Annotated in this window: 56 protein-coding genes and 3 pseudogenes (2 of these 59 running past the window's edge); 30 read left to right on the top strand and 29 right to left on the bottom strand. The window is 70.5% G+C overall.

The features are described from left to right. Positions 1-140: the 3' end of a succinate--CoA ligase subunit alpha gene (gene sucD / locus OG395_RS23745; RefSeq protein WP_327244760.1), read on the top strand. 745 nt of this gene lie to the left of the window's left edge; only the last 140 of its 885 coding nucleotides appear in the window; its start codon lies beyond the left edge, outside the window; it ends in the stop codon at positions 138-140. Positions 141-248: 108 nt separating this feature from the next. Here the strand turns inward: sucD and OG395_RS23740 are convergent, their stop codons facing one another. Then, the gene (locus OG395_RS23740; RefSeq protein WP_327244759.1) at positions 249-1,466 is read right to left on the bottom strand and encodes a sigma factor-like helix-turn-helix DNA-binding protein; all 1,218 of its coding nucleotides are present in this window, start codon (positions 1,464-1,466) and stop codon (positions 249-251) included. Between the two features lie 125 nt (positions 1,467-1,591). Between OG395_RS23740 and OG395_RS23735 the strand changes: the two genes are divergently transcribed. Continuing rightward, a complete protein-coding gene (locus OG395_RS23735) occupies positions 1,592-3,283 on the top strand; it encodes a cell division protein PerM (protein WP_327244758.1) in 1,692 nt (563 codons plus the stop codon). Here OG395_RS23735 and OG395_RS23730 read toward each other — a convergent pair. Further along, a complete protein-coding gene (locus tag OG395_RS23730; protein WP_327244757.1) occupies positions 3,273-4,145 on the bottom strand; it encodes a hypothetical protein in 873 nt (290 codons plus the stop codon). The genes OG395_RS23735 and OG395_RS23730 overlap by 11 nt on opposite strands. A 320-nt stretch (positions 4,146-4,465) precedes the next feature. On the opposite strand from OG395_RS23730, the gene purN reads away from it, so the two are divergent. Together purN and purH are read left to right on the top strand one after the other, a co-directional pair. Further along, the gene (gene purN, locus OG395_RS23725; RefSeq protein WP_327244756.1) at positions 4,466-5,122 is read left to right on the top strand and encodes a phosphoribosylglycinamide formyltransferase; all 657 of its coding nucleotides are present in this window, start codon (positions 4,466-4,468) and stop codon (positions 5,120-5,122) included. Beyond that, positions 5,109-6,662 (top strand): bifunctional phosphoribosylaminoimidazolecarboxamide formyltransferase/IMP cyclohydrolase, encoded by a 1,554-nt coding sequence (gene purH / locus OG395_RS23720; RefSeq protein WP_327244755.1) that lies wholly within the window; start codon positions 5,109-5,111, stop codon positions 6,660-6,662. Before purN ends, purH begins: the two co-directional genes overlap by 14 nt. Before the next feature lie 242 nt (positions 6,663-6,904). Here purH and OG395_RS23715 read toward each other — a convergent pair whose 3' ends face one another. Next, positions 6,905-7,480, bottom strand: coding sequence for a hypothetical protein (locus OG395_RS23715; RefSeq protein WP_327244754.1), 576 nt, complete (start codon positions 7,478-7,480; stop codon positions 6,905-6,907). 134 nt (positions 7,481-7,614) lie between these two features. Further along, positions 7,615-8,202 (bottom strand): hypothetical protein, encoded by a 588-nt coding sequence (locus OG395_RS23710; protein ID WP_327244753.1) that lies wholly within the window; start codon positions 8,200-8,202, stop codon positions 7,615-7,617. 238 nt (positions 8,203-8,440) lie between these two features. On the opposite strand from OG395_RS23710, the gene OG395_RS23705 reads away from it, so the two are divergent. The 7 genes from OG395_RS23705 (at position 8,441) to OG395_RS23680 (ending at position 15,839) form a co-directional block, all read left to right on the top strand. Further along, entirely contained in the window at positions 8,441-9,319 is an 879-nt protein-coding gene (locus OG395_RS23705; protein ID WP_327244752.1) for a bifunctional methylenetetrahydrofolate dehydrogenase/methenyltetrahydrofolate cyclohydrolase, read from the top strand. A gap of 289 nt (positions 9,320-9,608) precedes the next feature. After that, positions 9,609-10,229, top strand: a complete 621-nt coding sequence (locus OG395_RS23700) for a DUF3017 domain-containing protein (RefSeq protein WP_327249437.1) — start codon at positions 9,609-9,611, stop codon at positions 10,227-10,229. Between the two features lie 160 nt (positions 10,230-10,389). Continuing rightward, positions 10,390-11,610, top strand: coding sequence for an NADP-dependent isocitrate dehydrogenase (locus OG395_RS23695; RefSeq protein ID WP_327244751.1), 1,221 nt, complete (start codon positions 10,390-10,392; stop codon positions 11,608-11,610). Positions 11,611-12,071: 461 nt separating this feature from the next. Continuing rightward, positions 12,072-12,626 (top strand): helix-turn-helix domain-containing protein, encoded by a 555-nt coding sequence (locus OG395_RS58425; RefSeq protein WP_442818593.1) that lies wholly within the window; start codon positions 12,072-12,074, stop codon positions 12,624-12,626. Positions 12,627-12,631: 5 nt separating this feature from the next. After that, complete coding sequence (locus tag OG395_RS58420; RefSeq protein ID WP_442818592.1) at positions 12,632-13,117, top strand: DUF2690 domain-containing protein; 486 nt, start codon at positions 12,632-12,634, stop codon at positions 13,115-13,117. A gap of 182 nt (positions 13,118-13,299) precedes the next feature. After that, a complete protein-coding gene (locus tag OG395_RS23685) occupies positions 13,300-14,289 on the top strand; it encodes a malate dehydrogenase (RefSeq protein ID WP_266982393.1) in 990 nt (329 codons plus the stop codon). Between the two features lie 149 nt (positions 14,290-14,438). Continuing rightward, the gene (locus OG395_RS23680) at positions 14,439-15,839 is read left to right on the top strand and encodes a B12-binding domain-containing radical SAM protein (protein ID WP_327244750.1); all 1,401 of its coding nucleotides are present in this window, start codon (positions 14,439-14,441) and stop codon (positions 15,837-15,839) included. 16 nt (positions 15,840-15,855) lie between these two features. Here OG395_RS23680 and OG395_RS23675 read toward each other — a convergent pair whose 3' ends face one another. Further along, complete coding sequence (locus OG395_RS23675; RefSeq protein WP_327244749.1) at positions 15,856-16,584, bottom strand: isocitrate lyase/PEP mutase family protein; 729 nt, start codon at positions 16,582-16,584, stop codon at positions 15,856-15,858. A 70-nt stretch (positions 16,585-16,654) separates the two neighbouring features. Then, positions 16,655-17,167 carry a carboxymuconolactone decarboxylase family protein gene (locus tag OG395_RS23670; protein ID WP_327244748.1) on the bottom strand — a complete coding sequence of 171 codons (513 nt, stop codon included), beginning with the start codon at positions 17,165-17,167 and terminating at the stop codon, positions 16,655-16,657. Between the two features lie 47 nt (positions 17,168-17,214). Between OG395_RS23670 and pdxR the strand changes: the two genes are divergently transcribed. Continuing rightward, positions 17,215-18,618: a MocR-like pyridoxine biosynthesis transcription factor PdxR gene (gene pdxR / locus OG395_RS23665; RefSeq protein ID WP_327244747.1), complete on the top strand. Its 1,404-nt coding sequence runs from the start codon at positions 17,215-17,217 to the stop codon at positions 18,616-18,618. Between the two features lie 31 nt (positions 18,619-18,649). Here pdxR and OG395_RS23660 read toward each other — a convergent pair whose 3' ends face one another. Next, positions 18,650-19,504, bottom strand: coding sequence for a hypothetical protein (locus OG395_RS23660; protein ID WP_327249436.1), 855 nt, complete (start codon positions 19,502-19,504; stop codon positions 18,650-18,652). A 122-nt stretch (positions 19,505-19,626) separates the two neighbouring features. Between OG395_RS23660 and OG395_RS23655 the strand changes: the two genes are divergently transcribed. Next, on the top strand, positions 19,627-19,902 hold the full coding sequence (locus tag OG395_RS23655) for a hypothetical protein (protein ID WP_327244746.1): 276 nt from the start codon (positions 19,627-19,629) through the stop codon (positions 19,900-19,902). Between the two features lie 6 nt (positions 19,903-19,908). Further along, a pseudogene (locus OG395_RS23650) lies at positions 19,909-21,031 on the top strand (glutathionylspermidine synthase family protein). A gap of 165 nt (positions 21,032-21,196) precedes the next feature. On the opposite strand, the gene rocD reads toward OG395_RS23650, so the two are convergent. From rocD to OG395_RS23630, 4 genes are all read right to left on the bottom strand, one after another. Further along, the gene (gene rocD / locus OG395_RS23645; protein ID WP_327244745.1) at positions 21,197-22,402 is read right to left on the bottom strand and encodes an ornithine--oxo-acid transaminase; all 1,206 of its coding nucleotides are present in this window, start codon (positions 22,400-22,402) and stop codon (positions 21,197-21,199) included. Between the two features lie 112 nt (positions 22,403-22,514). After that, positions 22,515-23,339, bottom strand: coding sequence for a hypothetical protein (locus OG395_RS23640; RefSeq protein ID WP_327244744.1), 825 nt, complete (start codon positions 23,337-23,339; stop codon positions 22,515-22,517). Positions 23,340-23,447: 108 nt separating this feature from the next. After that, positions 23,448-24,269 (bottom strand): hypothetical protein, encoded by an 822-nt coding sequence (locus OG395_RS23635; protein ID WP_327244743.1) that lies wholly within the window; start codon positions 24,267-24,269, stop codon positions 23,448-23,450. Continuing rightward, complete coding sequence (locus OG395_RS23630; protein ID WP_327249435.1) at positions 24,266-24,817, bottom strand: RNA polymerase sigma factor; 552 nt, start codon at positions 24,815-24,817, stop codon at positions 24,266-24,268. The genes OG395_RS23635 and OG395_RS23630 overlap by 4 nt, the downstream gene beginning before the upstream one ends. 232 nt (positions 24,818-25,049) lie before the next feature. Here OG395_RS23630 and trpS point away from each other — a divergent pair, with 232 nt between their 5' ends. Both trpS and OG395_RS23620 read left to right on the top strand, forming a co-directional pair. Continuing rightward, positions 25,050-26,063 (top strand): tryptophan--tRNA ligase, encoded by a 1,014-nt coding sequence (gene trpS, locus OG395_RS23625; protein WP_327244742.1) that lies wholly within the window; start codon positions 25,050-25,052, stop codon positions 26,061-26,063. Positions 26,064-26,204: 141 nt separating this feature from the next. After that, a complete protein-coding gene (locus tag OG395_RS23620; protein ID WP_327244741.1) occupies positions 26,205-26,795 on the top strand; it encodes a 2'-5' RNA ligase family protein in 591 nt (196 codons plus the stop codon). 20 nt (positions 26,796-26,815) lie between these two features. Here OG395_RS23620 and OG395_RS23615 read toward each other — a convergent pair whose 3' ends face one another. Both OG395_RS23615 and OG395_RS23610 read right to left on the bottom strand, forming a co-directional pair. After that, positions 26,816-27,571: a decaprenylphospho-beta-D-erythro-pentofuranosid-2-ulose 2-reductase gene (locus tag OG395_RS23615; protein ID WP_327244740.1), complete on the bottom strand. Its 756-nt coding sequence runs from the start codon at positions 27,569-27,571 to the stop codon at positions 26,816-26,818. A 46-nt stretch (positions 27,572-27,617) separates the two neighbouring features. Continuing rightward, positions 27,618-28,967, bottom strand: coding sequence for an FAD-binding oxidoreductase (locus OG395_RS23610; RefSeq protein ID WP_327244739.1), 1,350 nt, complete (start codon positions 28,965-28,967; stop codon positions 27,618-27,620). A gap of 301 nt (positions 28,968-29,268) precedes the next feature. Between OG395_RS23610 and OG395_RS58415 the strand changes: the two are divergent. Continuing rightward, a pseudogene (locus OG395_RS58415) lies at positions 29,269-29,515 on the top strand (decaprenyl-phosphate phosphoribosyltransferase); the annotation flags it as partial. Between the two features lie 184 nt (positions 29,516-29,699). Then, positions 29,700-30,629 carry a YihY/virulence factor BrkB family protein gene (locus tag OG395_RS23600; protein WP_327244738.1) on the top strand — a complete coding sequence of 310 codons (930 nt, stop codon included), beginning with the start codon at positions 29,700-29,702 and terminating at the stop codon, positions 30,627-30,629. On the opposite strand, the gene OG395_RS23595 is transcribed toward OG395_RS23600, so the two are convergent. Next, positions 30,577-31,845, bottom strand: a complete 1,269-nt coding sequence (locus tag OG395_RS23595; RefSeq protein WP_327244737.1) for a D-alanyl-D-alanine carboxypeptidase family protein — start codon at positions 31,843-31,845, stop codon at positions 30,577-30,579. The two genes, OG395_RS23600 and OG395_RS23595, sit on opposite strands and share 53 nt — an antisense overlap. A gap of 121 nt (positions 31,846-31,966) precedes the next feature. Here OG395_RS23595 and OG395_RS23590 point away from each other — a divergent pair, with 121 nt between their 5' ends. The 3 genes from OG395_RS23590 (at position 31,967) to OG395_RS23580 (ending at position 35,366) form a co-directional block, all read left to right on the top strand. Continuing rightward, entirely contained in the window at positions 31,967-32,212 is a 246-nt protein-coding gene (locus tag OG395_RS23590; protein ID WP_327244736.1) for an SCO4848 family membrane protein, read from the top strand. Between the two features lie 98 nt (positions 32,213-32,310). Beyond that, positions 32,311-33,603 carry a metallophosphoesterase gene (locus tag OG395_RS23585; protein WP_327244735.1) on the top strand — a complete coding sequence of 431 codons (1,293 nt, stop codon included), beginning with the start codon at positions 32,311-32,313 and terminating at the stop codon, positions 33,601-33,603. A gap of 209 nt (positions 33,604-33,812) precedes the next feature. After that, positions 33,813-35,366, top strand: a complete 1,554-nt coding sequence (locus OG395_RS23580) for an ABC transporter substrate-binding protein (protein ID WP_327244734.1) — start codon at positions 33,813-33,815, stop codon at positions 35,364-35,366. Positions 35,367-35,678: 312 nt separating this feature from the next. Here the strand turns inward: OG395_RS23580 and OG395_RS23575 are convergent, their stop codons facing one another. From OG395_RS23575 to OG395_RS23560, 4 genes are all read right to left on the bottom strand, one after another. Next, on the bottom strand, positions 35,679-36,416 hold the full coding sequence (locus OG395_RS23575) for a TetR/AcrR family transcriptional regulator (protein ID WP_266982357.1): 738 nt from the start codon (positions 36,414-36,416) through the stop codon (positions 35,679-35,681). Then, positions 36,410-36,880, bottom strand: a complete 471-nt coding sequence (locus tag OG395_RS23570; RefSeq protein WP_327244733.1) for a thiol-disulfide oxidoreductase DCC family protein — start codon at positions 36,878-36,880, stop codon at positions 36,410-36,412. The genes OG395_RS23575 and OG395_RS23570 overlap by 7 nt, the downstream gene beginning before the upstream one ends. After that, on the bottom strand, positions 36,877-37,311 hold the full coding sequence (locus tag OG395_RS23565) for a hypothetical protein (protein ID WP_327244732.1): 435 nt from the start codon (positions 37,309-37,311) through the stop codon (positions 36,877-36,879). The genes OG395_RS23570 and OG395_RS23565 overlap by 4 nt, the downstream gene beginning before the upstream one ends. A gap of 67 nt (positions 37,312-37,378) precedes the next feature. After that, positions 37,379-38,617, bottom strand: a complete 1,239-nt coding sequence (locus OG395_RS23560; RefSeq protein WP_327244731.1) for an MFS transporter — start codon at positions 38,615-38,617, stop codon at positions 37,379-37,381. An 88-nt stretch (positions 38,618-38,705) separates the two neighbouring features. On the opposite strand from OG395_RS23560, the gene OG395_RS23555 reads away from it, so the two are divergent. After that, complete coding sequence (locus OG395_RS23555; RefSeq protein WP_327244730.1) at positions 38,706-39,215, top strand: MarR family winged helix-turn-helix transcriptional regulator; 510 nt, start codon at positions 38,706-38,708, stop codon at positions 39,213-39,215. A 303-nt stretch (positions 39,216-39,518) separates the two neighbouring features. Here the strand turns inward: OG395_RS23555 and OG395_RS23550 are convergent, their stop codons facing one another. The 6 genes from OG395_RS23550 to OG395_RS23525 all read right to left on the bottom strand — a co-directional run bounded on the left by OG395_RS23550 (position 39,519) and on the right by OG395_RS23525 (position 44,276). Continuing rightward, complete coding sequence (locus tag OG395_RS23550) at positions 39,519-40,094, bottom strand: hypothetical protein (protein WP_327244729.1); 576 nt, start codon at positions 40,092-40,094, stop codon at positions 39,519-39,521. 178 nt (positions 40,095-40,272) lie between these two features. Further along, complete coding sequence (locus OG395_RS23545; protein WP_327244728.1) at positions 40,273-41,031, bottom strand: succinate dehydrogenase iron-sulfur subunit; 759 nt, start codon at positions 41,029-41,031, stop codon at positions 40,273-40,275. Continuing rightward, entirely contained in the window at positions 41,031-42,785 is a 1,755-nt protein-coding gene (gene sdhA / locus OG395_RS23540) for a succinate dehydrogenase flavoprotein subunit (protein WP_327244727.1), read from the bottom strand. Before sdhA ends, OG395_RS23545 begins: the two co-directional genes overlap by 1 nt. Before the next feature lie 29 nt (positions 42,786-42,814). Next, positions 42,815-43,288 carry a succinate dehydrogenase hydrophobic membrane anchor subunit gene (locus OG395_RS23535; protein WP_327244726.1) on the bottom strand — a complete coding sequence of 158 codons (474 nt, stop codon included), beginning with the start codon at positions 43,286-43,288 and terminating at the stop codon, positions 42,815-42,817. A 5-nt stretch (positions 43,289-43,293) separates the two neighbouring features. Then, a complete protein-coding gene (gene sdhC / locus OG395_RS23530; RefSeq protein ID WP_266982339.1) occupies positions 43,294-43,674 on the bottom strand; it encodes a succinate dehydrogenase, cytochrome b556 subunit in 381 nt (126 codons plus the stop codon). Between the two features lie 185 nt (positions 43,675-43,859). Continuing rightward, on the bottom strand, positions 43,860-44,276 hold the full coding sequence (locus tag OG395_RS23525) for a 2-oxo-4-hydroxy-4-carboxy-5-ureidoimidazoline decarboxylase (protein ID WP_266990534.1): 417 nt from the start codon (positions 44,274-44,276) through the stop codon (positions 43,860-43,862). A gap of 430 nt (positions 44,277-44,706) precedes the next feature. On the opposite strand from OG395_RS23525, the gene OG395_RS23520 reads away from it, so the two are divergent. The 3 genes from OG395_RS23520 to OG395_RS23510 all read left to right on the top strand — a co-directional run bounded on the left by OG395_RS23520 (position 44,707) and on the right by OG395_RS23510 (position 47,979). Then, positions 44,707-46,317: a family 20 glycosylhydrolase gene (locus tag OG395_RS23520; protein WP_327244725.1), complete on the top strand. Its 1,611-nt coding sequence runs from the start codon at positions 44,707-44,709 to the stop codon at positions 46,315-46,317. Between the two features lie 215 nt (positions 46,318-46,532). Continuing rightward, the gene (locus tag OG395_RS23515) at positions 46,533-47,231 is read left to right on the top strand and encodes a DUF4328 domain-containing protein (protein ID WP_327244724.1); all 699 of its coding nucleotides are present in this window, start codon (positions 46,533-46,535) and stop codon (positions 47,229-47,231) included. Positions 47,232-47,400: 169 nt separating this feature from the next. Continuing rightward, a complete protein-coding gene (locus OG395_RS23510; protein WP_327244723.1) occupies positions 47,401-47,979 on the top strand; it encodes a hypothetical protein in 579 nt (192 codons plus the stop codon). Positions 47,980-48,115: 136 nt separating this feature from the next. On the opposite strand, the gene OG395_RS23505 is transcribed toward OG395_RS23510, so the two are convergent. Both OG395_RS23505 and OG395_RS23500 read right to left on the bottom strand, forming a co-directional pair. Continuing rightward, complete coding sequence (locus OG395_RS23505; protein WP_327244722.1) at positions 48,116-50,746, bottom strand: S8 family serine peptidase; 2,631 nt, start codon at positions 50,744-50,746, stop codon at positions 48,116-48,118. Between the two features lie 370 nt (positions 50,747-51,116). Further along, positions 51,117-52,106 carry a helix-turn-helix transcriptional regulator gene (locus OG395_RS23500; protein WP_327244721.1) on the bottom strand — a complete coding sequence of 330 codons (990 nt, stop codon included), beginning with the start codon at positions 52,104-52,106 and terminating at the stop codon, positions 51,117-51,119. Between the two features lie 179 nt (positions 52,107-52,285). On the opposite strand from OG395_RS23500, the gene OG395_RS23495 reads away from it, so the two are divergent. The 5 genes from OG395_RS23495 (at position 52,286) to OG395_RS23475 (ending at position 54,695) form a co-directional block, all read left to right on the top strand. After that, positions 52,286-52,633, top strand: a complete 348-nt coding sequence (locus OG395_RS23495) for a hypothetical protein (protein WP_327244720.1) — start codon at positions 52,286-52,288, stop codon at positions 52,631-52,633. A gap of 213 nt (positions 52,634-52,846) precedes the next feature. Continuing rightward, entirely contained in the window at positions 52,847-53,017 is a 171-nt protein-coding gene (locus tag OG395_RS23490; RefSeq protein WP_327244719.1) for a hypothetical protein, read from the top strand. A gap of 66 nt (positions 53,018-53,083) precedes the next feature. Next, positions 53,084-53,407: a response regulator transcription factor gene (locus tag OG395_RS23485; RefSeq protein ID WP_327244718.1), complete on the top strand. Its 324-nt coding sequence runs from the start codon at positions 53,084-53,086 to the stop codon at positions 53,405-53,407. Positions 53,408-53,587: 180 nt separating this feature from the next. Then, a complete protein-coding gene (locus OG395_RS23480; RefSeq protein WP_327244717.1) occupies positions 53,588-54,361 on the top strand; it encodes a hypothetical protein in 774 nt (257 codons plus the stop codon). Between the two features lie 166 nt (positions 54,362-54,527). Continuing rightward, a complete protein-coding gene (locus tag OG395_RS23475) occupies positions 54,528-54,695 on the top strand; it encodes a hypothetical protein (RefSeq protein ID WP_327244716.1) in 168 nt (55 codons plus the stop codon). 37 nt (positions 54,696-54,732) lie between these two features. Here the strand turns inward: OG395_RS23475 and OG395_RS23470 are convergent, their stop codons facing one another. From OG395_RS23470 to OG395_RS23460, 3 genes and pseudogenes are all read right to left on the bottom strand, one after another. Continuing rightward, on the bottom strand, positions 54,733-55,128 hold the full coding sequence (locus tag OG395_RS23470; RefSeq protein ID WP_327244715.1) for a hypothetical protein: 396 nt from the start codon (positions 55,126-55,128) through the stop codon (positions 54,733-54,735). Then, positions 55,110-55,535 (bottom strand): hypothetical protein, encoded by a 426-nt coding sequence (locus tag OG395_RS23465; protein ID WP_327244714.1) that lies wholly within the window; start codon positions 55,533-55,535, stop codon positions 55,110-55,112. Before OG395_RS23465 ends, OG395_RS23470 begins: the two co-directional genes overlap by 19 nt. Beyond that, positions 55,535-55,565 (bottom strand): annotated as a pseudogene (locus OG395_RS23460) (DNA-binding protein); its annotated part runs 59 nt beyond the window's last position; the annotation flags it as partial. The pseudogene OG395_RS23460 and the gene OG395_RS23465, both read right to left, overlap by 1 nt.

Here is a 55,565-nt window from a genome sequence, read left to right as displayed (position 1 = left end):
TGGGCCACGCGGGCGCCATCGTCTCCGGCTCCTCCGGCACCGCCCAGGCGAAGAAGGAGGCCCTCGAGGCCGCCGGCGTCAAGGTCGGCAAGACGCCGACCGAGACCGCCAAGCTGGCGCGCGAGATCCTCGACGCCTGATCACCTCTTCGCGGGACTGCCTCCGCACAGACGGCGCGGGCCCGTACCCCTCCTCCGGGGGTACGGGCCCGCGCCGTTTCCCGTGCGCCGGCGGGAGCGCGCCGGAGGTCACCTCAGGTCCGGTACCAGTCGCGCCGGGCCACGGACGAGCTCTTCGTGGAGCTTCTTCTGCAGCTTCAGGTCCTGTGGGGTCAGCTTCTGGGGACCGCCGCGGGGAGACACGCCGCCGACCTGCTCGGCGGGCGGATTCGCGTACCGCGCCGGAGACGTCACCGTGGTGATCAGCGCGATCCCGACGATCAGGGCCGTCAGGGCGATGGCTGCCCGCGTCCAGAGTCTGGCCTTGTGCTCACTGCCGTCACGGATCGCACGGGCCGCGGGCATCGCGGCCACCGGCTGAGTGAGGGCCAGCGCGCCCAGCTGCTCGTGCAGCAGCGCCGACTGCCCGGTGGGCGATGAGGGTTCCGCCAGCTCGGGCACCTGCTCTGCCACCGCGGCACGCGCGTTCATCAGCCGGCTCGCGGCCGCCGGTGTGCTTGCCTCCGTCTCCGCGGCGGTCTCCGGCAGGTCCAGGCCGACACCGTCGTAGAGCAGCAGGGTGCGACGGTAGGACGGCGGCAGGTCGAGCAGTGCGTCGAGCAGGGCCCGCGGGCCGGGGGCGGCGGGCGGCGGGTCGAGGTCGCGGTGCGCCCGGCGCAGCCGGTGCCAGGGCGACACGGCGTACTCGTATGCGGCCGCCCGTACCCAGCCCGCGGGGTCCCGGTCCACCGCGACCTCGGGCCAGCGCTGCCAGGCCTGCTCGAAGGCCCGCTCGACGGCCTCCCTGGAGAGGCTCCGGCGCCCGGTCAGCAGGTACGTCTGGCGGAAGAGGGCGGCGGCGTTCTTCGCGTACAGGGCGTCGAATGCCTCCGCGGGTGTGAGGGCGGGTACGGGGGTGTCCGACCGGTCGGTGGCCTGCGGCTCGTCCGCCCGCGCCGCTTCCGCTGACGTTCCGTCAGGTGCAGGTGCAGGGGCAGGTGCAAGGGACGACGACGCCTTCGTCAGGTCGGCCCACTTGTCGTGGGCGCCCGGAGGGGTGCTTTCCGAGGCGCCCCGCGCCCCGGTGCCGCCCGTGCCGGCCGAGCCGATCAGCTTCGCGTACGCCTCACGCTTCCGCCCTCGAGGGCTGGCGCGGCCCGACTCCCAGGCCCGCACGGTGGCCGGGGTGACGCCCATGGCCGCAGCGACCTGCTCCTCACTCAGTGACTTCGCCTCACGCAGCCGGCGCCGCTCCTCGGGGGCGGGCAGGGGGGAGGAGCCGGCCGTGTCGGTGGCGCTCTGAGTCATGAGGAACCCCCGGCAGGCCTCCACGGGATGGAAATGTACATAACCGTATATTGGGCGACACAGCGGCTAATCGCCCGTTACATGGATTAAGTGCGTGTCGTTGGGAGCATTGCGGTGTGATCCACATGACCGAACGCACCGCGTCGTTCTCGGCAGAGCAGGGAAGGACCGCCGTACTGGCATCCGCCTTTGTTCGGGGGGTGCTTGCCGCGGGGCTCGGACTCGGCTCGCTCACCGTCCTCGCCCTGGTGGTGTGGATCAGCTCCCCGGCTCCCGACAGCGGCCCCGGCGGGGCCCTCCACGCGGCGGCAGGGATCTGGCTGCTGGCGCACGGCGCGGCACTCGTCAGGACCGACACCCTCAGCGGCGCCCCCGCCCCCGTCGGCATCGTCCCGCTGCTGCTCACCGGAGTGCTGGTGTGGCTGGTGCACCGGGCCGCCCGCGACGTGATGGAGCCGGACGAGGGGCGCACCCCGCCGTCGGGCGGGAGCGCCTTCTGCCTGGTGACGGCCGGATACCTGCTGGTCGCGGTGGCGGTCGCCCTCTACGCGAAGGGCGGACCGATGTTCGCGCAGCCGGGCTCGCTCCTGTACCCGATGGCCCCTGTGGTGGGGGGTGGGGCAGCTGCCGGGGTGTGGGCAGCGGCCGGGCGCCCGATCGGGCCGCCGCCGGCCTGGGCGCCGGTGCGGGTGCGCGAGGCGCTGGCACGGTCCCGGTTCGTGGAGCGGGCGGACGCGGTGCTCCGGTCGGCGGTGGCCGGGACGGCGGTGCTGCTGGGTGGCGGGGCGCTGCTCGTCGCGGTGGCCCTGGTGTGGCATGAGCAGCCGGTGCGGGACTCGTTCCTGGGGCTCTCCGGCGACTGGGCGGGCCGGGCCGCGGTCCTGATGCTGGTGCTGGTGCTCGTGCCGGACGCGGCGGTGTGGGGTGCCGCCTACGGGATGGGGCCGGGATTCGCCCTCGGTACGGCGTCCACGGTCACCCCGCTCGCCTTCACCGGGCGGCCGGCCCTGCCGAACTTCCCGCTGCTGGCGGCGGTCCCGGCCCACGGAACCGGAACGGCTCCGAACTGGGCGGCCGCGGCGGTACCGGTCGCGGCCGGGGTGACGATCGCCTGGTTCACGGTGCGGAGGGCAGCGCCCGCCCGTGGCGTGGGGGAGTCGGCATGGGGCCTGCGCGGGACCGCGCTGACGGCTGCCCTGGCTGCGCTGGGATGCGGCGCGTGTACGGCGGTGCTGACCGCGGCGGCGGGCGGTCCGCTGGGGGCCGGGGCACTGGCGGAGTTCGGCCCGGTGTGGTGGCTGACCGGGGCGGCGGCGGTGGCGTGGACGGCACTGCTCGGTGTGCCGGGGGCGCTGCTGCTGAGGGCGTGGCGGCTGCGGGAGCCCGGCAGTGAGGGGGAGCGCGCCGAGGCGATGGAGAAGGCGGTGAACCCCGTGACACCTGGGGTGGTCGATGCGGAGGCGCCCGGGCGGCCGAGCGAGGAGCGGCGCCGGTGGTGGCGCCTGCGGCGCGGGCCCGGGGGCGAGGCCGTCGGCACGGAGTCCGGGACCGGACCTGCGGCTGGAGCAGGCACCGTACAGCCGACCGCGACCGCGCCTGCGTCCGCCTCCGTACCCGCCCCCGTACCCACCTCCGCGTCCCGCGACGAGGAACACGCGGGCCGGGACGCGTACGACTTCCTGCCGACCGATCCGTGGCACGGGCGAGCGGTTGAGGATCCCCCTTGGGTCCCGCTCCTCACAGAGCCGGAAACGCCATCGGCCCGGCCTCCGGAGGCCGGGCCGACGAGTGGGCCGGGAGAAAGCGCTAGTTCTTGACGCCGAAGAACGGTTCCAGCGGCTTCGGCAGGAGATCGTTGCAGGCCAGCTGTCCGGACTTGGTGAGCGCGTCGTTCACGCAGGTGTAGTAGTCGCGGTAGACCAGCTGCACCGTGAACGTCATCGCGACGATCGACAGTGCCAGCAGCGCCGTGACGAGCCCGCTGACCGCGGCCGTCGTCTGCGGCCTGCCCTGGTTCTGCGTGTACGGCGCAGCGGGTCCGGAGGCCGGGGCGCCTGCCGGAGCGGAGCCCGTACCGGAGGAACCGGCGCCGCCGCCGGCCGCGCTGTCCGTCGCCGTCGCGCTCCTGGGCTTGGCGCGCAGTGAGCTGATCGACCAGTACACGGCCAGCGCGCCGAGCAGCAGGGCGATCTCCGGGAAATCGAAGATCGCGAAGAAGAAGGCCCACATGCCGGAGAGCAGCGCGTAGCGGGCGCGGCGCTGGGCGGGGTCGGTCGGGTCCCAGCGCAGTCCGCCGGGGGTGTTCTCGGGTCCGCCCCGGCCACCCGGGCCGTTCGGTCCGCCCTGGCCGCCGGGACGGCCACCGAAGCCGCCGCTCTGGCGTCCCGGCTGGTGGCTGCTCCACTGACTGCCCCAGACGGGGCGGTCGTCGGAGGAGCCGTCCTCGGGTGCCCGGTCGCCGTTTCCGCTCCCGTTGCCGTCTTCGTCGGTCCCGCCGTTCGACGGGTGACGGGGCTGCCACAGTTGGTCGGGGCGGTTCTCCGGCGGTGCGGCGAACGGGTTGTCGTCCTTGTCCGGGGAAGAGGAGGGGCCCGTGGGGGGCCGGCGTTCCCTCAGCAGCACTGAGGACCGCTCGGGCAGCGGGAGGCGGAAGGCGGTGCGGCGGCGTCGGTCCGGCATATGGTGAACGTCTTCCCCATCTCGTCATTTCCGCCCTGCGGACGGTTCGCTGTCCCCTGACGCTACCTCCCGGCCGTCAGGGGCCGAAAGCTGGGAGCACGGCGGTGGCCCGCGCCTTCCGCCCGGACGCCCTTCCTCTCTTCGGTCCGGCCCCTCACCCCCGTCCCGTGGGGGTCCCCCGATGTGCCGGTATCGTTGCTGACGGTCGACTCCTTCGTAGAGTTCCCCGTATTGAGGGGCGCGATTCTTTCGTACGACCGTACAAATAGCGTCGCTCTGCTTCACCCGCGAGGCTTCACCACGCGAGAAAGGGCCCAGCCGTGGCCTCCCCGCCCTCCTCCGCCGCCCCGGCCCGCCTGGTCGTGCTGGTCTCCGGCTCGGGTACGAACCTCCAAGCCCTGCTCGACGCGATCGGTGACGACCCTGCGGGCTTCGGAGCCCAGGTCGTCGCGGTCGGCGCCGACCGCGACGACATCGTAGGTCTGGAACGGGCGGAGCTCGCCGGGCTGCCGACCTTCGTCTGCAAGGTCAAGGACTACGGCACCCGCGAGGAGTGGGACGCGGCGCTCGCCGCGGCCACCGCGGCGCACCGCCCGGACCTCGTGGTGTCCGCGGGCTTCATGAAGATCGTGGGCAAGCGGTTCCTCGCCGAGTTCGGCGGCCGGTTCGTCAACACCCACCCCGCCCTGCTCCCCAGCTTTCCCGGTGCCCACGGGGTGCGTGACGCCCTCGCGTACGGCGCGAAGGTCACCGGGTGCACCGTCCACTTCGTCGACGACGGTGTCGACACCGGTCCGATCATCGCGCAGGGCGTGGTCGAAGTGACCGAAGAGGACACGCCGGAGGGCGAAGCCGCTCTCCACGAACGCATCAAGGAAGTCGAGCGCAAGCTGCTCGTCGAGGTCGTGGGGCGGCTCGCCCGTAACGGCTATCGCATTGAGGGACGAAAGGTTCATCTCGGTCATGTCGGTGAATAAGCCCATCCGCCGCGCCCTGGTCAGTGTCTACGACAAGACGGGGCTCGAAGACCTCGCCCGCGGTCTGCACGAGGCGGGCGTCGAACTCGTCTCCACCGGTTCGACCGCCGGGAAGATCGCCGCTGCCGGTGTGCCGGTCACCAAGGTCGAGGAGCTCACCGGCTTCCCCGAGTGCCTCGACGGCCGCGTGAAGACGCTGCACCCGCGCGTCCACGCCGGCATCCTCGCCGACCTGCGCCTGGACGCCCACCGCGAGCAGCTCGCCGAGCTGGGTGTCGAGCCCTTCGACCTCGTCGTCGTCAACCTGTACCCGTTCAAGGAGACCGTCGCCTCCGGTGCCTCCGCCGACGAGTGCGTGGAGCAGATCGACATCGGCGGCCCGTCGATGGTCCGCGCCGCCGCCAAGAACCACCCGTCCGTGGCTGTCGTCACCAGCCCCGAGCGGTACGCCGACGTGCTTGCCGCGGTCGAGGCGGGCGGCTTCGACCTGACCACGCGCAAGCGGCTGGCCGCCGAGGCGTTCCAGCACACCGCCGCGTACGACGTGGCGGTCGCCTCCTGGTTCGCGGACGACTACGCCGCCGCCGACGACTCGGGCTTCCCCGACTTCTTCGGTACGACGTACGGGCGCAGCAACGTCCTGCGCTACGGCGAGAACCCGCACCAGCCCGCCGCGCTCTACACCTCCGGCTCCGGCGGCCTGGCCGAGGCGGAGCAGCTGCACGGCAAGGAGATGTCGTACAACAACTACACGGACACCGACGCCGCGCGCCGGGCCGCGTACGACCACGCCGAGCCGTGCGTCGCGATCATCAAGCACGCCAACCCGTGCGGCATCGCGATCGCCGACGACGTCGCCGAGGCGCACCGCAACGCGCACGCCTGCGACCCGCTGTCGGCCTTCGGCGGCGTCATCGCCGTCAACCGTCCGGTGACCGTCGCCATGGCCGAGCAGGTCGCGGAGATCTTCACCGAGGTCATCGTCGCCCCGGCGTACGAGGACGGCGCGGTCGAGATCCTCACCCGCAAGAAGAACATCCGCGTTCTGCGCTGCCCCGACGCCCCGAGCTCCGAGGTCGAGGTCAAGCCGATCGACGGCGGCGCGCTGCTCCAGGTCACCGACCGGCTCCAGGCCGACGGCGACAACCCGGCCAACTGGACCCTCGCCACCGGTGAGGCGCTCTCCGCGGACGAGCTCGCCGAGCTCGCCTTCGCCTGGAAGGCCTGCCGCGCGGTCAAGTCCAACGCCATCCTGCTCGCCAAGGGCGGCGCCTCGGTCGGCGTCGGCATGGGCCAGGTCAACCGCGTCGACTCCGCGAAGCTCGCCGTCGAGCGGGCGGGCGAGGAGCGGGCGCGCGGCGCGTACGCCGCCTCGGACGCGTTCTTCCCGTTCCCGGACGGCCTGGAGATCCTCACCGCGGCCGGCATCAAGGCCGTGGCTCAGCCCGGCGGTTCGGTCCGTGACGAGCTGGTCGTCGAGGCCGCGAAGAAGGCGGGCGTGACGATGTACTTCACGGGTACGCGGCACTTCTTCCACTGAGCGGTCCGAACGCCGAGGGCGTCTCCCGGGGCAGGTCTCCGGGCGGCGCCCCTTGCGCTGCCCCGGCGAAGAGGCGCCTGCGGCGCGGGTCAGGTCGACGGTCCGAACTGTCCGGCGGGGCCCGTACGACCCGGGGCGCCGGTCGGGGGCGCAGAAATGGCCGAAGGCCGTAACCCGCGCGGGTTACGGCCTTCGGCCATTTCTGCGGCTTTGTGCTGAGTCGACCGCAGCGGTCGCTCGACTCAGGCGCGCGGGCGCTGGAACCAGGCGGCGCCGTCCGACTTCGCCACGAAGACGATGATCAGAACGCCGAGCGCGATGGTGACGATGCCCAGCGGCAACTGGAAGATGCCACCGAGGCAGATGAACGCGCCGTAGACGATCGTGCAGACGCGGGTGGCGTTGCCGCCGGACTTCATCTTGAGCGCCAGCGCGATGGAGAGCCCGGCGAAGATCAGGGCGAGCACGGCGATGAACGCCAGGATGCCCTTGCCGAAGGTCTCGATCGTCTGGGTGTCGGCCGCCGTGGTGCCGGCGTTGTCGACCGCGTCGGAGACGGCGCTCATGCCCGCGAACGCGATGACGGCGGCGATGATCTGGAAGGCGGCAACCACCCACAGCATCACGCGTGCCGCCTTCACGCCGCCCGGCATCTCGACCGGTGCGCCCGGGAAGCCGTAACCGGGCTGGACGGGCGGGGCCTGCGGGTAGCCGTAACCCTGCTGCGGCACGCCCTGCGGGGCCTGCTGGGGGTAGCCGTAGCCCGGCTGCCCGCCCTGCGGCTGGCCATAGGGGTTGTTCGGGTCGCCGTTGCTCATGGCGAATTTCCTCCGTTGCAAAAAGTGCGGGGACGACGCGGTCCGCGCGGAGGAATGGTGCACGATCAGAACGACCTGTTCCCCCGACACTGCCCGCGGTGCTGCGAGGGCGGGCCGACAGGCCCGCGGCCGGATCAGTACTGCGGCTGCTGCTGGCGGTTGAACCAGGCGTTGCCGTCGGCCCTCGCGACGAAGACGATGATCAGCACGGCGAGAACCGTGTGGACGAGACCGAAGATGACGAACGGGTAGATACCGAGAATCGCGGTGATCGCACCGAAGATGATCGCCGTGATGCGGATGCCATTGGTCCCCTTGCCGAACTTCACGGCCAGGAATACGGCAAGGACGCCCCACAGCACTGCGAAGGCCACGACGCCCCACAGGGCATTGCCGGAGTAGTCGGCAAGCTGCTGGAACTGAACGTCGTCCTTGAGCGTCGCGTCGTTCTTGGCGGCCTGCACGGCCGCAGCGGCGATCGCGAAGATGACCGCGCCGATGACCTGCAGGCCAGTGATCACGTAGAGCATGACCCGGGCCGCCTTCACGCCGCCCGGCATCTCGGTGGGCACACCAGGGAAGCCATAGCCGCCCTGCACCGGCGGGGCCGCGGGATAGCCGCCCTGCTGCGGCACGCCCTGCGGGGCCTGCTGGGGGTAGCCGTAGCCCGGCTGCCCGCCCTGCGGCTGGCCATAAGGGTTGTTCGGGTCGCCGTTGCTCATGGCGAAATTCCTCCGTCGAAAAATGTGCGGGGACGACGCGGTCCGCGCGGAGGAACGGTGCGCAATCAGAACGGCCTGTCCCCCCGACACTGCCCGCGGTACTGCGCGGCTCATCGTGGTCTTGACATCAGCTTTTTGTCCAGTCAGTAGCCGTATGTGTTGTGCAAGCGCAATCTGATGGCCACCGGCGACACCCAGAATTGGTATGCGGGCGGGGTCATCCGCGAGGATGGGCACCATGACTGCCCAGATTCTCGATGGCAAGGCCACCGCAGCCGCGATCAAGTCCGATCTGACCGTCCGCGTGGCGGCCCTCAAGGCACAGGGCATCACCCCTGGCCTGGGAACCCTGCTCGTCGGGGACGACCCGGGCAGCCGGTGGTACGTGAACGGCAAGCACCGCGACTGCGCGCAGGTCGGCATCGGCTCCATCCAGCGCGAACTCCCCGAAACCGCCACCCAGGAGGAGATCGAGGACGTCGTACGGGAGCTCAACGCGAACCCCGACTGCACGGGTTACATCGTGCAGCTTCCCCTTCCCAAGGGCATCGACACCAACCGTGTCCTGGAACTGATGGATCCGGCCAAGGACGCCGACGGTCTGCACCCGATGAACCTCGGCCGCCTCGTACTGAACGAGACGGGTCCGCTGCCGTGCACCCCGCAGGGCGTCGTCCAGCTGCTCCGCCACCACGGTGTGGAGATCAACGGAGCGCACGTCGTGGTCGTCGGCCGCGGTGTCACCATCGGCCGCTCGATCCCGCTGCTGCTGACCCGTAAGTCCGAGAACGCCACCGTCACCCAGTGCCACACCGGTACGCGTGACCTCTCCGCCCAGCTCAAGCAGGCAGACATCATCGTCGCTGCTGCGGGTGTACCGCACATCATCAAGCCCGAGGACGTGAAGCCGGGCGCGGCCGTGCTCGACGTCGGCGTCAGCCGGGACGAGCACGGCAAGATCGTCGGCGATGTGCACCCCGGTGTGGCCGACGTCGCCGCGTGGATCTCCCCGAACCCGGGCGGTGTGGGCCCGATGACCCGCGCCCAGCTGCTCGTCAACGTGGTCGAGGCGGCTGAGCGCGATGCGGCTGCCGCGTCTTCCGGCTCCGCCGGCTGACCTGATGCTGACCTGATCCGGAAGGAACCCCATGGGTGCTGGTACGAGTCCTGGTACGAGTCCGGCCGATCCGGCCGCCTCGGCGGACCGGACGATTCCGGCGCCGCCGGGTGAGGGAGTGACTGCGGTGGAGGCCTCCGGCGGGGCGGCAGCGGGCGACCGTGCCCGGTCGGCCCGGGGTGCGGACGTGCGGCGGGGCGGCGACTCGGGAACCGGGCCGGAGGACGGTCCCGGCGCGGACGCGGGCTCGGCTTCCGGCGCCGGTGCGGGCTCGGCACCCGGTTCCGGCATGGACGCGGCTCCCGGCTCCGATGCGGGCTCGGCCCCAGGTTTGCGGGACGATGTGGCTCGCGGTGCGGATGGCGGCGCGGGCGGCGACTTCGACAGCGGTGCGCGCGGCTCCGACGGCGGTGAGCCGGACAGCGGAGCCGAGGGCGAGGCCTCCGACGGCAACGGCTCGGACCGGGGCCCGGACGACGCCGTCTCCGCCCTCGCGCCCGATGGTGCCCCGCGCCGGTCGCGACGGTTCCCGTCGTTCACCCGGGACACCGCCCGCCCCGAGGGCGGCGGCCGGGCCGCGTCCGGGGACGCGCCCGCCCCGGCCCGTCAGTGGCCGCTGCTGGCCGTGCTCTGCACGGCCGGGATCGGACTGCTGATCGTCGCCCTGAACCCCTTCGCCGAGGCCTTCCGGATCGGCACGATACTGATCGGCGCGGCCCTCGTCGGGGGCGCCGTGCTGCGCTGCGTCGTCCCCTCGGTGGGCATGCTCGCGGTCCGTTCCCGCTTCACGGACCTGGTGACGTACGGGCTCCTGGGCATCCTGATCGTGATGCTCGCACTTGTGGCGCAGCCCAAGCCGTGGCTCGACATCCCCTTCCTGGAGCACGCGGTCCGGTTCACGATCCGCTGACATCGCCGCCCGTGCGGCCCCACCGCGGCCCCCTCGCACCCGACAGGTGTGAGGGGGCCGCGGTTCTGTGCAGGGGAGAAAACCGCCACCACATATCTCGATGTCGAGTATCTTGGAATCGAGATAAATCCTCGAAGCGTGAGAGGGATGTGTCCGCTCCATGGCCAAGATCAAGGTAGCCAGCCCCGTCGTCGAGCTCGACGGTGACGAGATGACCCGCATCATCTGGTCCTTCATCAAGGACCGGCTGATACTGCCGTACCTAGATATCGAGCTGAAGTACTTCGACCTGGGCATCGAGCACCGGGACGCCACCGACGACCGGGTGACGGTCGACGCCGCCCACGCCATCAAGAAGTACGGCGTCGGCATCAAGTGCGCCACGATCACGCCGGACAGGGAGCGGGTCGAGGAGTTCGGACTCAAGGCGATGTACCGCTCGCCGAACGGCACCATCCGCAACATCCTCGGCGGCGTCGTCTTCCGCGAGCCGGTCATCATGCAGAACGTGCCGCGGCTCGTCCCGGGCTGGACCAAGCCCGTCGTCGTCGGACGGCACGCCTTCGGCGACCAGTACCGCGCCACCGAACTGAACATCCCCGGCCCGGGGACGCTCACCATGACCTACACGCCGAAGGACGGCTCCGAGCCCGTCGAGGTCGAGGTCCACGAGTTCCCGGGTGCCGGTGTCGCGCTGTCGATGTACAACCACGACGAGGCGATCCGCGACTTCGCGCGTGCCTCGTTCCGCTACGGACTGACGCGCGCCTACCCGGTGTACATGTCGACGAAGAACACCGTCCTCACGACGTACGACGGCCGCTTCAAGGACATCTTCCAGGAAGTCTTCGACACCGAGTTCGGTGCGGACTTCGCGGAGGCGGGTCTCACCTACGAGCACCGCCTGATCGACGACATGGTCGCCTCGGCGCTCAAGTGGGAGGGCGGCTATGTCTGGGCGTGCAAGAACTACGACGGCGATGTCCAGTCCGACGTCGTCGCGCAGGGTTTCGGCTCGCTCGGCCTGATGACCTCGGTCCTGACGTCCCCCGACGGCAGGACCGTCGAGGCGGAGGCCGCGCACGGCACGGTCACCCGTCACTACCGCCGGCACCGGCGCGGCGAGGCGACGTCGACCAACCCGATCGCGTCGATCTTCGCCTGGACCCGCGGACTCGCCCACCGAGGCGGACTGGACGGCACGCCCGAGGTGGTCGCGTTCGCCGAAGCGCTGGAGCGGGTCTGCGTCGAGACCGTGGAAGGCGGTCGGATGACGAAGGATCTGGCGCGGCTGATCTCCGCGGACGCCCCGTGGCTGACCACGGAGGAGTTTCTGGACGTGCTCGATGTGAGCCTGCAGAAGAAGATCGCGTCGCTCTGATGGCCTCGCCCCGACTGCCCGCACGCTGATCTGTGGTGTCCGTCCCCTCCCCCGAGAAGGGACGGACACCCGAGGCCGGAGCCCACCGGAGCGCAGATGTCCCCGGAACATGGCGACTTGAGCGGCCCTGCCCCGACCTGACGTCAGCTTTGTCGGCGGAGTGTCAGGGATCAAGGGAGGCCAGGGGCCTGTGGCACGGAAGTGACCATTCCGCCACGGTGTGATCGCTGCGCAACGGTGGCGGTCCGGCGCGGTGGAGCGCCACGGAAGGGGGGCGCGCGAGGGCGCTCGCCGATCCCTCGAATGCCACCGTGCGCCATCTCTCCCGGAACTGGCAGCCTGCCTCCGGGCATCCTTCTGGGCAGTCCGGAACGGTGCACCGCCGTATCGGGGCAGGGGGACGACACGGCGACGGAAGAGCGGGGCACGCCAGGCACGTTCGGGGGAACGGAGGGGGAACAATGCCTCGTTGGAAGGCATTACCGGATGAACTCGACCCGCAGGTCAGGGAGTTTGCGGGCCAGCTGCGCAGGCTCATCGACCGCACCGGGCTGAGTGTCGCAGCGGTGGCCGACCGCACGGGCTACAGCAAGACGTCGTGGGAGCGCTATCTGAACGGGCGGTTGCTCGCGCCCGAAGGGGCGATCGTCGCTCTGGCCGAGGTCACGGGCACCGACCAGGCGCATCTGGCCACCATGTGGGAGTTGGCGGAGCGGGCCTGGAGCCGCTCCGAGATGCGTCACGACCTGACGATGGAAGGCATCCGGGTCGCGCAGGCGCGCGCGGCGCTCGGCGAGTTCGGGCCGAACCCGTTGGGCGACGACAGGAGCCGCCGCTTCGGCGGCCGGACCACCGGCACGGCCGTGGACGAGGGTGAAGGCGCGGGTGCGGGCGGCGGGGGCCGCCCGCCCTCCGTACCGATCCATCGTGGGAACGCACCACGGGCGCCGGAGTCGGAGGACCGGCCGCGCCGGCCCGCGGCGTCCGGAGGGAGCCGGCCGACCGCCGCAGGCTGACCCTGTTGGTCACCGGTGTGGTGGGCGCACTGCTGGTGCTGGCCGCCGCGGTACTCCTGACCGGTCGGGGCGGCCACGACAACGGCGGGAAGGCCGCGGCCGACCCGTCGTCCGCATCGTCGGCGACCGGTGCGTCCGCACCGCCCGCCGGGGTCGGGTGCAGCGGCGCCGACTGCACGGGACGGGACCCGGAGGGCATGGGGTGCGGCGGCCGGGCCGCGCGTACGGTCTCCAGCGCCACGGTCGGCGGAAGCCTCGTCGAGGTGCGCTACAGCAGGACGTGTGGCGCGGCGTGGGCCCGCATCACCGATGCCGTCCGGGGGGACACGGTACGGATCACCGCGGGCGGTGCCGCGCGGCAGGGCGGCACGGTCGACGCCGACGCGGACGCGTACACCCCAATGGTCGCAGTGAAGAAGGCCGCCGACGCCAGGGCATGCGCGACCCTCGCCTCCGGTACGAAGGCGTGCACCACCGCCGCCGCCGAGTGAGAACGGGCGGGGTTCGGTGAGCGGTGAGTGACCGGCTGTGTGCGGTGCCACAGGGGGCCGGGCGGCCGGGAGGTCCCGGGTCGGATAGCCTGACCGCTGGATATCTCTTCACATCAAGATTCAGGGGATATCCAGCACCAGGGGCAGGGACCCCCACCGCCAGCTGTCTAACGGAGATCGCCATGACCCGCACTCCCGTGAATGTCACCGTGACCGGCGCAGCCGGCCAGATCGGCTACGCGCTGCTCTTCCGCATCGCCTCCGGCCACCTGCTCGGCCCGGACGTGCCGGTCAACCTGCGCCTTCTGGAGATCCCGCAGGGGCTGAAGGCCGCCGAGGGCACCGCGATGGAGCTCGACGACTGCGCCTTCCCGCTGCTGCGCAACATCGAGATCACGGACGACGCCAACGTCGGCTTCGCCGGTGCGAACGTCGCCCTGCTCGTCGGCGCCCGCCCGCGCACGAAGGGCATGGAGCGCGGCGACCTGCTCTCCGCCAACGGCGGCATCTTCAAGCCGCAGGGCAAGGCCATCAACGACAACGCCGCGGACGACATCAAGGTCCTCGTCGTCGGCAACCCGGCCAACACCAACGCGCTCATCGCGCAGGCCGCCGCCCCGGACGTACCGGCCGAGCGCTTCACCGCGATGACCCGCCTGGACCACAACCGCGCGATCTCGCAGCTGGCCGCCAAGACCGGTGCCGCCGTCTCCGACATCAGGAAGCTGACGATCTGGGGCAACCACTCGGCGACCCAGTACCCGGACATCTTCCACGCGGAGATCGCCGGCAAGAACGCCGCCGAGCTCGTCAACGACGAGGCGTGGCTGGCCGACACCTTCATCCCGACCGTCGCCAAGCGCGGCGCCGCGATCATCGAGGCCCGCGGCGCGTCCTCGGCCGCCTCGGCCGCCAACGCCGCCATCGACCACGTGTACACCTGGGTCAACGGCACCGCCGCCGGGGACTGGACCTCGATGGGTATCCCGTCGGACGGTTCCTACGGTGTGCCCGAGGGCCTCATCTCGTCGTTCCCGGTCACCACGAAGGACGGCAAGTACGAGATCGTCCAGGGCCTGGACATCAACGAGTTCTCCCGCGCGCGCATCGACGCGTCGGTGCAGGAGCTCACCGAGGAGCGCGACGCGGTCCGCGAGCTCGGCCTGATCTGACCGTCGGATCCGGTCGTCCCCGATCCGGTCCGTACGCCCTTCGCGTACCTCACCGCCCTCGGCAGCCGCTGCTGCCGGGGGCGGCCGTGTATGCGGACCCGTACGCCCCGCCCGGGAACTGACCGCGCCCCGACCGGGTCTGTGTGGTCATGCGTGTGACGATGATTCTTCCGGCCCTGACCGAGGCGACCAGCCCGCTCTTCCGGCCCATCAAGTACTCGCTCTTCCCACCGCTCGGCCTGGCGACCCTCGCCGGCTACCTGGACCCGGACGACGAGGTGACGCTCCTCGACGAACATGTCGAGCGGGTCGACATCGAGGCGCTCGACAGCCCCGACCTGCTCGTCGTCCAGCCGTACATCACTTCCGCCCGGCGCGGCTACGAGATAGCCGACCACTTCCGCGCCCGTGGCGTGCACGTCGCCATGGGCGGCCTGCACGTGACCTCGCTCCCCGACGAGGCGTCGGAGCACGCCGACACGATTTTCACCGGGCCGGGGGAGGACACCTGGCCCCTCTTCCTGAAGGAGTTCCGGGACGGTGTGCCGGGCCGCCGCTACGACTCCACACTGCGCACGCTGGCCGGACTGCCGCCCGTGCGAAGGGATCTGATCAAGCGTCACCTCTATCTGGTGCCCAACTCGATCGTCGTCTCGCGCGGCTGTCCGCACCACTGCGACTTCTGCTACAAGGACGCCTTCTTCGAGGGCGGCAAGTCCTTCTACACCCAGGCCGTGGACGACGCCCTCGCCGAGATCGAGCGGCTGCCCGGCCGCCATCTGTACTTCCTCGACGACCATCTGCTCGGAAACCGGCGCTTCGCGGAGTCACTCTTCGACGGGATGGCCGGCATGGGGAGGCTCTGGCAGGCGGCCGGAACCGTCAAGTCCGTACTCCAGCCGGATCTGCTGGAACGGGCCGTCGACGCGGGACTGCGCAGCCTGTTCGTCGGCTTCGAGACCGTCAACAGCGCCAACCTCGCCGAGCGCCGCAAGGACCAGAACATCGGCAAGGACTACGCGGCCGCCGTCCGCCGGCTCCACGACGCCGGTGTCATGGTCAACGCCAGCTTCGTCTTCGGACTCGACCACGACGGGCCGGACGTCTTCGACCGTACGGTGGAGTGGGCCGTCGAGCAGGGCATCGAGACGGCCACCTTCCACATCATGACGCCGTACCCGTCCACCGGTCTGTGGAAGCAGATGGAGGCCGAGGACCGGATCGTCCATCGGGACTGGGACCTCTACGACACCCGCCATGTCGTCTACCGGCCGACGGGGATGACTCCGCGTCAACTGGAGGACGGCTACTGGCGCGCCTACCGGGACTTCTACCGGTGGTCCAACATCTGGCGCGGCGCGTCCGCCCAGCCGGGCACGCACGAGCGGATGCGACACCTGGCGTACGCCGGCGGCTGGAAGAAGTTCGAACCCGCCTGGGACGCCCTGATCCGCTCCCGCAACGTGGTGCGGGCCATGCCCATGCTGGAACGGACCCTGGCGGCCTTCGGCGGACGACAGGCCACGGCCGGCTCGCCCGGCGCACGGTGATGCGCCGCCCGACCGGCTAGCCGGCGTGCAGCCGGTCGGCCATCTCCCGCACGGCTGCCATGGCTCGGCGCTGCAGGCCGGGGCCGAAGGTGATGCGCGTGGCGCCCAGCTCGCCGAGCCGGCGCGGGGTCGGGCCGTCCGGCAGCGCCAGTGCGTTGAGCGGGGTCGCGATGGCGGCGGCCAGGCGGGGAAGGGACTCGGGCGGCGCGGCGATCGGGTAGACGCAGTCCGCGCCGACCGACGCGTACAGCCGGGCGCGGGCGATCGTCTCCGCCTCCGGGTCCGTGCCGTCAGGGACGCCGCGTACGTACGTGTCGACGCGGGCGTTGACGAAGAGGTCCTCGCCCGCCACCGCCCGTACCTCCGCCAGCCGGTCCGCCTGCCGCTGCGGGTCGAGGAGGACGCCGTCCGCGGAGTCCTCCAGATTGCAGCCGACCGCGCCGGTGGCCAGAAGACGCTCCACGAGCTCCTTCGGCGGCAGCCCGTAACCGGCCTCGATGTCCGCCGACACGGGTACGGGGACGGCGCGCACGATCCGGGCGACGGCCGCGAACATCTCGGCGGCGGGCGTCGCCCCGTCCTCGTACCCGAGCGAGGCCGCGACCCCGGCGCTCGGGATGGCCAGCGCCGGGAAGCCCGCGTCGGCGAAGGCGCGGGCGCTCGCGGCGTCCCACGGGCCGGGGAGGACCAGCGGATCGCCGGGGGCGCGGCCGTGATGCAGCGCACGAAGGACGGACACAGTCATCGCGGGGCTCCTGGGGTGGGGTGAACTGACGGACCGGAGCACGGCCCGGACCGGATCTGACGGATCCGGGTCAGTGCTTGCTGTCGCCCGGGGTGTAGTGACCCGGGACCATCCGGGTGGTCACACCGAACCGGTTCCAGGCGTTGATCACCGTGATGGCGGCGATCAGCTGAGCGAGCTCGGCCTCCTCGAAATGCTTCGCGGCCTTCTCGTACACCTCGTCCGGCACGAAACCGTCGGTCAGAACCGTCACGGCATCCGTCAGCTCGATCGCCGCGATCTCCTTCTCCGTGTAGAAGTGCCGCGACTCCTCCCACGCGCTGAGTTGAACGATCCGCTCGACGGACTCGCCCGCCGCGAGCGCGTCCTTGGTGTGCATGTCGAGGCAGAACGCACAGTGGTTCAGCTGCGAGGCGCGGACCTTCACCAGTTCGGCGAGGACCGGATCGAGGCCCTTACGGGACGCGGCGTCCAGCCGGACCATGGCTTTGTAGACATCCGGGGCGAGCTGGGCCCAGTGCAGGCGGGCGCTGTGCTCGGGGGCGCGGTCGGAGCTCGGGTGGGAGTGCTCGTTCGTAGTCATGGGTACAACGCTACGGGGTGGATGGCGCACAGGTATGGTCCATTTCCATGAAGGATTCCTGGGCCACTTTCGGAGCCGACCTGCACATCGACCCGACTGCTGCGGCAGGGCTGCGGGCCGGGCTGATGGACGCGCTGCGGGAGGCCGTACGGACCGGGCGGCTGGCACCCGGTACCCGGTTGCCTTCCTCCCGCACCCTCGCCGCGGACCTGGGTATCGCCCGGAACACCGTCGCCGACGCCTACGCCGAACTGGTCGCCGAGGGGTGGCTCACCGCCCGGCAGGGCTCCGGTACGAGGGTCGCGCAGCGGGCCGAACCGCGTCCGGTGGCCACGACGGCGCCGCGTTCCAGGCCGGTGCGCCGACGGCCCGCGTACAGCCTGATGCCCGGCTCGCCGGATCTCTCCACGTTCCCGCGCGCCGACTGGCTCAAGGCGGCCCGGCGCGCCCTGACCGCCGCGCCCAACGACGCCTTCGGATACGGCGATCCGCACGGACGCATCGAGCTGCGCACCGTACTGGCCGGTTATCTGGCGCGGGCGCGCGGCGTGTACGCGGACCCGGAGCGGATCGTGATCTGTTCCGGCTTCGTCCATGGCCTGATGCTGATGGGGAAGGTGCTGCGGCAGCGACGGGTGCGCGAGGTGGCCGTCGAGTCGTACGGACTGGACATGCACTGGAAGCTGCTCGCTGACGCCGGACTGCGCACCCTCTGCCTGCCGCTCGACGGACTCGGCTCCCGGACGGAGGAACTGGCCGGGATGCGCGGGGTGGGCGCGGTCCTGATGACGCCCGCGCACCAGTTCCCCACGGGGGTCCCGCTCCATCCGGACCGGCGGGCCGCGGCGGTCGACTGGGCGCGGGGCACGGGCGGGCTGATCCTGGAGGACGACTACGACGGGGAGTTCCGCTACGACCGGCAGCCGGTCGGCGCCCTCCAGGGCCTCGACCCGGAACGGGTCGTCTACCTGGGGACGTCCAGCAAGTCCCTGGCGCCGGGACTGCGGCTGGCCTGGATGGTGCTGCCGCCGGGACTGGTGGGGGAGGTGACCGAGGCGAAGGGGCAGGTCGACTGGGTGTCGAGCACGCTGGACCAGCTGACGCTCGCGGAGTTCATCGAGTCCGGTGCCTACGACCGCCACGTGCGCTCCATGCGGCTGCGCTACCGGCGCCGCCGCGACCAGCTCGTCGCGGCGCTTGCCGAACATGCCCCCGCGCTCCGCGTCAGCGGGATCGCCGCGGGTCTGCACGCCGTGGTCGAACTCCCGGAGGGCACCGAGCGGGCGGTGATCCAGGCCGCTGCCTGGCAGGGCCTGGCGCTGGAGGGCCTGGCGCGCTTCCGGCACACGGACGCGGAGGCGGGCAGCGACGCCCTGGTCATCAGCTACGGGGCGCCGACCGACAGCGCCTGGGCAGGAACGCTGGAGGCGCTCTGCCGGGTGCTCCCGTAGGGGCGGGGAGAGCGCACCGGCGCAGTACGCCCTACTGTGCGCCCGGGACGGCCGGCCCGGGGGTGTCCGCCGGGGCCTCGCCGAAGCGGGTCAGCGCCAGCGCGCCCGCGACCGCCACCGCGAACCCGGTGACCGCCAGCCAGCCGAGCCCCTCCCGCGTACGGTCCCCGAGCCAGACGACGCCCACCAGCGCCGGGCCGATCGTCTCGCCGATCACCATGCCGGCCGTCGCCGTCGTCACCGAGCCCCGCTGCAGCGCGGACGTGAGCAGCAGGAACGCCGCACCTCCGCCCAACAGCAGCGCATAGGTCGCCGGGTTGGCGACCAGCGCGGACGGCGAGACGTCGTCGATCAGCCGCACAGCGACCTCGACCACCCCGAAACCGCACCCTGCCCCCAGCCCCAGCATCAGTGCGCGCGACTTCTCCGGCAGCCGCCCGGCCGCCGCGCCGATCAGCAGGACACCCAGCGCGATACCGAGCATCCACCAGCGCAGGGCGGTCGAGCCGGTCCGATCGCCCTCGCCGCCGGAGGCGAGCCCCAGCATGGCGAGACCCGCGCAGACCACGCCGACGGCGGCCCACTCGGTACGGCTCAGCCGCACGTGCAGCAGGCGCGCGGCGACCACGGCCGTCACCGCGAGACTCGCGGCGAGGGCGGCGCCCACCGCATAGATCGGCAGGGAGCGCAGGGCGATGATCTGGAGGACGAAACCGCAGCCGTCGAGAGCGAGTCCGGCCATGTAGCGCCACTGCCGCACGGCGCGCAGCAACAGCGCCGGATCGACCCCCGAACCGGACCCCGGCCCGGCGGCGGCCCGCGCGGCTACGGCCTGGAGGACGGAGGCCGTACCGAAGCAGACCGCGGATCCGAGCGCGCAGATCATCCCGAAGAGCACATGGGGACTCTACGTGGGGTCCCGGCCCACCGGGTTCCGGCCGAATCCAGCAGCCCTCTAATCTGACGAACGTTCCTATGGCGTGAACCGGACAACGGGGAGACAGAAAAATGGCCAAGCGCAGGTTGAGGTCGAGCACGGTGGTGCTCGGTTCCATGGGCGTTCTCGCGGCGGCGATCACCTCCTGCGGTTCGGAGCCGGACAAACGGTGCGTGGACCCGGTCACCCACTCCAAGCTGCCGAGCTACGAGTGCAAGAACAGCAACGGCAAGGGCGACTACTACTACGGCGGCACCTCCAAGGGCGGCACCGTGCAGGGCGGCAGTTTCAACAAGTCCGCCGTCGACCGCGGCGGCTTCGGCTGCTCCGGCACGAGCGGTGGCTGACCGGTCATGGAACGCCGCACCGTACAGCCGCGCCCCGGCTGGCAGGAGACGGTCGAAGAGCAGGGGATCGTCTACCCGCTGACCCGCTACCCGGACGGATCCCTGCGCCCGTACTGGGACGAGAGCGCCTACTACGTCTTCTCGCTGCCCGAGATCGAGGCACTGGAGGACGTCGTCGAGGAACTGCACACCATGTGTCTGGCCGCCGCCGCGCACATCGTCGACCAGGACCGCTTCACCGAGCTCGGCATCACCGACCGCCGACTGGCCGCCCTGATCACCGAATCCTGGCAGCGCCGCGCCGAACTGCCTTCCCTGTACGGCCGGTTCGACCTGTGCTACGACGGGACCGGCCCGGCGAAGATGCTGGAGTACAACGCCGACACCCCCACCTCACTCGTGGAGGCGGCCGGCGCCCAGTGGTTCTGGATGGAGGACCGCTTCCCGGACGCCGACCAGTGGAACTCCCTTCATGAGCGTCTCGTCGCCGCATGGAAGCGGCAGGCCGCACTGCTGCCACCGGGGCCGTTGCACTTCGCCCACTCCGAAGGAGACGAACTCGGCGAGGACCTGATGACGGTCGCGTATCTGCGCGAGACCGCCGAACAGGCCGGGATCGACACCGAGGCACTCTCCGTCGAACAGATCGGCTGGGACCGGTTGACCGGACGGTTCGTCGACGAGCGGCTCCGCTTCATCCGCAGCTGCTTCAAGCTGTACCCGTGGGAGTGGCTGGCGACCGACCGCTTCGGCCCGCATGTCCTGGACACCCTCGACAACGGGGGCGGAACCGGCACCACCTGCTGGATCGAGCCCGCCTGGAAGATGCTCCTCTCCAACAAGGCGCTGACTGGCCGCGGACGGGAAGGGTGGCCGTGGCTATGTCGCCAAGCCGTTGCTCGGCCGGGAGGGCGCCGGTGTCACGATCCATGAACCGGGAAGCCCCGCGGTGATACGGGACGAGCCGTGCTGCTACCAGGAGTTGGCCCCTCTGCCGGACTTCGACGGCAATCGGGTGGTGCTTGGTGCCTGGGTCGTCGAGGACGAGGCGGCAGGGCTCGGCATCCGGGAATCGGCGGGGCTGGTCACGGACGAGTACGCCCGCTTCCTGCCCCACGTCATCCTCTAGTGCCCCTCCCGGCAAGCTTTTAGTGCCCCTCCCGGCAAGCTTTGCCCCGTCGCACCGTCCGGCACGCCCTCCCTCAAGGCCTTGAGGGCCAGGGGGACCCCCTTCCGCGTTGGCCAAAAGCCCTGGTAGCTCCGAGCGCCGGCCGGGGGCGACATGCGCGTCCGGTCAGCCGCGCAGCACCTCCCGGAGTTGCTCCAGGCCCCAGTCCAGGTCCTCCTTGCTGATCACCAGGGGCGGGGCGATCCGGATCGTCGAACCGTGGGTGTCCTTGACCAGCACCCGGCGGTCCATCAGCTTCTCGGAGATCTCCCGGCCCGTGCCGCGGCTCGGGACGATGTCCACGCCCGCCCACAGCCCACGGCCCCGCACCGCCTCCACGGCGCCGCCGCCCACCAGCAGCCCCAGCTCCTGATGGAGGTGGTCACCCAACTCCGTTGCCCGTTGCTGGAATTCACCGGTACGCAGCATCGCCATGACTTCCAGTGCGACCGCGCAGGCGAGCGGATTCCCACCGAACGTCGAACCGTGCTCACCGGGCCGGTAGACCCCCAGCACCTCGGCCGACGAGACGACGGCCGACACCGGGACCACGCCGCCGCCCAGCGCCTTGCCGAGCACGTACATGTCCGGCACGACGCCCTCGTGCTCACAGGCGAAGGTCTTGCCCGTCCGGCCCAGACCCGACTGGATCTCGTCCGCGATGAACAGCACATTCCGTTCTCGGGTCAGCTCGCGGACCCCGGGGAGATAGCCGGGCGGCGGCACCAGCACCCCGGCCTCGCCCTGGATCGGCTCCATCAGGACCGCCACGGTGTTCTCGGTCATTGCCGCACGGAGCGCGGTGAGGTCCCCGTACGGCACGATCTCGAACCCCGGCGTGTACGGGCCGAAGTCCGTCCGAGCCTCCTGGTCCGTGGAGAAGCTGATGATGGTCGTCGTCCGGCCGTGGAAGTTGTTCGCGGCGACGATGATCTTCGCCATGCCGTCCGGGACGTTCTTGACCCGATAGCCCCACTTGCGGGCGGTCTTCACCGCCGTCTCCACCGCCTCCGCCCCCGTGTTCATCGGCAGCACCATTTCCATGCCGCACAACTCGGCGAGCTGCGTGCAGAAATCGGCGAACCGGTCGTGGTGGAAGGCGCGCGAGGTCAGGGTCACCCGGTCCAGCTGCGCCTTGGCGGCCTCGATCAGACGCCGGTTGCCATGGCCGAAGTTGAGCGCCGAATAGCCCGCGAGCATGTCGAGGTACCGCCGACCCTCGACGTCGGTCATCCAGGCGCCGTCCGCCGAGGCGACGACGACCGGAAGCGGATGATAGTTGTGCGCGCTGTGCGCCTCGGCGGAGGCGATGGCAGTTTCCGTGGTCGACACGGGATCTCCGTTCGTCGTGCGGCGTGGGCTGGGGTATTGCCCACTTTGTATCGTCGGTCGGATCCTCGGGGAGGAAACCTTCAATCCACGGCGCGCCCATGCGTTTGCGCAGTCAGAGGTCGAGGAGTTCCTGACGTGGACCGGTCTCCCGGCCGTACCGGCCCTCGCCCCCACCCCCGCCGCCTCGACGGGTCGCCAGCGGCCGCAGGGCCAGGGCGAGCGCCGCCCCTGCCACCAGCCCGGGTACGGCCCACCACACACCGTTGAAGCGGTCGGACGAGCCGGAGGTCCCGGCCGCCGTCGGGGCAGCGGACGCGGCGGGCCACGGTGCCGGTGCGGGGCCCGCCGCGCGGCCCTGCGGGGCGGACTGCCCGCTGTCCTCCCACGGCTGCGGGAACAGCGCCGCGTACGCCTCCTCGCTGCTCTTCTTCCCCAGCAGCCCGAGCTGCTTGAACAGCGCTACCAGCTCCGCCGGCTTCTTCGCCCGGTGCCAGTACCCGCGGTAGGTATAGGGAACTTCGGAGGCCGTGTGTATCCAGACCATGTCCGGGTCGTCTCCCGGGAAGACCCGGTCGGTCCGCATCGGCTCCAGGTCGTGGGCCATCCAGGTCACATTGATCTGCCGCGTCCCCACCGCCCCGTCCAGGCTCTGGGGCCGCTCCTTGTCGCCTTCGCCCGCTGGGCCCAGCAGCGCCTCCAGCTTGGTGTACCTCGGATCCGAGACGGAGAGCGCGGTCGCCTTCCCGCTGTCCGGTGAGGCGACCAGCACCGTCGTCGGCCCGCCCGCCACCGCACCCGGAGCGAGAAAGAGGCTCAGCCCGCACACCGCCGCCGCCGACACGGCCAGCCGTCGCAGAAATCGGAAGCAGCCCACCGGCCGCCGGGTGGATCGAAAGCCTGGCTGTTGTTCCGCGAGCCGGCCTCCTGGCTTTCGCATGACGTCCCCCTTGCGCTGTCCGGTACGGACCGCCCGTACCGTGTCACCTCTGGTACACCGCCCGGGCCCCGCAGGTTCCCCTCCCGGGCCGAAAAGTTTTCCGGACCGTCAGAGCGCGGAACCGGCGACCGAACGGGCCCGCTCCCGCGATGCCACGCCCTCCAGCCGCAGTGTCATCCGCCCGTCCTTCACCCACAACAGGGTGGGTCCGGCAGTCCGTTGGGACCGTGACCACCGCACACCGTCCCCGTCGACCAGGCCGAACCGCAGCACATGCGGCCTCGCGAACCAGAGGCCGTCCACCGCGCCGCCGCGGCCGTCGGCCACCTTCAGCCACTCCGGCTGTTCCCGCACCTGTTTGGTGAAGTACGGATCCAGCGGCGCCGCGAACTCGTCGAGCCGTATCGTCCGCCCCGCCTCCTGCCAGCACAGTGTGACCATCCACCGGCCCTCCGGCAGCCCCGACACGGACAACGCGTCCGGCGCACCGAGCGCCCTGGGCACGACCGGTTGGAAACCCGACCGCCGCGCCGCCTCTTCCGTCGTCACCGGGGTGCCGCAGCCCGGCACCGGCGCTCCCGGCCGCGCGGGGACCGGCGCGGACGGGTCGTACCGCACGTCCACCCCGCCGAAGTCGAACCAGTCGGCGACCGTCGCCCGCACCGGAGGCGTCAGCACCAGCACGACCAGGAGGCCCGAGAGAGCCGCGACCATCAGACGGGCCCGCCGGCGGGCCCACGCCCCGGCCCGCTCCAGCCGTCCCGGGAGTACCGGCACGGGCACCGGGACCGCTTCGGCGACGATCTGCGCCAGCACTCGCTCGGCCATCGTCAGCCCGCCGCCCTCCGGCTCGGGGACCTTCATCCCGCGCCCCAGCGCCAGCAGCTCCGCCCGCAGGCGCGCCCGGTCCGGATCATTCACACCCGTCATCCCACGTCACCCCCTCCCACCCCGGTCCCGAGCTTCTTCTCCAGCTTCTTCAGCGCACGGTTCAGCCGGGACTTCACCGTCCCCCGCGGCCAGCCCAGCGTCCGTGCCGTCTCCGCCTCGTCCATCTCCAGCAGGTATCGGTAGGTGACCACCTGCCGATGCTCCTCGCTCAGCTCGTCGAGCGCGGCTGTCAGCAGCGTCCGCCGCTCCTCCGCGAGCGCCGCCACCGCCGGATCCGCCGACTCCGGTATCACCGGCTCGGCGCCCCGCAGCACCGCCTCGCGCCCGGCCACAGCCCGCGCCCGGCCCGCCGACCGGAGTGAGTTCCTCGTCTCATTCACGACGATCCGCAGGAGCCACGGACGGAACGCCGCGCCTTCCCGGAATTGCCCGAGCGACTGATACGCCTTGAAGAACGCGGACTGCACCACATCCTCCGCCTCGGCCCCCGCTCCGAAGGCGACCGCGGCCCGCAGCGCGACGCCCGTGTGGGCGCGCACCAGCTGCGCGTATGCCTCCGCCTCTCCGGCGCGCACACGAGCGATCACCGCGGCCTCGCCCTCTGCCGCCGCCCCTTCCGGCGCCTCCGCACGGGTCCCGGTCCGCTGTTCGACCCGCCCCTCGGCCTGCCCTCCGGCACGCCCGGGAGCGCGGTCCGCACCCCTGTCCTCGACGGCGCGGCCCCCCTCCCAGCCCCTCTGCAGGGCCCCCTCCTGCGTCCTCACACCTTTCATACACCGGCTGCCGGAGATCGGTTCCGTACCTGAGACAATGAGTTCTATGGCCTCTGAACGCCCCCGCGTGCTCTCCGGAATCCAGCCCACCGCAGGCTCGTTCCACCTCGGCAACTACCTCGGCGCAGTCCGCCAGTGGGTGGAGCTGCAGGAGTCCCACGACGCCTTCTACATGGTTGTGGACCTGCATGCGATCACCGTTCCGCAGGATCCCGCGGAGCTGCGTGCGAACACCCGGCTCGCCGCCGCCCAACTGCTGGCCGCCGGTCTCGACCCCGAGCGCTGCACGCTCTTCGTCCAGAGCCATGTCCCGGAGCACGCCCAGCTCGGCTGGGTCATGAACTGTCTCACCGGTTTCGGCGAGGCCTCCCGGATGACGCAGTTCAAGGACAAGTCCGCCAAGCAGGGCGCCGACCGGGCGACCGTCGGCCTCTTCACGTACCCGGTCCTCCAGGTCGCGGACATCCTGCTCTACCAGGCCCACCAGGTCCCGGTCGGCGAGGACCAGCGCCAGCACATCGAGCTCACCCGCGACCTCGCCGAGCGCTTCAACGGCCGGTTCGGAGACACGTTCACCATTCCGGCGCCGTACATCCTCAAGGAGACGGCGAAGATCTACGACCTGCAGGACCCGTCGATCAAGATGAGCAAGTCGGCGTCCACGCCGAAGGGCCTGATCAACCTGCTCGACGAGCCGAAGACCACGGCCAAGAAGGTCAAGAGCGCGGTCACCGACACCGACACGGTCATCCGGTACGACGTCGAGAACAAGCCAGGTGTCAGCAACCTTCTGACCATCTACTCCACCCTCACCGGCACGGGTATCGCGGATCTGGAGCAGAAGTACGAGGGCAAGGGCTACGGTGCGTTGAAGACCGACCTCGCAGAGGTCATGGTCGAGTTCGTCACACCGTTCCGGACCCGAACCGAGGAATATCTCGACGACCCGGAGACGCTGGACTCGATCCTGGCCAAGGGGGCGGAGAAGGCCCGGGCGGTGGCGGCCGAGACCCTGGCCCGGACGTACGACCGGATGGGCTTTCTGCCCGCGAAGCACTGAGTCCAAGGACCCTGGCGAGATGACGGCTCAAGGCTGCACACTGGCGGTGGGAGACCAACCCCGGTGATGGTCTGAATCCAGCCATCGACCGCGGTGACGACGGCACGCCGGTCACCGACTTCGAAGAGTGAGGAGAACGACGTGGGGACCGTTACGCTCGGCGTTTCGATCGCGGTCCCGGAGCCCTACGGCAGCCTGCTCCAGGAGCGGCGCGCGAGCTTCGGGGATCCTGCCGCATACGGCATTCCCACCCACGTCACGCTTCTTCCGCCGACCGAGGCGGACGCGGCCGACCTGCCCGCGATCGAGCGGCATCTCGCGGGGATCGCGACAGGCGGCCGTCCCTTTCCGATGCGGCTGTCCGGCACGGGGACCTTCCGCCCCCTGTCGCCGGTCGTCTTCGTCCAGGTCGTCGAGGGCGCGTCTGCCTGCTCCTGGCTGCAGAAGCGGGTGCGGGACGCGTCCGGCCCGCTGGGGCGCGAGCTGCAGTTCCCGTACCACCCGCATGTGACCGTGGCGCACGAGATCCCGGAGCAGGCGATGGACCGGGCGTACGAGGAGCTCGCCGACTACGAGGCGTCCTGGACCTGCGGTTCCTTCGCACTGTACGAACAGGGTCCGGACGCCGTCTGGCGCAAGATCAACGAGTTCCCGTTCGGGGCCGAGGGTGGCGCGCCCGCCGTGCCCGCGCAGGGCGGCAGCTCGGTGGACGAGCCGTCCCTGCAGCCCTGAGGCTTCCGTAAGCGGTGCGCTCAGACCGGCAGGCGCCGGAAGAGCGGCCGCGGCACGTGCCGCAGCGCCGACATCACCACCCGCAGTGCCCCCGGTACCCACACCGTCTCCGAGCGCCGCCGCAGTCCCGTCACGATCGCCTCGGCGACCGCGTCCGGGGTTGTCGCGAGCGGTGCCTCCGGCATCCCCGCCGTCATCTTCGACCGTACGAAGCCGGGGCGTACGACCATCACATGCACCCCCGTGCCGTGCAGCGCGTCCCCCAGCCCCTGGGCGAACGCGTCCAGGCCCGCCTTGCTCGACCCGTAGATGAAGTTGGCGCGCCGGGCACGCTCACCCGCCACCGAGGACAGCACCACCAGCGATCCGTGCCCCTGCGCCTGGAGTGCGCCGGCGCACACCAGTCCGGCGGAGACGGCGCCGGTGTAGTTGGTCTGGGCGACCCGGACCGCGGAGAGCGGTTCCTCCTCGTCGCGTCCCTGGTCTCCGAGGACGCCGAACGCGAGCAGCACCATGTCGATGTCGCCCTCGGTGAAGATCTTGCCGAGAGCGGTCTCGTGGGACTCGGAGTCGAGGGCGTCGAAGGCGACGGTACGGACGTACGCACCCAGTTCCCGCAGTTCGGCCGCGGCCGATTCCAGGGCGGGGGAGGGGCGTCCGGCCAGCCAGACCGTGCGGGTGCGGCGGGCGATCAGCCGGCGCGCGGTGGCGAGCCCGATCGCCGATGTCCCACCGAGGACGAGCAGGGACTGCGGGGCACCGAAGGCATCCTTCACGAAAACACTCCTAGCGGGGGGAGGAGGGGGCGGGCAGTGCGGGGGCTCAGAGGCCGAGGCGGCGGGAGAGGTCCGAACGGAACGCCCCGTCCGGGTCCAGTTCGGCGCGCAGCGCCCGGAATTCGGGCAGCCGCGGATACATCGCGGCCAGCGTCTCGGGACGCAGCCGGGAATCCTTCGCCAGGTAGACGCGGCCACCGGCCGTCGCGACCTCGTCGTCCAGCTCGTCGAGGAAGCGGGCCAGGTTCGGCAGCGTGGCGGGCAGATCGAGGGCGAGCGTCCACCCGGGCATCGGGAACGACAGCCAGCCCGGATCGCCGTTCCCGAACCGTTTGAGCACGGCCAGGAACGACGGGCAGCGCCGTCGCGAGATCCGGCGCACGATCCGGCGCAGCGCCTCCTCCTGCCCGAGTCCGACGACGAATTGGTAGGGCACGAAGCCGCCGCGGCCGTACACCCGGTTCCAGTGCGGTACGCCGTCCAGCGGGTGGAAGAACGTGGACAGCTTCTGGAGTTCGCCGATGCGGTACGTGGGGGCCCTGCGGTACCAGAGCTCGTTGAACAGGGCGACAGAGGTGCGGCCGAGCAGTCCGTGCGGTACGAACGCGGGCGCGACGGGCAGGTGTCCCGGGCGGAACGCGAGCGGTGTGCGCCGGGCGCGCGCCGGGAGCACATGCAGGGGCGCGTGCTCCCCTCGGGTGAGTACGGACCGCCCGGTCGCCCTGCCCCGGGCGAGGAGGTCGATCCAGGCGGCCGAGTAGTGGTAGCGGTGGTCGGAGGAGGTGAGCCGGGCCATCAAGTCGTCCAGATCGACAGCCCGTTCGGTGGTGACCGACATCAGTGACGTCGCGACGGGCTGGAACCGGAGCGTGGCCGAGAGGATCACCCCGGTCAATCCCACGCCGCCCGCGGTCGCGTCGAAGAGAGCGGTGCCGGGCCGGACCGTACGGATCCTTCCGTCGGCGGTCAGCAGCTCCATGTCCTGCACGTGGCGGGAGAAGGAGCCGGAGACGTGATGGTTCCTGCCGTGGATGTCGGCGCCGATCGCTCCGCCCACGGTGACGTAACGGGTCCCGGGAGTCACCGGCACGAACCAGCCGAGCGGCAGCAGTACCTCCATCAGCCGGTGCAGGCTCACGCCCGCGTCGCACACCACCAGACCGGTGGCGGCGTCGATGGTGCGGATCCGGTTCAGCGCGGTCATGTCGAGGACGGAGCCGCCCGCGTTCTGTGCCGCGTCGCCGTAGGCCCGGCCCAGACCGCGCGCGATGGAACCGCGGGGTCCGCAGCCGCGCACCGCGACCGCCGCCTCCTCGTACGTACGGGGACGGAACCGCAGGGCGGTCGTCGGGGCGGTACGACCCCAGCCGGTCAGGGAGACGGTGTCGACAGACATGGTGGTGACCGTATCGCCCGAGAAAACACCTTTGCGGGATTTGTTACATAGCTCACCGTAATGGGTTATTGAAGGAGTTTCACTCATCAATGACGCGCAACTTCCTTTATTGACCAGAAGAGTTCGCTTCGGGAAGACCCGGAAGAGGGGTGACGGATGCGCGATGCGAGGCTCTTCGCCGACTGATGGGTACTCGCCCCGCTGTGCGACTGCGGTACGGATCCCCACGTGGCCACCGCCGCCCGCGCGCTCTCCCCGGCCGGCGCACAGCGCCCTCCGGCCGGCCGCGGGGCTTCGTCCGGCAGCCGGGGCCGTGGCCCTTGCCTCCTGTTGTGCCGCCGGAGAGCGGTGGCACGGCCGACGGGAGCCCGCGGCCCCGGCGCCCGCTGCCGATGACCCCGCCCGTCCTGGCAGTGCTGCGGTACGCGGTGTTTGCCGACCGCGGCACGCCCGGCACTCCCGAGGGCGTGGTGCCGGGAGACCGGGCGCTCGCCCTCATCGGGCTGGTGCGGATGGCCCCGTACGAACTGGCGGTCGCCGACCTGTGAGGGGCCCGCCTGCCGGGTTCCGCCTCGGCCGTACCGGGTGTTGGTCGCCGTCGACGCCCGCGGCTCTGTGGTGCAGTTGGTCGGTCCGGCCGTGTCGCCCACGGGCCCGGCCCGGCACCACCCGGCGCCCGCGCGCCCGGGCCCGCACACCGGTTTTCCGCGCCCAGGAGGGTACGCGCACGTCATGGACTGGCTGAAGAATCTTCCCGTCATCGGGCCACTCGTCGCCCGGCTGATGATGACGCACGCCTGGCGCTCGTACGAACGGCTGGACCTGGTCCACTGGACCAGGCTCGCCGCCGCGATCACCTTCATCAGCTTCCTGGCGCTCTTCCCGCTGATCGCTGTCGGCGCGGCGATCGGCGCCGCGCTGCTCTCCGACGAGCAGCTGCACAAGATCGAGAAGTCGATCGCCGACCAGGTGCCGGGCATCTCCGACCAGCTCGGCATCAGCAATCTGGTGGCCAATGCGGGCACGGTCGGGCTGGTCGCCGGTGCACTGCTGCTCTTCACCGGCGTCGGCTGGATCGGTGCGATGCGCGGCTGTCTGCGCGCGGTCTGGGAGAAGGACGATGTGGACGAGGGCAATCCGGTCGTCCGTAAGCTCAAGGACGCCGGACTGCTGATCGGCCTCGGCGGAGCCGCGCTCGTCACCCTTGCCGCTTCCACGGCGGGCTCCACCGCGGTCGGCTGGACCGCCGGCCTCCTGGGCATCCCCAACCATGGCGCGGGCGGAGTGCTGCTGCAGACCGTGGCCCTGCTCGTGGCGGCTGTGGCCGATTTCCTGCTGCTGCTCTATCTGCTGACACTGCTGCCGGGCGTGAAGCCACCGCGGCGCAGGCTGCTGACAGCGGCGGTGATCGGGGCGATCGGCTTCGAACTCCTCAAGCTGCTGCTCGGCAGCTATATGAAGAGTGTCGCGTCGAAGAGCATGTACGGCGCCTTCGGTGTGCCGATCGCCCTCCTGCTGTGGATCAACTTCACGGCGAGGCTGCTGCTGTTCTGCGCCGCCTGGACGGCGACGCCGAGCAGCAAGGACATCAGGGCGGGCGTCGCGGACGTCAGCGGCGAGGGAGGCGGCGCACCAGGTCCGGCAGCGGCCAGCGCCGGTTGACCAGGAACGCGCCGCCGGCCAGCAGCACCAGCACTCCGCCGACGATCCCCAGTGCGATCCCGACCCCGCCGGAGCGCTTGGTGGCCGCCGCCCCGGTGGCGGCCTGACCGTGCTTGCCCGCATCCTTGCTTCCCGGGCCGGAGGTGCCCGAGACGCTGTTGCCGTTGGCCGATTCGGTGCCCGTCTGTGCGGACTTCGGGGGGACCAGTTCGCCGACCGGGGTCACCTTGCCGGCCGCGTCGAAGCCCCAGTCGAGCAGGCTCGCGGCCTCCTTGTAGACGGCGTGGGGCTCCTTCGACGACGGGTTCATGACGGTGACGAGCAGCACCTTGCCGTTGCGCTCGGCGACGCCCGTGAAGGTGTTGCCCGCATGCGTGGTGTAGCCGTTCTTGACGCCTGCGATGCCCTTGTACGGCTCGACGCCGCCGGCGCCGGTGAGCAGCCGGTCGGTGTTCTGGATCTCGAAGGTCCCGCGCTTCTTCCCCTTCTTCTTCTCCCCGGGGAAGTCGGCCGTGGCCGTCGAGCAGTACTCGCGGAAGTCCTTCTTCTGCAGCCCGCTGCGGGCGAACAGGGTGAGGTCGTACGCGCTGGAGACCTGTTCGGGTGCGTCGTAACCGTCGGGAGACACGACGTTCGTGTCGAGGGCCTGCAGCTCCTCGGCGTGTGCCTGCATGGCGGCGACGGTCCGGGGCACGCCTCCGTACATCGCGGACAGCACATGGACCGCGTCGTTGCCGGAGCGCAGGAAGACACCGAGCCACAGGTCGTGGACCGTGTAGGTCAGACGTTCTTTGACGCCGACCAGGCTGCTGCCCTCGCCGACATCGGCGAGGTCCTCGTCCGTCACCTTGTGCTGCCGGGTCTTCGGCTGGAGTTCGGGCGAGTCCATGACCGTGTCGGCGAACAGCATCTTCAGGGTGGACGCGGGGGGCAGCCGCCAGTGCGAGTTGTGCGAGGCGAGCACCTCACCGCTCTCCGCGTCCGCGACGATCCAGGACCGCCCGGTGAGGTCCTTCGGCAGCACCGGGGCGCCGGGACCCAGTTCGACCTGGGTGCCGACCCGGCCGAGTTGCGCGCCGCCGACCTTCGACATCGGGACGGTCGGCTTCGGGTCGTCGGCAATGTCCTTGTCGACCGCTGACGCGGGACTGATGGCAAAAGTGGACAACAGGGCGGCGGAGATGACCGTCAGCGCGGTCTTTTTCAGAGCGGGCACGGTCGGAAACGTACAGGCTGATGATGTGACGAGTGTTGTGGACCTGCTGACCGGCCGTCCGCGACGCTGGGACAGCCCACCCCGGGCGCTCCGGCCGGAGCGTGATGGCGATACTGGATCCATGAAGCTCAGCCGCCCCGTTTCCTGGTTCCTGCTCGCCTTCGGGGTGTGGAGCTGGGTCATTTGGGTCACTTTCGCCAAGAATCTATGGAAAGACGGCAGTGGACTTGCCTTCGACGACGCAGGTGACCCGACTGCGTACTTCTGGGTGCATCTGCTGCTCGCCATCACGTCCTTTCTCCTGGGGACGGCGGTCGGTCTGATCGGGTTCCGCGGACTCAGGGCGCTGCGCCGCGAACGTTCATAACCGGCCGGGCGGCAACCGGACATAGGTGTACGAAGCGTCGGCGCGCAAGGCGCAGGCGTACCGAGAGCCGCACATGGGTGGGGGGAGTGCAGGTGGTAGTGGTCTTCGTTCCGGTGGCGCTGGCGGTCCTCGCGCTGCTCGTCGGTGTGCACCGCTATGTGTGGCGCCGCTTCGTCGCCGACACGACGGTCCCGGGCGGCACGCTGCGCCGGGTGGGCACGGCGGCGGTCTGGCTGTTGCCGCTGCTGAGCGTCGGCGCCCTGGTCTCCGGGCGGACGGGCGCCCCGTTCTGGCTGCAGCAGGTGCTGGCCTGGCCGGGCTATCTGTGGCTGGCGGCGCTGCTGTACCTGACGCTGGCTCTGCTGGTGGGCGAGGCGGTACGGCCTGTTCTGCGGCGGGTCCTCGCGCGCCGGGCGGGCGGCGGTACGGCTACCGAGAACGATTCGGCCGAACCCCTTTCATCTCAGGTCGAAGCACCCGCGGCAGGGAACTCCCCGGCCCGTGCGCCCGCGAGCGGAACCTCTGCCACCCTTGTCGCCGACGCCCCCGTCACTGCCCCCGCCGACCCCTCCCGCCGCCTGTTCGTCGCGCGCGCCGTCGGGGGTGCGGCCGCCGTCGCCGGGCTCGGCACCGTGGGCTACGGCACCTACGGAGTGCTGCGCGGTCCGCGCGTCAAGCAGGTCACCGTCCCGCTCGCCAAACTGCCTCGCGCCGCTCACGGCTTCCGGATCGCCGTCGTCAGCGACATCCACCTCGGCCCGATCCTGGGCCGCGCCCACACCCAGCGGATCGTCGACACGATCAACCGGACCCAGCCCGATCTGATCGCCGTCGTCGGGGACCTCATCGACGGCTCCGTCGCCGACCTCGGCCCGGCCGCCGAGCCGCTCGCCCGGCTGGAGGCCCGCCATGGCGCGTTCTTCGTCACCGGCAACCATGAGTATTTCTCCGGTGCGGCCCAATGGGTCCATCACGTAAGGGAATTGGGCTTGCACCCACTGGAGAACGCCCGAGTCGAGATCGACGGTTTCGATCTCGCCGGGGTCAATGACGTCGCCGGTGAGAGCGAGGGGCAGGGCCCGGATTTCGAGCGCGCCCTGGGCGACCGGGACCGGACCCGCGCCTCCGTCCTCCTCGCCCACCAGCCCGTCGTCATCGACGACGCGGTCGCGTACGGCGTGGATCTCCAGCTCTCGGGCCACACCCACGGCGGCCAGCTCTGGCCGGGCAACTACGTCGCCGAACTCGCCAACCCCACGGTCGCCGGCCTGGAGCGCTACGGCGACACCCAGTTGTACGTCTCTCGGGGTGCGGGTGCCTGGGGTCCTCCCGTGCGAGTCGGCGCCCCCTCCGACATCACCGTCGTCCATCTGGCGTCCCGTCAGGCGTAACGGCATAAAAGGGACGACTCAACTGCGCGGTGTCTTCGTAGTTTTCAGCCGTTCGGTCCAACTGAGGTTTCAACTGTCGAACAAAAGGCTATGAGATACGGATTTCCTCTTCCAGATGTGAAAATCGTGTGATTGGCTGACCGTGAGCACGGTGATGTGCGTTTCTGAGCACATCTGCCCAGGTGGGGCTGTTAAGGGAGAGCACGGCAATGCGGTCGATCCGGCTACGGATTCTCGCGATTCTCGCGGTATTGGTCATCGCAGGCGTCGTCGCCTGGCAGCTACTTCCCTCGAACGAGGTGAAGAGCGATCCGATCATGGTCGGGACGACGGACGAGGTGACGTCCCTCGATCCGGCCGGTGCGTACGACGCCGGTTCCTGGGCGATGTACAGCAACCTCTACCAGTCCCTCATGACGTTCAAGTCCGGGGCGATCGTCCCGGAGCCGGACGCCGCCGAGAGCTGTGGGTTCATCGGTCAGAAGCTCCAGACGTACCAGTGCAAACTGCGCGACGACCTGACCTTCGCCAGCGGCCGGAAGATGACCGCCGCCGATGTCGAGTACTCCATCGAGCGCATGATCAAGATCAAGACGGACGTCGGTCCGTCGGTCCTCTTCCCCAGCCTCAAGAACGTGGTGTCCGAAGGCCGCACGATCACCTTCAACCTCTCCTCGCGTGACGCGACCTTCCCGCAGAAGCTCGCCACCGGAGCCGGTTCGATCGTCGACCGCAACGAGTATCCGGCGGACAAGCTGCGCACCGGAAACACGGTCGACGGCTCGGGGCCGTACGTCCTGAAGTCGTACCAACCGGGCGTCGAGGCGGAGCTGGTCCCGAACACCCGGTACAAGGGCGCGCTGAAGAAGACCGGCGTCCCCGTCACCGTCCGCTACTACAAGCAGTCGGACGAGCTCCTGGCGGCCTGGAAGTCCGGGCAGGTCGATGTGACGCACCGGCAGCTGCCGCCGTCCACGCTCGCCGAGCTGAACCCCGGCGACCCCGACATGCGTATCACCGAGGCGGACAGTGCCGAGATCCGCAACCTGGTCTTCAACGTGCGCGCCGGGTCCCCCCTCGCCGACAAGAAGGTCCGGCAGGCCATCGCATCCATCATCGACCGCGGGCCGCTGGTGGCAGATGTCTACAAGAGCACCGTCGAACCGCTCTACTCGCTGATCCCGCAGGGTTACATCGGGCACAGCACGCCGTTCTTCGACGCGTACCCGGCGCCCGACCCGGAGCGCGCCAAGCGGCTGATGCAGGAGGCGGGCGTGCAGACCCCGCTGCACATCACCTTCGCCTACCGCGCCGACGACGCATACACGAAGGAGACCGCCGAGCTCCGCCGCCAGCTGGAGGCGAACGGGCTGTTCAAGGTCTCGGTCAAGGCCGTGGACTGGCAGGACTTCCAGAAGGGATACGCGGCCGGCAAGTACGACGCGTACACCGTCGGATGGCTGCCCGACTACCCGGACCCCGACACCTTCAGCCAGCCGCTCGTCGGCCGCGACAGCAGCCTTCACAACGGCTACACCAGCCAGAAGATGGATGACCTGATCTCGGCCACGCTGCAGTACGGCGACCGCAGCCGTACCGCGACGGACTTCAAGAAGCTCCAGGCGCTGGTCGGCGAGGACGTGCCGCTCGTGCCGCTGTGGCAGAAGAAGGACTACGTCGTCAGCAAGACCGATGTCTCCGGTTCGCAGTACCTGTCGGACGGCACGGGCATCTGGCGGCTGTGGGAACTCAGCTGGATCTAGTGCCGGGAGGGGCACTGGTTCTTTCGTTTGGATCAGGCTGGATCACGGGGGTGTGCCGAACCCAGCGAGCGCAGCAAGTTCCGGACGGGAGGCCCTAGGAATGCCCGGCGGACCAGGGTCGGGGCCGCGATCCGCCGGCCCCCTGGTCCCAGGAACCGTAAAGAGCCGAGGCCGGCCGGAGACTGCCGCACACCGTGTGCGAGGTCTCCGGTCGGCCCCGGCCCTTTTACGACCTGGTGCACGACAGAGAGTCGATCAGGTCGTTGGAGGAGCTCACAAATGGGCGCCCGGCTCCCATCTTGCGAGCTCCTCTTACGCCTTCTCCCGGCCCGGCTGCTCGGTGGTCGGCTGTTTCACCGACCCGGGCAGGAAGTCGGCCAGCACGTCGTGGATTTGCCGTACGAGCGGTCGCAGCACCCGGAACCGGGAGAGCGCGATCGCCCGGGCACCGATCGGTGCGGTGCGCTCGACGAGGCGGCGGCTGCGCTCGGCGCCCTCCGTCCGGTCGTACACCCAGAACAGCACCAGGCCCATCTGTATCAGCCACATCAACTGCGGCAGCACGTCGGTCATGTCGGGGTCGGTCCTGGTGCTGGAGCCGCGCAGGCACCGTTCATGAATGGAGATCGCCGCCTCCCGGGCCGCGACCGACTCCTCGGAGAACGGGGAGAGCGGGCTTTCCGGATCGGCGGCGTTCTTGAAGAACTGGGCGGCGAAGCGATGGTATGGCTCGGCCACGTCGAGCCAGCTGAGCAGTACCCCGCGGATGCGTACGGCCAGGTCCTTGTCGCCTTCCAGGACCGGCTTCACCGCCGCCTCGTGCTCTGCGGCGAGCCGGTCGTAGAAGCTCTGGACGAGGGCGTCCTTCCCCGTGAAGTAGTAGTAGGCGTTGCCGACGGAGACCCCGGCCTCCTGTGCGATGGCCCGCATCGTCGTCTTGTCGTAGCCGCGTTCCTCGAAGAGCCGGAGGGCCGTTTCGAGAATGAGTGTGCGGGTCTGCTCGCTCTTGGGAGCCTTGGCTTCCTTCGCGTCCTTCGCTTCCTTCACCACAGCCCCGAGGGTAGCCGTCCGCCTTGGTCCTCCGTGCCGGGGACCTGGCACGCTCCGCCCCCGGGGCCGCAGGGCGCCGCCGTCAGCGACCGGTACTTCGCGGCGGCGAGCACGGACGCCCGGGCCAACGGCAGTCCCGCGGGGGTGGCCAGCCAGTGCGCCCTGGGCCGGTGTTCGGCCAGCGCCCAGAGGCAGACGATCCAGGCGGAGGTCCCCCGGTAGATCTGCCCCCGGTCGCCGATCACAGTGATCTCGGAGAGCGTTCCGGAGTGGTCGAGCCCGGGGAAGCGGCGCCGTGCCTCCTCGGAGGCCGCCGGGACGAGATCGAGCGGGACGAGCTGACGCTGCTTCATCAGCCAGTGGCGCAGATGGACGCAGAGCGGGCACCGCGCGTCGTAGAGCACGGTGAGCCCCTCGACGGGCGTCCGCCCCCGGTCGGCCGTGACCGCCACCGGTCCGGTCACCGGTCTGTGGCGGGTGCGGCCCACGGGCCCTGGCCGGCGGGGCCCGTCCAGCCCTGCGGCGTTACCGGCGGCGTCTGCTCACGCTCCATCAGCCCGCGGCGGCGGATCTTGTTGAGTACGTAGACGTTCCCGAGGTGCATCACTCCGAGGACGAGCAGGACTACGCCGACCTTCACCGAGAGCGCCTCGAAGAGTCCACGGGCGTCGGCGACCCCGTCCGCGTTCTTCAGGTAGAGGGCGACGAACCCGAGGTTGACCAGGTAGAAGCCGACCACCAGAAGGTGGTTGACGGCATCGGCGAGCTTCTCGTTCCCGTGCAGGACGTCGGCGAGGAAGACCTTTCCGTTACGGCTCAGCGTGCGGGCGACCCACATGGTGAGCCCCACGCTGATCAGCAGGTAGACGACGTACGCCACAACAGTGAGGTCCATGCCCCACCCTCCCTTGAACGCGTTCAAAAGCCCTTGTCGTCGACTCTAGACCTGCATTTGAACATGTTCAAGCGGGTACTCCGGGGTGCTTGTCCCCGGCTGCCCCGACCTGGGGCGCAGGCGCCCTGAACCGTCGTACGCCCGGTACCGCCGCCGTCGCCAGACAGGCCGCACCGACCATCACGGCGGCGACGGCGAGCGGGACTTCGGGGCCCCAGGCCGTGGCCGCGACCGGGGCCAGGGCGTAGCCCAGGGGCATCGCGCCGAGGGAGAGCAGCCAGTCGTACGAGGTCACGCGGGCCAGTGCGTGGGCGGGTACCGCGGACTGGACCGAGGTGTCCCAGACCGGGCCGAGGAAGCCGAGTCCCGCAAGCGCGATGCCGTATCCGGCGATGGTCACCGGGGCGGGGGCGCCGGCCGCGAGGAGGCCGAGGGGGAGTGCGTACGTGGCGAGGCCCAGGTTGGCGGCCAGGACCGGGCGGTTCGGGCGGGCGTGCCCGGCCAGCAGCGAGCCGAGGAGGAGGCCGACCGCGCCGGTCTGGAGCAGGGCGATCCAGGCGCCCTCGCCGCCCATGTCCTCGATGGCCAGCGCCGGCCCCAGGGTCATCAGGACGGCCGCCGCACCGTTCCACGTGGAGTGGGCGATCAGGCTCGTCCAGTACCAGTCGCGGCCGCGGACCTCGCCCCAGCCCTCCTTGAGGTCCGCGAGCACCGAGCGGTGCGGTATCGGCACGTGCCGGACCCTGATGGTGGACAGGAGCGCGGCGCTCACCGCGAAGCTTGCGCCGTCCAGCACGAATGCCCAGCCGGGGCCCGCGGTGAGGATCAGTGTTCCGGCGACGGCCGGGCCGCCGAGCCGGGTCGCGCTGGTGGCGACCGCCATCAGGGAGTTGGCGCGCAGCAGGCCCGAAGCCTCCACCGTGCCGCGGATCAGTGGCGACACGGTCGGCATGGCGAAGGCGCCGGCCGCGCCGCCGATCACCTCGGCGACCGCGATCTGCCAGAGCCGCGGTTCACCGCCGAGCAGCTCCACGCCGACGAAGAGCTGGGTGGCGCATCGTACGAGATCGGTGGTGAGCGCCACCGTGCGGGCGTTGAAGCGGTCGCCCACGACGCCGCCGAGCGGCAGCAGGAGCAGTTTGGGCACCATCGCGCACGCCAGCACCAGGGCGAGGGTGGCGGTCGAGCCGGTGGCCAAGTAGACGGCGAGGGAGAGGGCGGCGGGGATGGCGGCGTCGCCGAGGAGGGAGAGGGTGCGTCCGATGAAGAGCAGGCGGAAGGCGCGCGTGCGCAAGGGATGCGGCATGCGGGGTAATCTATTTCGGTGTCGAATTATTCGTCAACGAAATATCTGACGCCGAAGCATATGCGTACGCCGGGCGTACCCTTTCCTCATGGAGCCACGTGACTGGACCGACGGACATGTCGAGCGGTGGAAGCCCGTGCTTCCCGACCTCGATCCCGATGTCGAGGGCGCGGTGACGCGCATGAAGAAGCTCTCCGTCCACCTGCGGCGGGTGCGCGAACAGTCCCTGGTCGACTTCGACCTGGACCGCCAGGAGTTCGAGACGCTCCACAAGCTCGCCGGACGCGGCGGGAAGGCAGCCCCCTCCGAACTCGCCGCCGACCTCGACCTCGCCCCCGCCTCGGTCACCGGCAGGCTGGACGCGCTCGAGCGGCGTGGCTTCATTCGCCGTACGCCCTCCACCACGGACCGGCGACGGGTCGACGTGGAACTCACCGAGGAGGGCCGCTCGACCTGGCTCGGCGCGATGGACTTCCTCGGCCACGAGGAGGAGCGGCTCCTCGGCGTACTCGACAAGGACGAACAGGTGCTGCTCAACGACATGCTGCGCCGCGTCATGGTCGTCGCGGAGGGCCGCGGCGGAGCCGACTGGGGCTAACGGCCTGATCCACTTTCCATCGCGCACCAGGCCGTAGGAGTCACCGGGGCCGTCCGGGGTGCGAGGAGAGAACAGGCCTACGCCGCTTCGTCGTTGACCCCCTGAGCACGATCTCCTGCCGCGGGACCGGGGGGACTCCGCGAGATCGCAGGCCGGTTCGGCGTACTCGTTGAGCCGGTGGCGCTCCATGGAGGTGACGGTGACGGTGCGGTGGAAGCGGGCCATGACACCACCCTGCCCCGCGGGGAAGGGCATTGCCAGTGTCCCGGCACCGCCCCCGTCCGCCCGCTCCTCCAAGGTGCGTCAGATGCTCATGGAGCGCGCGGTGTTGACCTGGGCCATCACCATCTGGAACGTCTCCGGGCCGGTCGCCTGGATCATCGTCGAGTGATGGCGGCCGCCGCTGGTCACCGAGACCTGGATGAACCCGGTTGTCTTCTTCTCCTTCATCAGGAGGAAGAGCAGACCGATCAGGCAGAGCAGGGCGAAGATGATCGCCAGCACGATCGCGACCGTCGGGATCTTCTCCTCGGTGCGCGACATGTCGGTGGCCGTCCACACCGCGCCCTTGAGCGGCAGTGTGCCGGACGGCGTCACGATCGAATCGTTCATGACGGTGATGTCCCCGAGCGACAGCATCGGCGCCCCGCCGACGGGACCCGGGCCCTGCTGCGGCGGGAACCCGTAACCGGGCGGGGTCGGCTGAGCCGGCGGATTCACGGCCGGATAGCCGTAGGCCGGGCCCGGCTGGGCCGCGGCGTCGGGCAACTGCTGCGGGTAGCCGTATCCCTGACCATCCGCGACGGTGGGCGGATTGCCCGGCTGCTGGGGCGGTCCCCACTTGTATGAGTCGTCCGCGTACGGATTCGGATCGCTCAACGTTCCCCGCTCTCGATCAAGCCTGTGCGCCCCGCGCCTTGCTGCCCCGGGCGGTGAACCGGACTCCGGCTCCGCACGACCGTACCGAACAGACCTGCGCAGCGCAGCAGGAGGCCCCGCCTCCCGCAGCATTGCTACGGAAAACGGGGCCTCCTGTGCAACTGGCTTACCGGAAGGGTCAGAAGCGACGCGTGATCAGAGCGCGCTTCACTTCCTGGATCGCCTTGGTGACCTCGATGCCACGCGGGCACGCGTCCGTGCAGTTGAAGGTGGTGCGGCAACGCCACACACCGTCACGGTCGTTGAGGATCTCCAGGCGCTGCTCGCCGCCCTCGTCACGCGAGTCGAAGATGAAGCGGTGCGCGTTGACGATCGCCGCCGGGCCGAAGTACTGGCCGTCGTTCCAGAACACCGGGCACGACGAGGTACACGCGGCGCACAGGATGCACTTGGTGGTGTCGTCGAACCGCTCGCGGTCCTCGGCGGACTGCAGACGCTCACGCGTCGGCTCGTTCCCCTTGGTGATGAGGAACGGCATGACGTCGCGGTACGCCTGGAAGAACGGGTCCATGTCGACCACGAGGTCCTTGAGAACCGTGAGGCCCTTTATGGCCTCGACCGTGATCGGCTTCTCCGGGTTGATGTCCTTGATCAGCGTCTTGCAGGCGAGCCTGTTCTTGCCGTTGATCCGCATCGCGTCGGAGCCGCAGATGCCGTGGGCGCAGGAACGGCGGAACGTCAGCGTGCCGTCGGTGTCCCACTTGATCTTGTGAAGGGCGTCGAGGACACGCTCCTTCGGGTCGATCTCGATCTGGAAGTCCTGCCACTGGGCCTCGTCGGAGACCTCGGGGTTGAAGCGGCGGATCCGGAAAGTGACCGTGATGTACGGGGAGGCGGCGGACTCCGCCTCCACCTTGTCCAGAGTCGGGGTAGCCATCAGTACTTACGCTCCATCGGCTGGTAGCGGGTCTGGACGACCGGCTTGTAGTCGAGCCGGATCGACTCGGTGCCGTCGTCGGCGACCTCGCGGTACGCCATGGTGTGGCGCATGAAGTTGACGTCGTCGCGGTTCGGGTAGTCCTCGCGGTAGTGACCACCGCGGGACTCCTTACGGGCCAGCGCGGAGGTCGCCATGACCTCGGCCAGGTCGAGCAGGTTGCCCAGCTCGATGGCCTCCAGGAGGTCCGTGTTGAACCGCTTGCCCTTGTCCTGAATGGACACGTTCAGGTAGCGCTTGCGCAGCTCGGCGATCTTGTCGACGGCCGTCTTGATGGTCTGCTCGGTACGGAACACCATCACGTTGGCGTCCATGCACTCCTGCAGCTCCAGACGGAGCGTCGCGACACGCTCGGTGCCCGTCGAGTTGCGCAGCCGCTCGACCTGGTCGATGACCAGCTGTGCCGGGTTCTCGGGAAGCTCGACGTAGTCGTTCTTCGCCGAGTACTCGGCGGCGGCGATGCCCGACCGGCGTCCGAAGACGTTGATGTCGAGCAGCGAGTTGGTGCCCAGACGGTTGGCGCCGTGCACGGAGACACACGCGACCTCGCCGGCGGCGTACAGGCCCGGGACGACGGTGGTGTTGTCGGCCAGCACCTCGCCCTCGACATTGGTCGGGATGCCGCCCATGGCGTAGTGCGCGGTCGGCTGGATCGGGATCGGGTCCGTGTAGGGCTCGATGCCGAGGTACGTACGCGCGAACTCGGTGATGTCCGGGAGCTTCGCGTCCAGCTGCTCCGGCGGCAGGTGCGTGAGGTCGAGGTAGACGTGGTCGCCCTCGGGACCGCAGCCGCGGCCCTCACGGATCTCCGTGTAGATGGAGCGGGACACGACGTCACGGGACGCGAGGTCCTTCATGACGGGCGCGTACTTCTCCATGAAGCGCTCGCCGTCCTTGTTGCGGAGGATGCCGCCCTCACCACGGGCGCCCTCCGTCAGCAGGATGCCCATGCGCCAGATGCCCGTCGGGTGGAACTGGAAGAACTCCATGTCCTCCAGCGGCAGCCCGCGGCGGTACGCGGCGGCCTGGCCGTCACCGGTCAGGGTGTGGGCGTTCGACGTCACCTTGAAGAACTTGCCGGTGCCGCCGGAGGCGAAGATGATCGCCTTCGCCTGGAAGACGTGGATCTCGCCGGTCGCCAGCTCGTACGCGACGACGCCCGCGGACTTCTTGACCCCGTCAACGTCCTGCAGCAGCAGGTCCAGGACGTAGAACTCGTTGAAGAACTCCACACCCTCCTTGACGCAGTTCTGGTACAGCGTCTGGAGGATCATGTGGCCGGTGCGGTCCGAGGCGTAGCAGGACCGGCGGACCGGGGCCTCGCCGTGGTTACGGCTGTGGCCGCCGAAGCGACGCTGGTCGATCTTGCCCTCGGGCGTGCGGTTGAACGGCAGGCCCATCTTCTCCAGGTCGAGAACGGAGTCGATGGCCTCCTTCGCCAGGATCTCGGCGGCGTCCTGGTCGACCAGGTAGTCGCCGCCCTTGATCGTGTCGAAGGTGTGCCACTCCCAGTTGTCCTCCTCCACGTTGGCGAGCGCGGCGGCCATGCCGCCCTGCGCGGCGCCCGTGTGGGAGCGGGTCGGGTACAGCTTCGTGAGTACGGCGGTACGGCTGCGCTTCGTCGACTCGATGGCCGCGCGCATGCCGGCGCCGCCTGCGCCGACGATGACGGTGTCGTACTTGTGGATCTGCATGATTTCCTCTGGTCCCTCTGGCCCGGCGCCTAGCGGATGTTCGGGTCGAAGGTGAAGATCACCAGCGTGCCCAGCAGGACGGTGAACACCGTGGCGGTGTACAGCAGCATCTTCAGCCAGAAGCGGGTGTTGTCCCGTTCGGCGTAGTCGTTGATGACCGTACGGAGGCCGTTGGCGCCGTGCAGCATGGCCAACCACAGCATCGCCAGGTCCCAGACCTGCCAGAACGGCGAGGCCCAGCGGCCCGCCACGAAGGCGAAGCCGATCTTGGAGACACCGCCGTCCAGCACGAGCTGGATCAGCAGGTGGCCGATGACCAGGACGACGAGCACGATGCCCGACAGGCGCATGAAGAGCCAGGCGTACATCTCGAAGTTGGTGCGCGAACCCTTGGGGGTCTTGCCCGTCCGCTTGCGCGGGGGCTCGATGACCGGGGCCGGGTGGTCGACGTCGTAGAGGCTGACGCCTTCGACGGCGCCGATCGCGGAGGACTCGGTGGACATTGGCCTCAGCTCCCGAAGACTGCGCGTACGGCGTGGCCGAGGACGGGGTACAGGGCCCCGACCATCAGCACGATCCAGATGCCCACGGCGGACCAGAGCATCTGCTTCTGGTAGCGCGGGCCCTTGGCCCAGAAGTCCACGGCGACGATACGGAGACCGTTCAGCGCGTGGAAGAGAATGGCGGCCACCAGGCCGTATTCGAGGAGCGCGACAGGCCAGGTCTTGTACGTGGCCACGACGTTGTCGTAGGCCTCGGGGGAGACGCGGACGAGAGCGGTGTCCAGGACGTGTACGAACAGGAAGAAGAAAATGAGGACACCGGTGACTCGATGAGCCACCCACGACCACATGCCTTCCCGGCCGCGGTACAGCGTTCCAGCCGGCACGGAAGAACCCTCCGGGAGCGGGGATTGGGGTCGGCCGGCTTGACTGTCGGTCTGACCCGGCCGGGTACGGTCCACCGGCCCCGGCCATCGTAGCGACGGTTTGTCGGTTCGCTCGCGCCGGGGCCTCTGGTGTGATCAAAGTGGCAATGAAACAGGCACGGACGGGCTAGGCCCTTTCGTTCGGATCATGCCGGTCCGGCGCCCGTCACCAGCTCGATGATGCGGCCCCGGGCGAGCCGGCGCATCTCGTCCGCCGTGACCACCCGCTCCTCGTCGGGGTCGTGGCCCAGCCTGGCCCGGATGCCGGCCAGCACCTGGTCCGGGTGCTCGGCGGGGCGGAAGGCGTCGAGGCAGATCACGAAGACATGGCCGAAGCGGCTTTCGTACGCGGCGTGCGCGGCGCTCAGCGCGAGATGCGCGGAGTGCGGTGCGGCGTGGTGCAGTCCCGGGGAGACCTCGGCGGCGAGCGCCTCGGCGAGATCCGCGGGCGCCATGTCGTACCCCGCCTCGTCCGCGGCGGCGAGGAGGGCGTCCAGATCGGGGTACGGGCGGTGAGCGGCCAGCCGCAGCGCCCAGCGGGGACTGCCGCAGCAGCCGAGCAGGGCGGCTTCGGCGTCGGCGGTGGGTGCCGTGTTGAACCGGTCGAGGCCGAAGGGGCGGGCACTGACGCAAGCCGGGGCCGGGCCGCAGTTCTGGGCGGGGAGCGTGGGCGGGCCGACCCGCCGCTGCGGTGGTTCCGGGAGGCCGGCGTGGGACTCGCTGGGCCTGGACAGCGTGGGACTCCTCGAAACATCGGCATCTCTGTGAGCCTGGTGTGGTGAGGGGGACCGGAAACCAGGGAGATGCAGGGTGAAGGGAGAGACGAATGTGTCCCAACGCTATAGGGACCGGGCAACGGCCGTGCGACGGATGCACGAATTTCACCCGGAAGGGAGAGTTTCGGAACGTCTGATGGGCGATTCTTCGAGGAGAATGCCCGGCTATCTCCTTACTTCTTCTCTTTTACCTGCCACAACCGGAGGTTTCTGACCGATGTCGCCCTCACGTGGAGCCCTCGCGGCGGGTGCGGCCCTCGTCGCGGCAGCCGCCGTGACGATCGCCGTCGTCGTCTGGCCGGAGGGTGCGGACACGGGGCGTCCGGAGGAGGCGTCCATGGCCAGCGCCCCCTCGCACGCCTCCCCCACCCCCTCACCGACCCGCAGTTACCCGCTCTCCACGGCGCCCCGGACCATCCCCGCCGTGCGCCAGCACATCGCCGCCCGCGGCCCTGGCTGGCGGCCGGGCCCGACCAGCGCCGTTGTGATCGCCAACGGCAGCGGACCGCTCGCGGACGAGGCGCAGCTGCTCGCCAAGGAGCTGAAGATCCGTTACCGGGGCGCCGTTCCGGCCCGTGCGGGCGATGTCGAGCTGACCCTCGGCGCCCCGGGTGACGGGGCCCCCGAGTCGTACACCCTGAAGACCCACGACCGGCGGGTCGTCATCACCGGCCCCGACCAGGCGGGTGTCTTCTACGGAACCCGCACCCTGAAGCAGTCGCTGCGCGCCGACGGCACGATGCCCGAGGGCGAGGTGCGCGACCGCCCGGACCGGCCGCAGCGCGGACTCAACCTCGACATCGCGCGCAAGTACTACACCGTCGGCTGGATCGAGGACCGGCTGCGCGACATGGCCGACCTCAAGCTCAACCAGCTCGGCCTGCACTTCTCCGACGACCAGGCGTTCCGGATCCAGTCCGACACCCACCCCGAGGTGGTGTCGCCCCAGCACCTCACCAAGGCGGAGGTCCGTCAGATCCTCGCCCTGGCCGGCCGGCTGCACATCGACGTGGTCCCCGAGATCGACTCCCCGGGCCATCTGGGCGCCGTCCTGCGTGCCCACCCGGAGCTCCAGCTGCGCAACACGGCGGGCGTGCGCTCGATCGGATCGATCGACATCTCCGACCCGGGCGCGGCGAAACTCATCGACCAGCTGATCGGCGAGTTCGCCGAGCTCTTCGGCGGTGCGTACTGGCACCTGGGCGGGGACGAGTACCGCGCGCTGACGGTCAAGGACCCGGCCGCCTCGTACCCGCAGCTCCAGCGCGCCGCCCAGCAGAAGTACGGACCGGCGGCCGGGATCAAGGACCTCGCCACCGGCTGGCTCAACGACCGTGCGGCGGTGGTGCGCCCGCAAGGGCAGCAGCCCAAGGCCTGGAACGACGGCTTCTTCCGCGGCGGAGTCGTGCGGGCCGACAAGAACATCGAGGTCGAGTACTGGACGGGCAAGGAGTACGGCGCCCGGCCGCCGGCGGAGTATCTGAGCGAGGGCCGGCGTCTGGTGAACCTCAACGACGAGTTCCTCTACTACGTGCTCGGCCAGCCCAATGCGTTCGTCTACCCGACCGGGAAGCGGATCTACGAGCAGTGGACCCCGCTCGTCCTGCGGGGTACGCAGCCGGTACCGGCCCGCTACTCGAAGCAGGTCCTGGGCGGCCGGTTCGCGGTCTGGGGCGACCTGCCGCAGGCGCAGACCCCGGCGCAGGTGGCGGCAGGGATCCGGATGCCGCTGCGGGCCACGGCCCAGAAGCTGTGGGACCCGAGGAGACCGACGCTGAGCTGGGGTCAGTTCCAGGCGCTGGCCGCGACGATCGACAAGGCGGGCTGAGTGGGCGGCCGCACCGGATCTCGATGGACAGGCCGGTGGGCCGGGGCTACATTCCGCTTGCCGCGCGCTCCGGGGAGGGAGTCGCGCGTTCTTGCCGAAAGTTTCAGAACCCTGGGGGCCACTTCATGCTGTGCTCAACCTGCCGAGTCAGACCGCCGGTCACCGCGGACGGGCGCTGCATCCTGTGCGCCGGGCCGGCCGGGGCGTCGGCGCCGATGCCCGCGGCCCCGCCCTTCGCGTCGCCGCAGCAGCAGCTGCGCTCACCCGACGGGCTTGCCAAGGCCGTCGTCATCCTGCTCGTGGTCGCCGCCGTGTCAGACCTGCTGGCCGTGCTTGCGGGGCTGAACATCCGCAGCCTGCTCGGCGATGTGCTGGACAACGGCCTCGCGACGATCGACGACGCCGAGGCGGATCGCGCCGACAACCTGTACGCGGCCTCCGGGGTCCTTCAGCTCCTGGTGCTGCTGGCCACCGGCGTCGTCTTCATCCTCTGGTTCCGCCGGGTGCGGCTGAACGCCGAGGTGTTCGATGCGAGCATGCAGCAGATGAAGCCCGGGTGGGCGGTCGGCGCCTGGTTCGTCCCGTTCGCCAACCTGGTGCTGCCGCGTCGGATCGCGGGCGGCATCTGGACCGCGAGCGCCCAGACCAACACCGACGGCAGCTGGCGGACGGTCTCCGCGGCCCCGGTCAATCTGTGGTGGGGGGCGTGGGTCTGCTCGTCGCTCTTCTCCCGGTACGCCTCCCAGCAGTACATGAAGGCCGAGGAGGCGCAGGAGATCATGGATGCGGCCGGCCGGATGCTGGCAGCGGATGCGTTCTCCATCGTGGCCGCGATGCTCGCGATCCTCTTCGTCCGCAAGCTGACCCGTATGCAGGGGGAGCGGGCGGCGCTGGGCGTGTATCCGCTCAGCTGAGGACGAACCCGTCGAGGACTCCACGAGGGACGGACCCGCTGAAGGGCGCGTTTTCAGACTCCAGCAGTGACGATTTTGAGCCATTCGGCGCTGAAAGCGGTATGCGGCAGCGGGAAGCGCCGCGTCCCCGTGCGGACCCGTACGGGGACAGGCCGACGGGGAGAAGCCGATGAGCCTGCTGGAACTGATCGCTGCCGCCGACGAGCGGGGGCTGGTCGCGAGCGGGATCGCCTGCCTCGACCGATGCCTGCCCCAGCCGGCGGAGGGCACCGACCCGGATCCGCTGCGTCCGCTCTGGGCCGGTTGCGCGGACGGTGAGGCGTGGCCGGACCGCCTGGCGGAGGCGCGCCAGGCGCTGGACGGTGCGAAGGAGGGGGAGACGCGGACGCAGATACGGCAACTGCTCGCCCACGCGCCCGCGGACCGGGCGACTCCTGGGCTCCGGGAGTGGGCGGACGCGTGCTCGCTGCTGGCCCTGGAGGTCCACCTCGGACAGGACGCGACGCCCGGTGCCGGGGTGGACCTGCTGAGGCGCTGCCGCGAGGGCGATCCGGAGGGGGCGGGACCGCTGGTGGCCGGGGAAGTACGCCGCCAGATCCGCATCCTGGAGATGCTTGCGGATTCCGGTACGGGGGCTGCGGGCCTGCGCCAGGTGCTGGACGTGTCGACGGAGGGACAACGAGTGCTGCGCGCGGCGACGGCGCGGAGGGCGCGGACCGGGCGGGGAGTGACCGGGTCCGTCCGGTGAGCGTTCTGTCCCCCGTCGCCGGGCGTTGAAGGCGCCCTCGATCGCCGGGCGGGCTTGATCGCGGGGCCGCCCGGCGAGCACGGCAAGTTCCCCGCCAACCGTCGCCGGGGGCGGGGAACCGCTTGGAGGCGTCACGTCAGCCGAGTGCCGAGACCTCCGTGGCGGTCAGGGTGCGGGGGAAGACATGGACGTCCGCCACATTGCCGGGGAAGGCCTGGTACGGGGTGGTCGCGGTGGCCGAGTTGACGCAGCCGCCCACTGTGAGCGGCAGACCGGAGTCGTACTGCGGGGTCAGGTTGGTAGCCCGCCCCTGAAGCACTCCGTTCTGGTAGATGGCCATGGCGCCGGTGCTCGCGTTGTAGGTGGCCACCACGTGCGCCCAGGCGCCCGCCGGCCCCGAGTTGGCGTCGCCCTCGGCGGTCACCCAGTCGGTGTTGTCGTCGTTGCTGGTCGTGGTCTGGAACATCCAGCCCTTGTTGCCGGGGTCGTACCCGATGTAGAAGGCCTGGTGCTCGGTGGTGCCCTGGCAGATGGCGGTTCCCTGCACAGCAGAGTTGATCTTCACCCAGGCGGAGACGCTGTAGTCGCCGAAGGTGTTGACCGCGGCCTGCTTGCCCTTGAGGAGGCCGGTGCTGCCGTTGAAGGAGACCGAGCCGGTCAGGCTGGTGCCGGTGGGCTTGTCGGTGGAGAAGGTGGCGCCGCCGTGGACGGTGAGCGGGTTGAGGCCCGCGGTGTCGTCGCCGGTGGTGGCCAGCTTCCACTGGTCCTCGGGCATTCCGCTGCTCCACCCGGCGGGGACGGTGACGCTCGCCTTCCCGGCCTGCGTGTCGTTCATCGCGTAGGGGTAGACGTGGACGTCCGCTACCTTGCCGGGGAAGTTGTAGTACGGGTTCTCGTTGGCCGAGTTGACGCAGCCGCCGACGGTGAGCGGCAGACCCGCGTCGTACTGGGGAGTGTGGTTGACGGCCTTCCCCTGGAGCGTGCCGTTCTGGTAGATGGCCATGGCGCCGGTGCTCGCGCTGTAGGTGGCCACCAGGTGCGCCCAGGTGCCGACCGGTCCCGAGTTGGTGCCGCCCTCGGCGGTCGGCCAGTCGGTGTTGTCGTCGTTGGTGGTCGTGGTCTGGAACATCCAGCCCTTGTTGACGGGGTCGTACCCGAGGTAGAAGGCCTGGTGTTCGCTGGTGCCCTGGCAGACCGCGGTGGCCACCGTGGCAGAGTTGATCTTCACCCAGGCCGAGACGGTGTAGTCGCCGTCGGTCTTCACGGCGCTCGACTTGCTCTTCAGGAAGGCCGTGTTGCCGTTGAAGGTCGCCGCTCCGGAGAGGCTGTAGGGCGCGTCGGAGGAACCGAAGGTGGCGCCGCCGAGGGCGGTGAACGGGTTGGTGCCGGCGGTGTCGGCGCCGTCGGCGGCGAGCTTCCACTGGTTCTCGCCGGCCGCGGGCTTGGGCGTGACGGCCGCGGTCGCCGCGTCGAGCTGGATCCTGGGGGTGGTGACGCCCGAGACGGTGAGGGGCTTTCCGGTGCTCTTCAGGAGAGCCGCGAGCTCGGTGACGCTCTTGTCGGGATAGGCCTGGCGGAGCACCGCGAAGGCGCCGGTGACGTGCGGGGCGGCCATCGACGTCCCGCTCATGGTCGCCCAGCCGTTACCGGGGACCGACGAGACGATGTCGCTGCCGGGGGCGAAGAGGTCCACCTGCGCGCCGCGGTTGCTGAAGTAGGAGAGGTCGTCCTGCTTGGTGGTGCTGCCCACCGCGATCGCCGACGAGACGCAGGCGGGGGCGCTCACCGCGCTGGCGTAGGCGCTGTTGCCGGCCGAGACCACCGTGGCGACGCCCGCGGCGAGCAGGGCGTCGATGGCCGGCTTGCGCAGGTCGTTGTCGCAGGCCGCGGTGTACTGGCCGCTGCCCAGGCTCATGTTGGCGGCGATCACCGGCATCCCGGACTGCCGCTTGTCCAGCACGTCCTCCAGCGCGGAGAGCTGGGCGCTGGGGAAGCTCAGCACGCACGGCGCGGCGCCCTCACCGCAGTAGTCCTCCGAGCCGATCTCGCTGAACACCTGGACGGCGAGGATGCTCGCGCCGGGGGCGACGCCGGCCGGCGGAGCCCCGGCCGTGTTCTGGCCGTTGCCGGCCGCTATGCCCGCCACATGGGTGCCGTGCCCGCAGTCGAGGTGGGCGCACGGCCCGCTCTCGGCGTCGGCCGAGCCGACGCCCTGCTGCTCGTCGGAGCCGTCGGGGCACAGGCTGCCGGCCTCGTAGTCGGGGTCGCTGACGGAGAAGCACGCCTCGCCCACGACCCGGCCGGCCAGGAACGGGTGGTGGGTGGCGACGCCGGTGTCCAGCACGGCCACCACGCTGCCGTCGCCGGTGAGGCCGGCGGAGCGGGTCTTGTCACCGCCGATGAGCGGGACGCTCTCGGCGAGCGTCGGCGGCTCCGGCCGGTCCTCGGTCACGCTGGCCACGCCCGGCTGGGCGGCCAGTTCGTCCAGGTCCGCCTCGTCCACGCGCATGGTCACCACGGGCAGTCGGTGCAGGGTCCGCACCACGTGGCCGGCCTTGGCCGCCTTCGGAAGGTCGGCCCTCGTCCGGGTGACGACGTTCACCCGGACCTTGTGTCCGCCGGCGGCCCGCTCGCGCACCTGCCGGTCCACCTTCGGGGCGTGGGACGCGGCGGGAGTGTCGGACTGCACCGGTGCGGCATGGGCCGGGGCCACTCCGATCGTCATGGCGGAGACCGCCACCACGACCGACCATATGGTTCTTCTCATCTCGCTCCGTCTGGAATGCGAACCGCCACGGGCCGCGGGAAAAGCGGACCGCCACGGGCTGCGGGAAAATACGGGAATTGCGAATACGTCCGGGCATGCCGAAACGCGGCTGGATCTTCTGCGAATGGCGGACGAAGAAAAGCAGCCCCGATCGCGGGCGGTCAACAAATTCCGGGCTTATGGATCACCTTTGGCCAAAAACGATCGCGGGTCCGGCGGGCCGCCCGGAACCGGCGGGAGGATCGTTTCCGCAGGCCGTCCCCGCCGAACCGGCCCGGTCGGCCCGTACGCCGCGGCGAGGGCCGGAGGAACGAAGCCGGGCCGTGGCCGGAATTCGACCACGGCCCGGATGGGCAAGACGCCTGAACTGTCAGATATCGGGCGCCAGCCAGCCGCGGGCCGCCGCCCTGAGCCCGGCCTCGAAGCGGCTGCGGGCGCCCAGTTTCTCCATCAGCGCGGCCGCGATCCGGCGGGCCGTGCGGTGGGAGACGCCGAGCCGGCCGGCGATCGCCTGGTCCGTGAGCCCCTGTCCCAGGAGCTGCAGGAACTCCCGCTCCTGCCCCGTCAGGCCCTCCTCGTCCGAGGGTGGAGGCGCACCCAGCGGGGTCCCGCCCTGCCAGAGATGCTCGAACAGGGCGCACAGCGCGGCCACCGTCCCCTGGCCGTGCAGCACCACGGCCCCGGCGGTCGCGTCGGCGGTGTCCACCGGGAGCAAGGCGCACTCACGATCCATGATGATCATGCGTACCGGCAGGGTGGGCACGGTGCGCGCCCTGCCGCCGAGCGAGTGGAGCCAGGTCGCGTACTCCAGGGTCGGCCCGTCGTTGCGGATACTGTCCAGCCACAGGGTGCGCATCCGCACCCCGCGCTCCAGCATCGGCCGGTCGACGGTCCGGGCCTCCGCGATGTCACCGGAACGCTGGGCGCCGCCCGGGGCGAACGTCATGATCTCCTCGGTGAGCCGCCCGGTCAGCTCGGCGATCCGCGCACGGATCGCGTCGATGCCGACCAGTCGCTCGGCACCCGGGTCGTCCTTGCCCCGAGTGAGGTCGGTGCACTCGGAGATCAGCTGCGCCGCGGCCACCCGCGACATCTCCATCTGCTGCTGCCAGGCGGCCATTTGGGCCTGCTGCCGGGCGAGCAGTCGCTCCATCCCGACCTCCGGGCGAACGGCGTGGACCACCCCGTTCCCGTCCGGCTGCACCAGCGCCAAGGCGCTGAGACGGTCGAGCGCCGAGGTCACGGCATCCTCGGACTCCCCGAGCAGGGAGATGAGTTCGGCCAGGCGCATCGCCGGGCGCGTCAGCATGCAGCGGTAGACGGCCTCCGCCTGCTGATCCAGCCCCAAGGTCTCCAGCATGTTCCCCCCTGTCCGCCCCTCCGTCGGGGCGGGTCGGCACAACTCCCTCACATGGAGCGCGTTGATCTTGATCTTTTGGCGTGGCTTTGACAAAGGTGATCGGCCCCTTTCGGCCATGGCCCGAAGGGGCCTGCGAGGGGCCCTAGGCGGACTGCCCGAGGCTCGACAGGGTTGTCGGTATGTACCTCATTCATGCCCAACTGACCGGATCACCGGGGCTCGAGCTGCCCGACGACCTCCGGGCCCGACTCCGCGCGCAGGCCACCGGGGCGGCCAGCATCGAGCACGTCACTCCGCACCCCGACGCCCATGACGGGCCCGTCCTCGGCCTGTTCGTGGCCGCGCCCAGCCTGGACGAGGCCGAACGTGCGGCGGAGACCGCCTGCCTGCGGGTTCTCCGGTCCCACCCCGCTCTCGCCGGCTATGCGCTCGTACGGTGCGGGGCCGCCTTCGTGGCGCCCGTATTCGAGGCGGGGCTACGGCGGGGACCGGAGCGGGGGCACGGGCCGGGGTTACCCAGGGCCTGACCGTCAGGTGCCCAGGCCCCTTTGTGCCAGGGCCGCTTCCGACCATGGCCATGTACTTTCACCGGCCCCGGCCGTCGTGGAAGCTGAGGACCGGCCGCCCCGGGAACCCCGGGCGCGGCCGGCGGAACGCCACCGCGGGGCGGTCCGCCGACGCTCTGCCCGCCCGAAGGGCGCAACCCACAGGACTCGCCGTCCCGTCATCAAGGAGCTGTCGTGATCCGCACCCGCATCGCGCACGCCGTCGCCGCCCTCGCCGCCGTCCCGCTGGCCCTCGCCCTGAGCCTCGCAGTCGTTCCCGGCCACGGCGACATCCGTGTGCTGGCCGACGGGCCCACCGCACTGCAGCTGGACACCGGCGAGGAGAGCGGCATCTGGGGCCCGTGACCTGGGAGTCCGTCCGGCCCCTCCCGCCGTCCGAGACACGGTCCCCGCGATCGAATGTGAGAACCCATGCCCGGGAACACCACCCCCACCGCCCCCGCGCCGGGTCTGCCCGACCTGCGCCCGGCGGCCGCCCGCATCGGCCGGCTGTCGGAGCGCGAGCGCCAGGTGATGACGCTACTGGCCACCGGCGGCACCAATCAGGCCATCGCCCGCCGGCTCGGCGTCTCAGAGGGAACCGTGAAGGCCCACGTCGGACGCATCCTTCTGAAGCTCGGCCTGGAGAGCCGCACCGCGGCCGCGGTCGTCGCGGTCTCCATCCTCGGCCCGTGCCGGTGCGACGCCGGTGCTCCGTGCGAAACGATTCCAAAGGCCAGTGCCTTACGGCCCTGATTGATCCGCGTATCCCGAAGGTCCAATTGCGGAGAGCGTCGACGGCCGAGAAATATTGCGGCCGTTCGACGCCACCCGGCAATTCCGCTGAGGAGGCCATGAATTCGTGCATCGTCCGCGGTGGAATTCGTGTCTTCTCGCGCAGAAGCGGCATGCCTCGCGACCAGACGGGAATTCCTCATGCAGCACACCACCGGAAATCGCAGATTCACCAGGCGCCTCTTGATCGCCGCGACCGCCGTCGCGGCCCTGACGGCCGGGATGCCGGCCGCCCACGCCGAGGACCCGGACTCGGACCAGGCGGTGATATCCGCCGTGCAGAAGGTCATCGACGGCACCGCCGGGCAGACCGAGTGCGACCTCGCCGCCACGTCGTCCATCGCGGACGGCCTCACCTGTCCCGGCACGCCTGATGAGTACCACGAGGAGGTTGTCGACTACACGGTCCTCGCCGACGGCCAGAAGGTCTCCGCCGACTACACCGCGGAGGAGCTCGACGAGCTCCTCACCGCGCCCGCGAACGCCGACCTCACCACGAGCGACGAAGTGGTGCTGCCCGGTCTGGACGCCCCCACCGACGGGACGGCCCCCGACGCCACCGACGCCACCGGCACGTGGAAGCAGGTCAGGTACTCCGTCACCCGGCACAGCCTGCTCGGCAGCGTGATCTACGACTACCACACGGTTGTCAACTTTAAGTACAATGGTTCCAAGGTCATCGCGTGGGGCGACCGCCACGACTACTTCACCCGTGAGTCGTCCGTGGTGGACACCATCGGGCGTGAGTACAACGCCAAGTCGGCCCTGCCGACGTCGACCGCTTACTCCACCATGAAGTACAAGGTGAAGCTCTGCTCGTTCGGGTCGTGGGGCTGCTACGCGACCGTCTACCCGTCGATCCAGACCCGTGTGACGGGCACTGGCTCCGCCAGCCGCTACAAGGCCAGCTCCTGATCGGTCACGACCGGGCCGAGTGCCACGTCCGACCGGAAATGAGTGAACCGGCCGCCCGCTCCCCGCGGGTGGCCGATTCGGCTCCCCGGCCCCGGGACGCCTCGTTACAGTGCCCTTCGGCCGGACCGCACGATCTTGAGTCCCCACTCCAGAAGGAAGTGCCCAGATGGGTCAGCTCATTCGGCAGCTCGTGATCGTGGTGATCGCGTTCGCCGCCCTGCTCCTGCTGATCGCGCCCCGGGCGGGCGCGCCCGAGATGGCCGTTCTGACGGTGCTGTTCCTCGCGGCGGTCGGCCTGGTCGTCCACCGGCACCGGCGCCGGACGCCCCGCTGAGCCGTCGGCGGACACTGCCGCGCGCCCCGTGGGCGCGTCAGGTGATGTGGTCCTCGGCCAGTTCCGCGTCGTAGCGGTTGGCGAAGCGTTCGACGTAGCGCTTGAGCTCGGTCTCGGTGTGGGTGGTGCCGTAGGTCGCCTCGATGTCGCTGCCGAAGGCGAAGGGCGAGGGCAGGCCGCCGTCGATGGAGCGCTCGAAGACCTGGTAGTAGGCCTCCTCGCGGTCGCGCTCCGAGGCGAAAAGCCGGAGGGGGCGGGGGCCTGTTCGGCGCGGGGGCCGGGGATGGTCACCTGGGGATCGGGAAACTGGTCGGCCGCGGCCCCCTCCCCGAGCGGGTGGGTGCGGCCGCTGGGCTGGCCGACCGGGATGGGAAAGCTGCCGGTCCCCTCCGAGGACGTCGGAGTGGCGGCGTCCTACTGGGCGGCGTACCACTCCTCGGCGGAGGGCTCCGGCCGGTAGGTAGCCGGGGTGCGGCTGCCGAGCCGCTCGTCGTAGAACCAGGCGCTGCCGTCGGGCGCGTGCACCTGCTGCTCGCCCGGGCCGTGCTGCGGCTGGGGCTGCTGCGGGGCCTGCGGCTGGGGCGCGGCCTGCTGGAGCTCCGGTGCCTGATCCTGTTCGGCGCCGACGGGGCAGCGGGGTGTCTCGCGTTCCAGTTCGGCGGACGGGATCACGACCGGCTCGATCCCCGCCGCGGCCGGCCCGGCCTGTGAGGTCTCCGCCAGCGGGACGCCGTACTTGGCGAGCCGCAGCGGCATCAGGGACTCCACCAGGGCCTTGCGCCGCCGGGCCCTGCCGTACCGGGCCCGCAGCCGGGTCCGGTGGACCAGGCCTTCCTGCACGCCTCCGGCGGCAGTGCGGCGGCCCTGAGC

The sequence above is a fragment of the Streptomyces sp. NBC_01320 genome, assembly GCF_035974375.1.
GTDB lineage: Bacteria > Actinomycetota > Actinomycetes > Streptomycetales > Streptomycetaceae > Streptomyces > Streptomyces yanii.
The sequence above is the reverse complement of the archived record's forward strand: the minus strand, read 5'-3'. Positions and strand labels throughout refer to the sequence as shown.

Bases quoted from the DNA above. Each gene is read 5' to 3' on its own strand.
- OG395_RS23565 (WP_327244732.1), bottom strand. From the start codon at position 37,311: ATGGACCTCACTGTTGTGGCGTACGTCGTCTACCTGCTGATCAGCGTG.
- OG395_RS23670 (WP_327244748.1), bottom strand. From the start codon at position 17,167: ATGACTACGAACGAGCACTCCCACCCGAGCTCCGACCGCGCCCCCGAG.
- OG395_RS23485 (WP_327244718.1), top strand. From the start codon at position 53,084: ATGCCCGGGAACACCACCCCCACCGCCCCCGCGCCGGGTCTGCCCGAC.
- purH (WP_327244755.1), top strand. From the start codon at position 5,109: ATGTCGGTGAATAAGCCCATCCGCCGCGCCCTGGTCAGTGTCTACGAC.
- OG395_RS23520 (WP_327244725.1), top strand. From the start codon at position 44,707: ATGTCGCCCTCACGTGGAGCCCTCGCGGCGGGTGCGGCCCTCGTCGCG.
- OG395_RS23730 (WP_327244757.1), bottom strand. From the start codon at position 4,145: ATGCCGGACCGACGCCGCCGCACCGCCTTCCGCCTCCCGCTGCCCGAG.
- OG395_RS23500 (WP_327244721.1), bottom strand. From the start codon at position 52,106: ATGCTGGAGACCTTGGGGCTGGATCAGCAGGCGGAGGCCGTCTACCGC.
- pdxR (WP_327244747.1), top strand. From the start codon at position 17,215: ATGAAGGATTCCTGGGCCACTTTCGGAGCCGACCTGCACATCGACCCG.
- OG395_RS23680 (WP_327244750.1), top strand. From the start codon at position 14,439: ATGCGTGTGACGATGATTCTTCCGGCCCTGACCGAGGCGACCAGCCCG.
- OG395_RS23740 (WP_327244759.1), bottom strand. From the start codon at position 1,466: ATGACTCAGAGCGCCACCGACACGGCCGGCTCCTCCCCCCTGCCCGCC.
- OG395_RS23715 (WP_327244754.1), bottom strand. From the start codon at position 7,480: ATGAGCAACGGCGACCCGAACAACCCCTATGGCCAGCCGCAGGGCGGG.
- OG395_RS23735 (WP_327244758.1), top strand. From the start codon at position 1,592: ATGACCGAACGCACCGCGTCGTTCTCGGCAGAGCAGGGAAGGACCGCC.
- OG395_RS23535 (WP_327244726.1), bottom strand. From the start codon at position 43,288: ATGTCCACCGAGTCCTCCGCGATCGGCGCCGTCGAAGGCGTCAGCCTC.
- OG395_RS23480 (WP_327244717.1), top strand. From the start codon at position 53,588: ATGCAGCACACCACCGGAAATCGCAGATTCACCAGGCGCCTCTTGATC.
- OG395_RS23655 (WP_327244746.1), top strand. From the start codon at position 19,627: ATGGCCAAGCGCAGGTTGAGGTCGAGCACGGTGGTGCTCGGTTCCATG.
- OG395_RS23700 (WP_327249437.1), top strand. From the start codon at position 9,609: ATGGACGCGGCTCCCGGCTCCGATGCGGGCTCGGCCCCAGGTTTGCGG.
- OG395_RS23510 (WP_327244723.1), top strand. From the start codon at position 47,401: ATGAGCCTGCTGGAACTGATCGCTGCCGCCGACGAGCGGGGGCTGGTC.
- sdhA (WP_327244727.1), bottom strand. From the start codon at position 42,785: ATGCAGATCCACAAGTACGACACCGTCATCGTCGGCGCAGGCGGCGCC.
- OG395_RS23505 (WP_327244722.1), bottom strand. From the start codon at position 50,746: ATGAGAAGAACCATATGGTCGGTCGTGGTGGCGGTCTCCGCCATGACG.
- OG395_RS58425 (WP_442818593.1), top strand. From the start codon at position 12,072: ATGCCTCGTTGGAAGGCATTACCGGATGAACTCGACCCGCAGGTCAGG.
- OG395_RS23600 (WP_327244738.1), top strand. From the start codon at position 29,700: ATGGACTGGCTGAAGAATCTTCCCGTCATCGGGCCACTCGTCGCCCGG.
- OG395_RS23515 (WP_327244724.1), top strand. From the start codon at position 46,533: ATGCCCGCGGCCCCGCCCTTCGCGTCGCCGCAGCAGCAGCTGCGCTCA.
- OG395_RS23675 (WP_327244749.1), bottom strand. From the start codon at position 16,584: ATGACTGTGTCCGTCCTTCGTGCGCTGCATCACGGCCGCGCCCCCGGC.
- OG395_RS23545 (WP_327244728.1), bottom strand. From the start codon at position 41,031: ATGGCTACCCCGACTCTGGACAAGGTGGAGGCGGAGTCCGCCGCCTCC.
- OG395_RS23635 (WP_327244743.1), bottom strand. From the start codon at position 24,269: ATGACGGGTGTGAATGATCCGGACCGGGCGCGCCTGCGGGCGGAGCTG.
- trpS (WP_327244742.1), top strand. From the start codon at position 25,050: ATGGCCTCTGAACGCCCCCGCGTGCTCTCCGGAATCCAGCCCACCGCA.
- OG395_RS23475 (WP_327244716.1), top strand. From the start codon at position 54,528: ATGGGTCAGCTCATTCGGCAGCTCGTGATCGTGGTGATCGCGTTCGCC.
- OG395_RS23555 (WP_327244730.1), top strand. From the start codon at position 38,706: ATGGAGCCACGTGACTGGACCGACGGACATGTCGAGCGGTGGAAGCCC.
- OG395_RS23495 (WP_327244720.1), top strand. From the start codon at position 52,286: ATGTACCTCATTCATGCCCAACTGACCGGATCACCGGGGCTCGAGCTG.
- OG395_RS23685 (WP_266982393.1), top strand. From the start codon at position 13,300: ATGACCCGCACTCCCGTGAATGTCACCGTGACCGGCGCAGCCGGCCAG.
- OG395_RS23580 (WP_327244734.1), top strand. From the start codon at position 33,813: ATGCGGTCGATCCGGCTACGGATTCTCGCGATTCTCGCGGTATTGGTC.
- OG395_RS23640 (WP_327244744.1), bottom strand. From the start codon at position 23,339: ATGCGAAAGCCAGGAGGCCGGCTCGCGGAACAACAGCCAGGCTTTCGA.
- OG395_RS23695 (WP_327244751.1), top strand. From the start codon at position 10,390: ATGGCCAAGATCAAGGTAGCCAGCCCCGTCGTCGAGCTCGACGGTGAC.
- OG395_RS23705 (WP_327244752.1), top strand. From the start codon at position 8,441: ATGACTGCCCAGATTCTCGATGGCAAGGCCACCGCAGCCGCGATCAAG.
- OG395_RS23710 (WP_327244753.1), bottom strand. From the start codon at position 8,202: ATGAGCAACGGCGACCCGAACAACCCTTATGGCCAGCCGCAGGGCGGG.
- OG395_RS23660 (WP_327249436.1), bottom strand. From the start codon at position 19,504: ATGATCTGCGCGCTCGGATCCGCGGTCTGCTTCGGTACGGCCTCCGTC.
- OG395_RS23610 (WP_327244739.1), bottom strand. From the start codon at position 28,967: ATGTCTGTCGACACCGTCTCCCTGACCGGCTGGGGTCGTACCGCCCCG.
- OG395_RS23590 (WP_327244736.1), top strand. From the start codon at position 31,967: ATGAAGCTCAGCCGCCCCGTTTCCTGGTTCCTGCTCGCCTTCGGGGTG.
- OG395_RS23560 (WP_327244731.1), bottom strand. From the start codon at position 38,617: ATGCCGCATCCCTTGCGCACGCGCGCCTTCCGCCTGCTCTTCATCGGA.